We start from the raw sequence: 44,857 nt of genomic DNA on the forward strand, positions 1-44,857 counted from the left end.
AGTTTCTCGATGGCGGCGCAGGCCTGGGCGGCCTCGGCTTCGTCCCAGTCGGCGAGTGCCTCCTGCATGCGCTTGGCCCGGGAGATCCGGATGCGCCGCAGTAGGTCGTGGCCCGCGTCGGTGACCTGCAGCAGCGTCGCGCGACCGTCGTGCGGATCGGCCTGCCTGGTGACATAACCTTCCGCGACCAGGTCGGTGACGTGCCGGCTCAGCGCCGAAGGGCTGATGCACAGGTGCGATGCGAGGTCGACCTGACGAATGAGCCCTGCTCCCTCCAGCACCACCAGGACGCCGATGCCACCAGGGAGGAGCTGACCCTCTTCCGGGTGGGCGATGGCTACGCGGATCGCGCGGCCCATGAGATAGAGCTCCCTGGTCAGATCCTGGGCGGTATCGCGTGACACTGCCATGCCGGTCTCCAAACCGAGAATGATTGCTTGCAGTAAGCAACTATATATTGGTTGCTTTCGCTAATCAACTAGTTTTTCGTTCGGGCTCGGTCGCAGGCGAGGGAAAGCCGCTTGGGTACGAGGCACCCCCGATGGACCCTCTGAGAGGACGATGCGGTGTGCCTGGGGCTTTCGAGCAGCTTCGGAGGCTCAGTCCTCAGTTGGGGCGCAGCACCACATAGAGCACGAGAAGGGCTATGAACAGCAGCGTCAGCGCGATGGTGGACAGGCGAGGCCGGCCCGGATGGCGTGGGGCCGCCCGGCGCCCGCTCAACCAGACAGTCTCGACCACAGGGTCCACTCGGTGCTCGCGCGCCAGGCCCAGGTCGGGCGCCTCGGAGTTCGGCGAGCCGCCCGAGACTTCGCCATTGTCGGAGCCGTCACCGGATGCCATGGCGTGACGGTAACCTGCCCGGTCCCAGCGCGCCGGAATTCGGGCTATCGGCGGCGCGTCTGCGCTGGCGCCGAGTCGCGCGGCCACCGGGAAGGGGCAGACGGAGCGCTGTGCCGACCGAACGTCATCGGACGCGACTCGGCTGTTGACCTATGGCGATCCGGCGGTCTATTAGGCGATTCGGCGACGGAACTCCTCGGTGGACGTACCGGATGCCGGATCGACGGTGTGCACCCGTAGAACGATCGAGCCTCGGGTCAGCTCCATAACCATGAATCCGAGCTGATGGAAGCTCTGGAACTGGGCCGCGTGCGCGGTGTCCGGCAGCACCCGGGGCTGGGCGCCGACGGTCTTCGCGGCCGCACCCGAGACGATCTGACGGGTGCCCTTCATGTCGGCTGTCTGCTCCAGGACCTGCAGCGAATGATCATGGCCGGACAGGATCAGGTGGCAGCGACCGTTCACATGGTTGTCGAAGAACGGCTTCACATGCACGCCATTGATGGGCTCGACGGGCAGACCTTCGTAGTGCCCGGCGTCTCCGTGCGGCCCGTTGTTCAGGTACGGGTGGTGAGTGCAGGCGATCTTCCAGGTGGCCGGCGATTCGGCGATGGCACGATCGAGCCAGGCGCGCTGCTCGTTCATGAACTGGCCGTCGACCGCCCAGTACGGGGCGAACAGTGGGGGCAGGTAGGCCGCGAGCGGGTTGAGGTCGAGCACGAAGAACTCTACCACCGGATTGCGTTCAGGGACTCGCACCGAGTAGTAGCGGCTCGGCATCCACCAGCGCCGCGAATGCGCGTGGTAGCGGACTTCGTGGTCACCGCGCAGCAGCCACCCGCCGTCTCCGGGGAAGACCGAGCTGGTGTCGTGATTGCCGAGCACCATCGCCCACGGAAAGTCCAGGCCGGTGTTCGGATCTTCGAACTTGGCCGCGAACTGGGGATCGTCGTTGCTGTTCGGGCCGCTTTCGTAAATGTTGTCGCCGAGGCCGAGCGCCATGGCGAACGGTTCGCGCCGATGGAACGCGCGGAGGGCGTCGGCGACCGCCCATTGGGATCGGGTGCCGGTGCCCGCATCACCGGTGACCAGCACCCGGATGCTGTCGCCGCCCACGGGGAAGGGGAATTTTCCGACACCCTCGGCCACCGGAACGGCCTGAGCAGGGGTGAGGCCGGCGAGCGTCAGCCCGGCCGCCGCAGCGGCCGCGCCGGTCAGCAGCTCACGGCGGCCGATCCCGGATACGCCATGACCGCGGTCCCCGTGACCACGCCAGCTCCCACCTCCGGGCTCCGACCCGCTCATGCCTGCCTCCGTCCACTCCTCGGGATGCTTCGATGCCGCTTCGCAGTCATCCTGAACTACACGATCCGATCGGTCGATCTGAGGGGTCGAGATTTCACATTCCGTCGGCCTGGTGTTCGGTCTCCGGTCGCGCGATCAGTGCGCGGCCAGAACCTCGAGCACCTGCTCGCCGTACTTGGCCAGCTTGTTCTCACCCACTCCCCCGACCGCACCGAGTCCGCGCAGATCGGCCGGTTTGCGGGCGGCGATATCGCGCAGGGTGGCGTCGTGGAAGACGACGTAGGCCGGAACGCCCTGCTCCTTGGCCGTCGCCGCACGCCATTCACGCAGCTTCTCGAACAGCGCGAGGTCCTCGGGCGCGAGATCCACCGGCGGGGTTTTCGCCGATTTCGCAGCACGGGCGGCGCGAGTGGGTGCGGGCCGTTCGGGTTCACGGCGCAGCATGACCTTCTGGCCGTCGAACAGCACCGCGTTACCGGCTTCGGTGAGAGTGAGCACGCCGTATTCGCCATGCACCGCGAGCAGACCCTGCGCCAGGCATTGCCGCACGACCCCACGCCACTCGGTATCGCGCAGGTCGGTTCCGACGCCGAAGACGGTGAGCTCGTGGTGGTCGTGCTGGAGCACCTTCGGGTTCTTCCTGCCGAGCAGGATGTCGATCAGATGCCCGGCGCCGAAACTCTGACCACGTTCACGTTTCAATCGCAGCACCGCCGACAGCAGCTTCTGCGCCGCGACCGTGCCGTCCCAGGATTCGGGTGGGTTGAGGCAGGTATCGCAGTTGCCGCAGGGTTCGCCGCGCTGACCGAAGTAGGCCAGAAGCTGGCTGCGGCGGCAATTCACCGTCTCGCACAGCGCCAGCATCGCGTCCAGGTGTAGCTGTAGCTGCCTGCGGTGCGCGGCGTCGCCGTCGGAGGCGTCGATGAGTTTGCGCTGCTGCACCACATCGTTGAGCCCGTAGACCATCCAGGCCGTGGAGGCCAACCCGTCACGGCCTGCCCTCCCGGTTTCCTGGTAGTAGCCCTCCACCGATTTGGGCAGGTCGAGATGGGCGACGAACCTGACGTCCGGCTTGTCGATACCCATGCCGAAGGCAATCGTCGCGACCACCACGAGCCCGTCTTCCCGCAGGAACCGCGACTGATTCTCGGCGCGGGTGCGGTTGTCCAAACCCGCGTGGTACGGCACGGCTCTGATGCCGTTCTCGGTGAGAAAGGCAGCCGTCTTCTCCACCGAATTGCGGGACAGGCAGTAGACGATGCCCGCGTCGCCTGCGTGTTCGGCGCGGATGAAATCGATCAGCTGACGCTCCGGGCGATTCTTCGGTTCGATCCGGTACTGGATATTGGGCCGGTCGAAGCTGGCCACGAACCGGCGGGCGCCGCCGAGGTCGAGGCGCTCGATGATCTCGTCGCGGGTCTTCTCGGTGGCCGTCGCGGTGAGTGCGATCCGGGGAACCTCGGGCCAGCGTTCGTGTAGCAGCGAAAGGGCCAGGTAGTCGGGGCGGAAATCATGACCCCACTGCGAGACGCAGTGGGCCTCGTCGATCGCGAACAAGGCGATCTTGCCGCGCTCGAGCAGCCTGGCCGTGGATTCCAGGCGGAGCCGCTCCGGCGCCAGGTACAGCAGGTCGAGCTCACCCGCCACGTACTGCGCCTCGACCATGCGTCGCTCGTCGGGATTCTGCGTCGAGTTGAGAAATCCGGCGCGAACGCCCAATGCGCTGAGCGCGTCGACCTGGTCCTGCATGAGCGCGATGAGCGGCGACACCACCACACCGACTCCGGGCCGCACCAGCGCGGGGACCTGATAGCAGAGGGATTTGCCGCCGCCGGTGGGCATCAGGACCAGCGCATCACCGCCCGCCACCACATGATCGACGATGGCGCCCTGGTCACCGCGGAAGCTGTCGTAACCGAACACCCGACGTAGAACCTGTTGTGCCGCATCGGGTTCGGCACCGGTGACGATGCGGTGTGCGGCGGCGAGGGCGTCGGGGGTTTCCACGCGGCCCATCCTACGAGGACGGCACGACAGCCGAGGGGCGTGCGCGGCCGCCACCTCGGCGGAGTCGGAAGTTGTGCACATGTGGATAACTTGTCGCTCGAGGGGACTCACCCGGGCGGCGCACACTGGGCAGCCGGTGCCGCCGGGTTCGGCACAACCCCAGGTCCGAGCCTGCCCGTCCACCGGATTGCCGTGATCGGCCGACGCCGACCGACGGCACACGAGCCCGGATCACCGACGGGCAACCGCGTATGCGGGCTGTTAGTTTGTGCGGCATGACATTCGGGATGCGGACGGCGCGCACCTGGGCGGCGCTGCTCGCGGCAACGGTCGCGGCCGGCGTGGCCGTGGCGGGGCCTGCCGACGCGCAACCGTTTCCGAAGATGTGCGCCGACGGCTGGGAAGCCGCCACGATCGTCGAGGGCGTCGGGAACCTGGAGAACCTGGACTCGGACGGGGCAGGCGGCTTCTACGTCACCGGGATCGCCGACGGGTTCCTCGCCCACGTCTCGGCGGACGGGCGGTTCGACAAGCTGATCACCGGACTCGTCAAGCCGGCGGGCGTCCGGGTGGCCGGGCGATCGGTGTACTTCCTCACCGGTGACGGCATCGATGCCGCGCCGGGCACTCTCCAGCGCTACGACATCGACACCGGCACGTCGACGGTCCTGCTCACCGGCCTGAACGGGCCGAACGGCCTGCTCCTGCTACCCGATGGTGATCTGCTGTTCAGCACGCTGGGAATGGGCCGCGCGCCCACCGGCATCGCCCGTTATCGGCCGTCGACCGGTGAGTACACCGAAACCTGGTCGAACCTGCCGTGGACCAATGGGCTGGCGCTGGCCGCCGACGGGAAGTCGATCTATACCGACAACCTGACCATGCGGATCTTCCGGATCCCGCTCGATGCCCCCAACTCCCCCACCGTCGTCACCGGCATGCCCGAGCTGGTCTCGATGCCCGACGATATGGAAGCCACCCGCGACGGCGACCTCTATGTCGCCGACCACGGCGTCGGCGCCATCTACCGCGTCGACACCGCCACCGGATCGAGCTGCGCGATCATCTCCGGGCTCATCAAACGTCCCGATCCGATCCGCACCCCACCCGACGGCACCACCTCCGTGCGCATCGCCCGCGACGGGGGCTCCTGGTCCCTGTTCATCACCAGCATGGACGGCACACTCCGTCGCCTGCGCCCACCCGCAGGCATCGACCTCACCCCCGCCGACGCGACCAGGCGGTAGTCGTCCCATGCCTGCGCATACCGACAAACCACCCCGCATGACTCCGGGAACCAGCGCGCACGCCTCGGGTACGACAGCAATGCGGAATCGACGGCGCCTCCAGAACCTGCCGGACCCTGATCGCGTGACAGTTGCACACCGATCGGATCGCTGTTCGGATGTCGTCGGATGAGCAAACCCGCACCGATGATCCCGGCTACGGCTGCGGACGCCCCGGACATTGCCGACCTCCGCGACGAACTCGCGCGCTGGATGCTCGCCAACGACATCCGGCAATGGAGGCCGGGCGAGTACCCGGCCGAGGCGATCGCCGCCGAGATCGCCCGCGGCGAATGGTTCCGCTGGCGCGGCGAGGATGGCGCGCTCATCGCCACCGTGCGCCTGATCCGGCGCGATCCGGAATTCTGGGGCGAGGCCGACGCCGAGGCCGGATATGTGCACGGGCTCATGGTCGCTCCGGCCCACCGCGGCAAGCAGCTGGGCGGCCGGGTGTTGGAGTTCTGCGCCGAACACACCGTGGCCAACGGGTTGTCCGTGCAGCGGCTCGACACCGCCGAGAACAACGCGGTGTTGCGCAAGTTCTATGCCACCCAGGGCTTCTCCGAGGTCGGCACGGCCCCGCTACCCGCGCGTTTCCAGGGCTGCGAACGAATCGTGCTGCTGGAGAAGCGCCTCGACCGGGGGTAGCTCAGGGTGTCAGGCGGTCGAGCACCGCCTGGTGCAAAGGGCCGTTGGTGGCGATCGCGTCGCCGCCGTGCGGGCCGGGGGTGCCGTTGAGGGAGGTGAACGAGCCGCCGGCCTCACGGACGAGGATGTCGAGGGCCGCCAGATCCCACAGGGAGACCTCGGGTTCGGTGGCGATATCCACGGCACCCTCGGCAACCAGGCAATAGCTGAGGAAATCGCCGTAACCGCGCACCCGCCACACCTCGTCGGTGAGGTCGATGAACTTCTCCCGCAGGCCTCGGTCGCGCCACCCGGACAGACTGGAGAAGGCCAGGCTGGCGTTGTCGAGATCGGCGACGGCGGAGACGGTGATCGGTTTCGGCGCGCCCGGATGGAAACTGGACCAGGCCCCCGAACCCGCGGCCGCCCACCAGCGGCGGGCCAGCGCCGGTGCGCTCACCACGCCGACCACCGGCACACCGTCCTCGAGCAGCGCGATGAGCGTGGCCCACACCGGGACGCGACGCACGAAGTTCTTGGTGCCATCGATCGGGTCGATCACCCACTGACGGCCCGTGAACTCGGCGTCGCCGCCGAACTCCTCGCCGAGTACCGAATCCTGCGGCCGCTCCTGCTCGAGCATCGTGCGAATCTGCCGTTCCACCGCCAGATCCGCATCCGAGACCGGTGTCAGATCCGGCTTGGCATCCACCTTCAGGTCGAGCGCGCCGAAACGCTCTTTGGTGATGGCGTCGGCGGCATCGGCGAGCCGAAGGGCGAGTTCGAGATCGGAAGTGTGCGCGGCCACCTCAAAACCTTATCCGCTCACCCGCCGCTGCCCAGCACTGCCGCCGCGGCGGCAGCGCGCAGGCTCGGCCCGCCCGCCCCGCCATCAGGCGACCGGCACCGAGCGGGCCGCGGCCAACGCCGACGCCCACCAGTGCAGCCGATCCAGCATCGTGCGCGCCGCCCCGGCCGGCTCCTCCGGATTACGCAGTGCCCCGTTCTCGTCGAAGAGCAGGTAGTACCGCGGGAACGAAACGTATTCGCGCAACGTGTGGGCGTCCAGCTCGTTGAACACCTGCCGCAGCCCCTCGATGGCCAGCAGTCCACCGCTGGCTCCGCTGTAGCCGACGAACCCGATGGTCTTGCCCTGCCACTGCGTGAAGTGCCAATCGATGGCCGCCTTGAGCGAGGCCGGGAAGCTGCGGTTGTAGTCGGGGGTGACGATGACGTAGGCGTCGGCTGCCGACAGCCGATCGGTCAGGGCCGTCATGCCGGCGGGCCGGTCGGGGTCCGGGTTCATGGCGGGCGGGACGGCGGGCAGTTCGAGCGGGATGTCGTAGTCGGCCAGATCGATGACGTCGACGTCGTATCCGCCGTGGGCGCGGGCCTGGTCGGCGAACCAGCGCGCGACCACCGGCCCGAACCGTCCGTCCCGGACGCTGCCGATGATCACCGCGAGCTTCAGTGGCGTGGTCATGCCGTTCTCCTTCGGATCGAGGTGCGACCGTGGCGGTCGCTCGGTCATCACTCTGGTCGCGTTCGGCAGGCCGATGAAGACCGCGCCGAGGGTGGTAGTGGGAGGGCCACTCTCAGCGCCGGGAAGGTGGTTACGGTGAATGCGTGAGCACCAATGAGATGGGCCTGTTCCTGCGCAGCCGTCGCGAGTCGGTCACCCCCGCGGACGTGGGGCTGCCGAGCGGCCCGCGGCGGCGCACCCCTGGTCTGCGCCGGTCGGAGCTGGCGACGCTGGCGGGAGTGAGCGTCGAATACCTGACCCGTCTCGAGCAGGGACGGGACCGCAACCCGTCGCCTCCGGTGTTGTCGGCGCTGGCCGACGTCTTGAAACTCACCGCGAGCGAACGGGTGCATCTCTACCGGCTGACCAAGGCCGATTCCGGGTTCACCTGCATGGGCAGCGCTCAGCCGAACCGCATGGTGCGACCGACCGTGCGCACCCTCCTCGACCAGCTCGAACCCGCCGCCGCCATCGTGGTCAACCGGCTCACCGAGATCCTGGCCTGCACCGATGGCTATCGCGCGCTGATGGGCGCCTCCGGCCAGCTCGACGAGGAACTACCCGATCTGGCCGGATACGTCTTCACCGATCCACGCGCCAAGGAGTTCTTCTCCGACTGGGATCGTGTCGCCGACCACCTCGTCGCCACCTTGAAGCAGGGCCCATTCCGCGCGGATCCGAATATCGACGCCCTGGCCGACCGCCTCACCATCACCGCGGGCGCCGCCTTCACCGAGCGCGTCGACACCGTGCCGAGCCTGCCTCCGGTCACCGGCATCACCCGCATGCAGCATCCCGACGTGGGCGGGCTGCGGATGGCCTACGAAACCCTCGATCTACCTGCCGACGACGATCAGCAGCTCATCATCTATCTCCCCGCCGACGACGCCACCGCCGCAGCGCTCGACGCCCTCAACGGTCGCCGCCCCGGCGCGTTGCGCGCCGTCTCCGATAGCCTGCCCTGCGGTTTCACCGTCCCGGACCGGCCCGGTAGCCTTGGACATCGTGCATCCCGACGTATCCGCCGATCTAGCCGAACTCGACACCACGCTCAAGACCGTCGAGTCGGTCCTCGACATCGAGGAGCTACGCCGCCGCATCGATGAACTCGAGCACCAGGCGTCCGACCCCGATCTGTGGAACGACCAGGACCACGCCCAGAAGGTCACCAGCGAGCTCTCGCACGCCCAGGGCGAATTGCGCCGAGTCGAGGAGCTGCGGCAGCGGCTGGAAGATCTGCCGATCCTCTACGAGCTGGCCGAAGGCGAAGAGGGCGAGGCAGCCGCCGCCGCACTGGCCGATGCCGACGCCGAACGCGCCGCCCTGCACGCCGACGTGGAGGCGATGGAGGTGCGCACGCTGCTGTCGGGCGAGTACGACAAGCGTGAGGCGCTGGTCAACATCCGTTCCGGCGCCGGCGGCGTGGATGCCGCCGACTGGGCCGAGATGCTGATGCGCATGTACATCCGCTGGGCCGACCGACACAAGTACCCGGTCGAGGTCTACGACACCTCCTACGCCGAAGAGGCGGGCATCAAGAGCGCCACCTTCGCGGTGAAGTCGCCCTATGCCTACGGCACGCTCTCGGTGGAGATGGGCACGCACCGGCTGGTGCGGATCAGCCCGTTCGACAACCAGGGCCGCCGCCAGACCTCCTTCGCCGAGGTCGAGGTGCTGCCGGTGGTGGAGACCACCGACCACATCGAGATTCCCGAGGGCGAGATCCGCGTCGACGTGTACCGCTCCTCCGGGCCGGGTGGTCAGAGCGTCAACACCACCGACTCCGCGGTGCGCCTGACCCATATCCCGACCGGCATCGTCGTCACCTGCCAGAACGAGAAATCGCAGCTGCAGAACAAGATTTCGGCGATGCGCGTGCTGCAGGCCAAACTACTCGAGCGCAAACGGCAGGAAGAGCGCGCCGAGATGGACGCGCTCAAGACCAACGAGGGTGCCTCCTGGGGTAATCAGATGCGCTCGTACGTGCTGCACCCGTACCAGATGGTCAAGGATCTGCGCACCAACTACGAGGTCAACAACCCGTCCGCGGTGCTCGACGGCGATATCGACGGATTCATCGAGAGCGGGATCCGGTGGCGCATGCGGGAGCAGGCCAACTGATGTTCGCCCCGGGGATCCAGAGTTCGGGGATCCACGCGCTGTCGGTCTCCTCCGACGTCACCCCATGGCTGCGGTCCTCCGGTCTGGAGATCGTGCTGCTGATCCTGGGCGCGGTGCTGTTCAGCCGGTTCGCGACGTTCGTGCGCGACCGCGTCACCCGCAAGATCGACGCCGGTTTCCAGAGCAGTGACGCGCTGGTGCGCACCGAGGCGGCCAAGCATCGGCACGCCCTGGCGCAGGTGGTCACCTGGGTCGTGCTGACCATCGTCTATGTGCTGGTCGGCATGGAGGTGTTGCAGCGGCTCGGGTTCGCCGTCACCGGCCTGGTCGCCCCTGCCGCGGTGCTCGGTGCCGCATTGGGTTTCGGCGCCCAGCGCATCGTGCAGGACATTCTGGCCGGATTCTTCCTGATCACCGAGCGCCAGTACGGATTCGGCGACGTGGTGCGGATCAACGTCACCGGCGCTGCCGACTCCGCCGAAGGGACCGTCGAAGACGTCACACTCCGGATCACCACCTTGCGCGACGCCGACGGTCAGGTGATCATCGTGCCCAACGGGCAGATTGTGAAAGTCACGAATCTGTCGAAAGATTGGGCTCGTGCGGCGATCGACGTCCCGGTGGCGGCCAGTGCCGATATCAACCGGGTGAACGAGATCCTGCACAAGGTGGGCGAAGAGGCCTACCGCGACCGCAGGCTCGAGCCGCTGCTGCTGGACGAGCCGACGGTCATGGGTGTGGAAGACCTCACGGTCGATCAGATGAACATCCGGATGGTCGCCCGCACCCTGCCGGGTAAGCAATTCGAAGTAGGACGTGAGCTGCGCGTCCGGGTAGCCGCCGCGCTGCGCAGGGAAGGTATCAGTGAGACCGCGTAAATCCACGGCGATCCTGATGGGGAGCTGGGTCGCCACGTTCGTGCTGTATCTGTTCGTCAAACCCGACACGCCCACACCGCCCGCGCCCTTCGTGAATACCGTTCCGGCAGCGGTGCATACGACGCCACCGGCGAAGTGACCCGCCCGAGGTGACGGCCTCGATATCGCCGCTGGCGCGGCTCTGACCAGGGCCTGACCGCGTTCGTGAGGCAGCTCACGGCGCCCGGTCACGGGGTGGTCCATGGTTACACTGGCTCCCCGTGATCACGATGCGGAACGTCACGAAGTCGTACAAGACCTCGACGCGACCCGCGCTGGACAACATCACGGTGGATGTGGGCAAGGGCGAGTTCGTCTTCATCATCGGACCGTCCGGCTCGGGCAAATCGACCTTCATGCGATTGCTGCTCAAAGAGGAAGTCCCCACCGCCGGCGAGATCCAGGTGGCCGATTTCCGGGTGGACCGGCTGCCCGGCCGCAAGGTGCCCAAACTGCGTCAGCGGATCGGCTGCGTGTTCCAGGATTTCCGGCTGCTGCAGCAGAAGACCGTCGAGCAGAACGTGGCCTTCGCCCTCGAGGTGATCGGTAAGCGCAGGCAGTTCATCGAGCGCACCGTGCCCGAAGTGCTGGACATGGTCGGCCTCGGCGGTAAGGCCGACCGGCTGCCCGGTGAACTGTCCGGCGGCGAGCAGCAGCGGGTGGCGATCGCGCGCGCGTTCGTCAACCGGCCGCTGGTCCTGCTGGCCGACGAGCCGACCGGCAATCTCGATCCGGAGACCAGTGCCGACATCATGGCGCTGCTCGAGCGCATCAACCGCACCGGCACCACGGTGCTGATGGCCACCCACGACAACCACATCGTCGACTCGATGCGCCGACGGGTCATCGAACTCGACCGCGGGCGCATGGTCCGCGACGAGGCCACCGGCGTGTACGGAGTTGATCGATAATGCGGGCGAGTTTCCTGTTCGGCGAGGTCTTCGAAGGCCTGCGCCGCAATGTCACCATGACCATCGCGATGATCCTGACCACCGCGGTCTCGCTCACCATGCTCGGTGGCGGTCTGCTGGCCGTGCGGATCGCGGACAAGACCGAGCAGTACTTCTTGGACCGGCTCGAGGTGCGGTTGTATCTGACCGAGGACGTCTCGGCGACCGACCCGGACTGCTCGCTGGAGCCCTGCAAATCGCTGATGGCGGACCTCAAGGCCACCGAAGGCGTGCAATCGGTGCAGTTCCTCAACCGGGACGACGCGATCCGGGAGGCCAAGGAGAAGACCTTCAAGGACCAGCCGGAGCTGGCCGAATACGTGGCCGATACCCCGCTGCCTGCGTCGCTGCGGGTGAAGATGGTCGACGCCGAGCTGTATCCGACGATCTACGAGTCCTTCTACGACCGCCCCGGTGTCGGCATGGTGCGCAATGACAAGGACATCGTCGACCGGCTGGTCAGCCTGTTCGACGGGTTGCGCAACGCCGCGTTCGGCCTGGCCATCCTGCAAGCCGTCGCGGCGCTGCTGTTGATCGCGAACATGGTGCAGATCGCGGCATTCACCCGGCGCACCGAGGTCGGGATCATGCGCTTGGTCGGCGCCACCCGCTGGTACACCCAGCTACCGTTCCTGCTCGAGGCGGTGGTGGCGGCGCTGGCCGGCTCGCTGCTCGCCGTGGTCGGCCTGTTCGTCGCACGGCCGCTGGTGGTGGACCGGGCGCTCGGCGACTTGTTCGCGAGCAAGGTCTTCCCCCGCATCACCGGTGACGACATCGCGATGACGGCGCTGATCATCGCGCCGGTCGGCGTGGCCTTCGCGGCCGTCACGGCGTACGCCACGCTGCGTTACTACGTACGGGAATAGCCGCCACCTGCGCCGTCGCGCGCGGTAGGAGATCATCTCGCAGGCCGGTCCACCTCAGGGTGGGCCGGCCTGCCGCGTTGCGTGCGGAAGGCCCGGTTTGTGATACCGCACAACGACTCGGCAACAGATTCGCGAACCCTCGACGCTCTTCTTACTCTGGAGTAAGATAGCCTTACTCCAGAGTAAGAAATGGGACCACCACCCACTCACCCACCCATCCGAGAAAACAGGTGATGATGAGCACTCGAGACAGCGCGACGAAGCGACGTCCGGATTCCGGCCGGAGCCAGGATTCCGCGGTCGGCCTGAACCAACCCAAGCGGGATTGGATGGGCGCGGCGATGCGGGTGATGACGACCCTCACCGGGTCCGAGCTCGCCGAGAAGTACAACTTGCGCAAGCCGATCGAGCGGGTCACCTACGAAGGAACCAAGACCGGATTCCGCACTCTCGGTGCGGCCACCCGCGCGTTCAACAAGGTCGCGGGCGGCGGTCAGCCCAAGCGCCTGGCCACCAACGAGGCCAAGAACAAGGACTACTTCGACCTCACCCCCACCGACGAACAGCAGATGATCGTCGAGACGGTGCGCGAGTTCGCGGCCGAGATCCTGCGCCCGGCCGCGCACGACGCCGACGAGGCCGCCGCCGCGCCGAAGGACCTGCTCGGCCGCGCCGCCGAACTCGGCATCACGCTGATCAACGTGCCCGAGGAGCTCGAGGGCGCGGCCAGCGAACGCGGCGCCGTCACCAACTCGATGGTCGCCGAGGCGCTCGCGCACGGCGATATGGGTCTGGCGCTGCCGATCCTGGCGCCCAGCGGCGTCGCGGTGGCACTGTCGCAGTGGGGCACCGACGCCCAGCAGCAGACCTACCTGCCCGCCTTCACCGGCGAGAACGTGCCGCAGGCCTCGGTGGTGATCAGCGAGCCGCGCGCCCTGTTCGACCCGTTCGCGCTGCAGACCAAGGCCGTGCGCTCCCCCAGCGGCTACCGGCTCTCCGGTGTGAAGAGCCTGGTCCCGGCCGCGGCGGACGCCGAGCTGTTCATCGTCGGCGCCGAACTCGACGGACGCCCGGCGCTGTTCATCGTCGAATCCGACGCGCAGGGTCTGGTCGTGGAGGCCGACCCGAGCATGGGTCTGCGGGCCGCGGGCCTTGGCCGGCTCATCCTCGACAACGTCGCCGTCGGCTCCGACGCGCTACTCGGCGACGGTGACGGCAAGCAGCACGCCGAGGACTACGCCGACGCCGTGCGCCTGGCCCGCCTCGGCTGGGCCTCGCTGGCGGTCGGCACCGGCCAGGCCGTGCTCGACTACGTCATCCCCTACGTCAACGAGCGGGAAGCGTTCGGCGAGCCGATCTCGCACCGTCAGGCGGTCGCGTTCATGGTCGCCAATATCGCCATCGAGCTCGACGGCCTGCGTCTGGTGACGCTGCGTGGCGCATCCCGCGCCGAGCAGGGGCTGTCGTTCGCCCGCGAGGCGGCGCTGGCCAAGAAGCTGGCCACCGACAAGGGCATGCAGTTCGGCCTCGACGGCGTGCAGCTGCTCGGCGGCCACGGCTTCACCAAGGAGCACCCGGTCGAGCGCTGGTACCGCGATCTGCGCGGCATCGGCGTCGCCGAAGGTGTCGTGCTCGTCTGACCGGCCCGTTCGTTACTTCAGGAGATTCCAACCATGATCAATCTCGAACTCCCCAAGAAGCTGCGGGCCAGCGCCAACCAGGCGCATCAGGTCGCCGCGCAGATCTTCCGGCCCATCTCGCGTAAATACGACCTCGCCGAACACGAGTACCCGGTCGAGCTCGACACCATGGCCGCCATGGTCGAGGGCCTCGCCGACTCCGGCACCCAGAAGATCGGCGGCGCCGCGGGCGGTCGCGAGGACGACAGCGACGCCCACGCCACCGAGCTGCTCGGAAACACCAACGGCGGCAATATGTCCGCGCTGCTCAACGCCCTCGAGACCTCGTGGGGCGACGTCGGCCTGATGCTGTCGATCCCGTACCAGGGCCTCGGCAACGCCGCCATCGCCGCCGTCGCCACCGACGAGCAGCTCAAGCGGTTCGGCAAGGTGTGGGCCTCGATGGCCATCACCGAGCCGTCCTTCGGTTCCGACTCCGCGGCCGTCACCACCACCGCCGTCCTCGACGGCGACGAGTGGGTGCTCAACGGCGAGAAGATCTTCGTCACCGCCGGTGAGCGCTCCACCCACATCGTGGTGTGGGCCTCGGTCGACCGCAGCCTCGGCCGCGCGGCCATCAAGTCGTTCGTCGTGCCGCGCGACGCTCCGGGCCTGTCGGTGGCGCGGCTCGAACACAAGCTCGGCATCAAGGCCTCCGACACCGCCGTGCTGCTGCTGCAGGACTGCCGCATCCCGAAGGACAACATCCTCGGCAGCCCGGAAGTCAACGTGGAGAAGGGCTTTGCCGGGGTCATGCAGACCTTCGACAACACCCGCCCCCTCGTCGCCGCCATGGCCGTCGGTGTGGCCCGCGCCGCCCTCGAGGAGCTGCGCGCGGTCCTGAAGGACGCGGGCATCGAGCCGTCCTACGACATCCCCGCCAACAACCAGCCCGCCGCGGCCGCCGAATTCCTGCGCATGGAAGCCGATTACGAATCGGCGTACCTGCTGGCCCTGCGCGCGGCCTGGATGGCCGACAACAAGAAGCCGAACTCGCTCGAGGCTTCCATGTCCAAGGCCAAGGCCGGCCGCACCGGCACCGACGTCACCCTCAAGGCCGTCGAACTCGCCGGCCCGCTCGGATACTCGCAGCGGACTCTGCTGGAGAAGTGGGGTCGGGACTCGAAGATCTTGGACATCTTCGAGGGGACCCAGCAGATTCAGCAGCTCATCGTCGCGCGGCGGGTGCTGGGGAAGACCAGTGCTGAGCTGAAGTAGGGCTGTGCACACCAGAACCGGTGCGGGTCGGCACTTTCCGATCCGCACCGGTTCTTTTCGTTTCCGGCGGCGCTTGCCTCGGCAGGACGGAATGGAACCGATCGACGGCCGTGCACGTCCAAGTACGTGAAGTGGACAAATCGTCCACCGTCCACGCACGATGGCAAGGAATATCGCATGCAGATCGATGGGGAGCGTCGGTGACCGAAGACCTACAAGTCCAACCCGAAGACCTGGACCGATTCGCGACCGCCATGAGCAATCTGGCCGCCGATTCCGACAGCGCCAAGCAGTACGTCGCGAAGTGGTTCGACATCTCCGGCGACGACGCTCGGATATTCGCGCACGTGGCAGGCATCGCCGAACAGGTCAGGCAGAATCTGGAAGCCAACTACGACAAGCTGCGCCAGCTCGCCGAGGCCTCCGCCACCGAGCTCACCAAGAGCGCGGAAATGTACCGCACCACCGATCTGGCGACGGCGAAGCGCCTCGACAGCACCTACGGCGAAGGGCAGTGATGGCGCGCCCAGGCGAAGCACTACAGGAACCCGCGGCCGAGGATCCGATGCCCGGGTGGATCCCGTATTTCATCGGCGGCAACTTCGTGTCCCCCGCGTACTACCTCAACGAGGCGTCGAAAACCCTGCTGGGTATCGACGTCTTCGGCTGGGCTTCGCAGCAGGTGGCAGGCGATTGGGCGGCCGTGAAGAAGGCTTCCGGAGCGGCGGGAAACCTGGCCGCGTTCAACACCTCCTTCCACGACACGCTGAAGGCGGACTGGCAGAACACCGTCGAGAGCACCTGGCGAGGCAACGCCGCCGACGACGCGCGCAACTACTTCCACTGGCTGGCCGGATCCGTCGAGTTCCAGGTGCGCCCGCTCGAAGAGATCGAGCGCACGCTCAACAACATCAGCAACGCGATGGTCAATCTCGGCCGAGTGCTCGGCGATCTGCTCCAAGGAATCGCCGATCTGATCATCATGTGGCTGGCCAAGATGGCGGCGGCGGCGATCCAGTCGTCGGCTGTCATCACCGCGCCGACGGCGGCCGCGACCTATGCCGCCGCGGCGGTCGACGCCGTGCGGATCGTCGCGAAGTACCAGCAGATGGTGAACGCGGCGGGCACCACGTTCAAGGTCGTCGTCGGGCTCGGCGCGACAGCGCTTCAGCTGTCCAGCCGCCCACCGGACGAGCTGCCCCCGCTACTGTCGCCGTCCTACGACCACCCCGGAGCCTGACCTGATGCCCCAACAGCCCGACCCCACCTACGATGTCGCCGGGGCAGATCTCGGCGCGTCGTGTCAGCTGCGTAAATCGCTGGAAGCCTTGCGATCCGCGGCGGCCGGTCCCGAGGTCAGCAAACAGCTCGATGACGTCATCGCGGGCCGTACGAGCATGCGGGAGTTCGGCAAGTCCGACGCGTTCGCGGGCATCCTCGACCGAGTGCTGACCCCGCAGGCGATGAACAAGTTGAGCGGCCTGTCGCCGGAGGAGCTGGAGGCCATGGCCGAACAGGGGCGCGCCGAGCAAGCGCGGTTGCGGACCGAGCCCACCGCCGCCGCCGATGCTCTGTCCGCGCAAGACGCTCCGCGGACACCACTGAGACCGGAGACGCCACAGACGGTTCAGCTGCATCCCGGTACCCGCAAGCCCAACCGGGAGCAGGTTGTCACACCGGACGAGCCGGACGAGGACGACCTGTACTTCCAGGAGCGCAGGCAGCGCGGTTGGCTGGTGTGATGGCCACCTACCCGGCCGAGCGCATCGGCGTCGAGGTACCGGTTCAGCCCCGCTACGGGATGGAAACCGTCGCCGACATGTTGCGGATGTCGAACTCCCGCGAATGGCGCGATCTGTTCTCACTGGAGCTCCAGCGGCCGCTGCCGGACGTCTGCAGCGCACACGGAAGACCCGCCGTCGACCGCTGGAAGAATGTCATCACCTTCCGTCGAACGTCGCGCGGGGTGGAGCAGCAGAGTCTCGGCGTCACCCTGCGTGGGATGGGCACCGACTTGTTCAAGCTCGGAATCAACATCCCGCCGGTCGCCGGAGATCTGCACGGCGAGTGGCCGGTATGCCGGGCGTGTGTTCGGCGCGCGACGCTGTTGCGGTGGTTTGCTCGCTTCTTGATCGTCATCGGTCTGCCGCTGCTACCCGCCCTGCTGATCGCGCTCCAGCTCGGCGTCGAGCGTATCCACCCCGCGTGGGTGGTGGCCTTCTTTCCCGGCTGGTTCCCGTTCGGCTTGTTCACCGCCATGCTCGTGTATCAGGCCGCGGCTCAATTCATCCGGATCGACCCGATCAACGGCCCCGACTCGATCACCATCCGCGCCCACCCCGACTTCGCCGCAGCAGTAGCCGAGCGGCGAGATTGACCTCGCCCGACGCGGTAACCGAGCAATACGGCTGAATCAGCAGCTCACGAGACCAAGTCTGCCGTTCGAGATCGGCTGCGGAAAACGAGTCGGCTCGGCCATACCCTCGAGCACTGTTCGCTGCCCAGCGACTGCGCACCTGCCTATGGCGTGAAGATCGCGGGCTCGTAATCGAACCCCGGTGTCACTTCGAGGACGGTGTCGGCGGGGTTGCTCACCTTGAATACAACAGTGAAGGCGACCTCGCGCCCGGGCAGCACCGTTGTCGAGGGCGAACCGACCCCTTGACTCGAATCGAACACCCGCTCGGCCTCGAGGTTGTCGCTCTGACAGGTCGCTTGGAAGAAGTCGGGGTCATAGTTGTCCGACGAACCGTTGACAACGGTGACTGCGAAAGCCACGTAATGGCCAGGATCGTTCGTGGACGCTGATTCACTGGGCGAGTACGGAGTGGGTGGAGCGATAGTTACCGAGAGCCCGTCGTCGTACCGATATGCCTCACCGAACCGGGGGTTCTGCGCGGGTGGGCGGCGGGTGGAAGTCGCAGCTGAGGTCGAGGTGATCTCCGGCGCCGTGGTGGGAGAGGGCGGCTGGGACGGGGCCTGCTGTGGCGGCACGCTCGAAGTTTCCGGAGGGACGGCAGTGGTACTCGCCGTCGGCGAACGTTCGATGGGCGCAGTCGTGACAGCAGGGCGATTGACGCCGGTATCGACGCTGGGCTGTGCTTCTCCGCCCACCTGGTCCGAGCATGCGTTCAGCGGCAGGGCCAGGACGGCCACCGCGACAACAAGCCATGTAGTTCTCGTCATCGGATACTCCAGGCGTCAGCGACCAGAGGCATCGACGTTCCACATTACGCCGCGTCGCACAGCGGTTTCGCTGTCATCCGAGCACGGGAAGCTGCGTGGCCGAATCGTGATCCCCACCCCCGGTGAACCGCAGCCGACACGGCCTCACACACCAGGAGGCGGCGGCGATTCGTCGACCAACGACTCGCCGGGCGGCTGGCGCGAGGACCGCTACAGCTCCGGGCGGCCGGGACGCATACCGTTGGACGCGAGTCCGCGTGTACTGAACTCGCACACCGGCGACGGCACCGGCTCACCCGGGTCCGGCTCGTCCAGCCGCGCGAGAATCCACTTCCGCACCCCCTGCAACTGCCCGATGAGGTCATCGACTTCGGCCAGTTTCCTGCGGTAGACCGCCGCCGAGTCCGGGCACGAATCGCCGGATGGGTTACCCGCTTGCAGGCATTCCACGAACGGCCGGATCTCCTCCAGCTCGAATCCGCACTCCTGCAAGGTGCGGATCTGGCGCACCACGCGGTAGTCGTCCTCGCTGTAGACGCGGTAGCCGCTGGCGTCGCGGCCCGCGCGCAGGAGGCCGCGCGATTCGTAGTAGCGCAGGGCACGCGTGGTGGTCGACGTGCGTTCGGCCAATTCCCCGATCCGCATCCCGGTCCTTTCCGATCCGCGCAGGTGCGCGATTATCGGTAGCAACCGCCTGCGGCCGGATCTTCATCCTGGACCGGTTCAGGTCAGATGCTTGCGCAGCACTTCCTGATGGGTCGGACGGGCCGCCTCGAGCCGTTCGCGACCCGCGGTGGTGAGCCGGAGGAAGTTGGCTCGCCGGTCGAAGTCGCAGGTGGCGCGTTCGACGAGCCCGGCCTTCTCCAGCCTGGTCACGGTGCGTGAGAGCGCGCTCTGGCTCAGGTACATCTCGGTCTCGATGTCTTTCATCTTGACCTTCTCCGCCTGCGCTCCGCCGCAGCGTCCGCCGAGGACCTGGAGCAGCTCGAACTCGCTGAGGCCGAGCTGATGCTGTGCCTGTAGCGCGCTCTCCAGCTCACAGGACGTGCCGTGATACAGGCGGAGCGTTTCGGACCACTTCGCGCAGACATCTTTGTCGGTGTCGTGGTACATGAGCCGAGGTTAGCATGTCAAGGCATTTTATGCACGTGCATTACATGTGTTGACATTCAATGCATGTGCATTTAAGTTACCCTCCGTGACCACGACAACGGCACCCCAGAACCTCACTGCTCCTACTACTTCCGAACCAACCGCGAGTGGTTGGGGGCCCAAGCTGTGGGCCATCCTGTTCGTCGCCGGTCTGGCGATGTTCCTCGACGCGCTCGACGTCTCCATGGTGGGCGTCGCGCTCCCCTCGATCGGCGAAGATCTGGGCCTGGACACCTCCGCGCTGCAGTGGATCGTCAACGGCTACATCCTCGGCTACGGCGGCCTACTGCTGCTCGGCGGACGAGCCGCCGACCTGCTCGGCCGCAGACAGGTCTTCCTGACGGCACTGGTGGTCTTCGGAATCGCCTCGTTGATCGGCGGCCTCGTCGATGACGGCGCGTTGCTGATCGCCACCCGGATCATCAAGGGCGTCGCCGCCGCCTTCACCGCGCCGGCCGCGCTGTCGATCATCACGACCACCTTCAAGGAAGGCCCCGACCGCAACCGGGCCCTGTCGATCTTCACCATCTTCGGCGCCACCGGCTACGCCTCCGGCCTGATCGTGTCGGGCCTGCTCACCGGCATCGACTGGCGACTGACCTTCTACATGCCGGTCGTGGTCGTCGCGATCGTGACGGTCACCGCCTACTTCGTGATCCCGCGCAACATCGAAAAGGAAGAGGGCCGTATCGATTTCACCGGTGCGGTGCTGCTGACCGGCGGCATGCTGGCGGCGGTCTACACGATCGTGACGGCGCCGGAGACCGGCTTCACCCCCACCGTCATCGCGACCACCATCCTCGCCGTCGGCCTGCTGTCCACGTTCTTCGTGGTGGAGAACCGGGTGAGCCACCCGCTGGTGCGGCTGAGCATCTTCAAGGTGAAGTCGATCGTGCGGGCGAACCTGGCCGCACTGGCCATCTTCGGCTCCTACCTGAGCTTCCAGACGATCGTGTCGCTGTACCTGCAGAACACCCTGGAATGGGAGCCGCTGCAGATGGCGCTGGCGATGGCGCCGACCGGCATCATCGTCGCGATCCTTTCGCCGATCGCGGGCAACTTCATCGACCGCTTCGGCACCACCCCGATGATCCTGTCCGCTCTCACCTCGTTCGTGGCCGGCTACGTGTGGTTCCTCACCCGCGGTGGCAGCGCCGACCCGAACTACGTCGTAGACTACCTGCCCGCGTTCCTGCTGCTCGGCCTCGGCTTCGCACTCGGATTCTCCGCGGTGATGGTGCAGGCCACCGAGGGCATCGCCGACCATGAGCAGGGCCTGGCCTCCGGTCTGGTGCAGACCTCGTTCCAAATCGGCGGTGCGGTGGTGCTGGCCATCGCCACCGGCCTGATCAGCGACGCCGCCACCGACGGCATCGCCGGCTACCGGCCGGGGCTGTACCTGGTGACCGCGGTCGCCGTGATCGGCCTGATCGCCTCCGCCTCGGCCGTGCTGGCCCGCAAGCAGGCGGTCGCCGAACTCGCGTAAGCGGATTCGACAACTGGACAGCAGTGGGGTCGCCGGATCGGCGGCCCCACTGCCGTATGTAGCGAACATCTCCGGATCGGCGTGCACGGCCGGGGACGTGACCCTTCCCATACCGGATCCGGCGCGAGCGCCAGGACCTCATGGGTTACCTCGGCGTAAGCAACTCCACCGAAAAGTACGTACTTGCCGGGGTGTTCGGTCGCTTCGAGACTCGGAGACGCCGACGAGGTTTCAGACCCACCGCCGAATGATCGGAGATCGCCATGACCGAACCCACGCCCGTCACCATCCTCGGGCTGGGCTCGATGGGCAGCGCGCTCGCCGGGCTCTGCTCGCGGCAGGGCATCCCACCACGGTGTGGAACCGAAGCCCGCAGCGCGCGGCGGCTCTGGTGGACTCCGGCGCGATCGCACGGCTGCGGATCGCATGCGCGGTAGCCGACAATCGTGTGATCGTCTCGTGCTTCAGCACTTTCGCGGTCACCCGCGAGGCTCTCGCCGAGACAGACCTGCGTGACTGTGACCTGATCACCCTGAACAGCGGAAGCCCGGATGAGGCAAGGAAATTCGCACAGTGGGCGGCAGAACGCGGGGCGCGGTACCTCGGTGGGGCGATCAAGAACGTGCCGTCGGCGGTGGGCAAGCCGGACACCTTGCTGTACTTCGGCGGTGACCGCGCTGTCTTCGACGAGCACGCCGAGCTCTTGCGGGTATTCGGCGGTGAGATCGAATTCCTCGGCACAGAACCGGATCTCGCCGCACTCTACGAGGCGGCTGTGGGCGCGATGCTGCTGCCCGCACTGCTCGGATTCCTCGAGGGCGCGGCGGTGCTGGCCGCGCGCGGCCGTGAGGCGCGGACGATGGTCGGCTATTCCGTGAAGTGGTTGCAGATGATCGAGTCGATTCTTCCGGTCATCGCCGAAGAGATCGACCATCGCGATTACACCCGCCTCGGCGCCTCGGTCGAAGTGTTTCACCATGCGATCGATCAGGATCGGCAGATCGGCGCCGAATCGGGCGTCGATATGTCCTGGCACGAGCCGATGCACGAGCTGCTGCGGCGCGCGGTTGCCGAGGGGCGGGACAAGCAGAGCGTCACCGCGCTCATCGAACTGCTGACCGGCGGCAGGTGACCTGCGCACCGTGGACCGGGCGGTGCGGTAGGCGCTCTGCGCCGCGCGGTCGGCGGGGCCACACCCGCGCGTCGCCGCCTGGTGTCCTCATCCGAGCTGCTTGAGGTTCTTCATCGTGAACCGGGAGTTGACACGTCCGATCTTCGGGATCGTCATCACCTGGGTACGCAGGAACACCTCGTATGCGTCCAGATCCGCGACGGCGACGCGTGCGAAATAGTCGGGGGTGCCGAACAATCGGCGCAGCTCCCTGACCTCGTCGAGGCCGATCATCGTCTCCTCGAAGCGGGCGACGGTGTCCGCGTCCTGGCCTTCGAGGGTGAGATCGAGCAGCACCTCGAAGGCCCGGCCGACCGCACCGGGGTCGATGACGGCCCGGTACCCGCGGATGACGCCCTCGGCTTCGAGCCGCTGCACTCGGCGCAGACAAGGTCCGGGCGTGAGCCCGACCCGGCCGGCGAGTTCGACGTTGGTCAGCCGTCCGTCGGCCTCCAGCTCGGCGATGATTGCGCGATCCAGCGAGTCCATGCATTCATACTGCTCTGGCACCTGGATTCCGCGCAATGTATGCAACCAAAGAGCAAGCGAATTGCGCGACCATTATCGAGTGCAGCAACTCGACCCGGTGCCCGCGCTCGCGGTGCCCTCCAGATCCCGGCAGGAACAGGTCGCCGCGGGTATCGCCGACTCGGTATCGGCGGGCCTCGGCATCTTCCCGCTGGGCATCGCGCTCGGCCTGCTGGTGGTGCAGGCGGGGCTGCCGTGGTGGCTGGCGCCTGCGCTGTCGCTTGCGGCGTTCGCCGGTTCGCTGGAACTGCTGCTGGTCGGCATGGTGGCGGCGACCGCGCCGCTGGTGGCGGTGGCGGTCACGGTGTTCGTGGTGAACTTCCGGCACGTGTTCTATGCGTTCTCCTTCCCGATTCACCTGGTGCGCAACCGGTTCGCGCGGGTGTACAGCGTGTACGCGATGATCGACGAGGCCTATGCGGTGTCCGCGGCGCTGCCGCCGGCGCAGCGTTCGGGGCCGCGACTGCTGACCATGCAGCTCGCCTCGCAGGCGTACTGGGTCGGCGGCGGTCTGGTCGGTGTCGCGATCGGTGCGGTGATCCCTGGACCGATCAAGGGGCTGGAGTTCGCACTGTGCGCCCTGTTCACGGTGCTCGCCCTCGATGCCTGCCGCTCCCGGCGCGACCTGCCGTCGGTGCTGCTGGCGGTGGTCGCCGTCGGCGGCGCGCTGATCCTGACGCCGCAGGTCGCGCTGTTCGTGGCACTGCTGGCGTTCGTGGTGCTGTTGTTGATCCGATATCGGCTCGCCGGCCGGAAGGCGGTGGCTGTCGATGCCTGACACCGGATATCTGCTGGCAGTGCTGGTGATCGTCTTCTCGATCACCTTCGCCCTGCGCGCGGTCCCGTTCGCCGTGCTGAAACCGCTACGCCGCTCGCATCTGGTGCGCACGCTCGCGGTGTGGATGCCGGTCGGCATCCTCGCGATCCTGGCGGCTACCAGCCTGCACACCACCGTCGCCGAGGACGGCGCGGCGCTCTACGCCCTGCTCGCGATGGCCGTGACCGCCGCCGTCCACCTGCTGTGCGGGCGGCGCACCCTGCTCAGCGTCGGGATCGGGACCGGCGTGTATGTCGTGTTGCTCAATCTGCTCTGATCGAGAAGTCCTTCGCCAACCAGTGAGGAGCGTGCCCGCCCATGCCCGACGCGGCTGATCGACCCAGCTATTTCCGCCGAATCGGTGCCGAGCGATACCTGCCCACCGAGTACACCGGCGGCGCGTGGCGGGCCGATGAGCAACATTTCAGCCCGCTGAGCGGTCTGATCGTGCACGCCATCGAAGCCGCCCGCGCCCGCGACGGCAGGCCCGAGCTCGCGATGAGCCGGATCACCTTCGACATTCTCGGCCAGATCGGTCGCGAGGAATTCGACATCGAGGTCCACACCACCCGGCCGGGACGCACCATCGAGCTGACCGAAGCCACCGTCGTCATCGCGGGACGTCCCGTCGTCAGCGCCCGTGCCTGGCTGCTGTCCGCGCAGGACACCAGCGCGGTCACCGGCGGTGAACCCGATCGGCTGCCCGCCCCAGAATCACTCGAGCGCTGGCCGATCGGCGACCTGTGGCCGGGCGGCTACATCGCCTCGCTCGAGGTCCGCACCACCGCCGCGCCACAACCCGGCCGCACGACAGCGTGGATCTCGACTCACGTCGCGCTGCTCGACGGCGAGGTCACCAGTCCGCTCGCCGACTTCGTCGCGCTCATCGACACCGCCAATGGCATCGCGGTCCGCCAGGATCCGAGGAAGTGGATGTTCCCCAACGTCGACCTGTCCATCCATCTCTATCGCCAACCCCAGGGGTCATGGACCGGGCTCGACACCTCCGTCGTCTTCGGCGAGCAGGGGCAGGGCCTCACCACGACCGTCCTGCACGACGTCCGCGGGCCGGTGGGGCGCGCCGAGCAGATCCTGACCGTCCGTCCGCTGGATTGACGGATCCATCGCGGCTTGCCTTGACCTCGACGTCAACCTCTAGCGTCGGCTCCGACCCGACGAGCAACAGGAGACGACGATGACCACCAGCAACGCGGTGACGATGGTGACGGATGCGACGTTCGCGAACGAGGTTCTGCGCTCGGAACTTCCGGTTCTGGTCGACTTCACCTCCGACCACTGCGGCCCCTGCCGGATGATCTCTCCGGTCCTCGCCGAGATCGCCGCGCAGACACCACAGTTGAAGGTGGTGACGCTCGATGTGGACGCCAATCCGGAGATCAGCGCGGCCTACGCGGTGATGGCGATGCCGACGTTGATGGTGTTCCGGTCCGGCGAGCCGTCCAAGCGGCTGGTCGGCGCGCGCTCCAAGCGACGGCTGCTCGATGAGCTCGCCGACGTCCTCTGAGCGTGGCGGCGAGCCCCTCGCGGTGTCAATCGGTGTTGTCGAGCAGCTGGCGCGGTGCGGCCTGACGCCAGGAGTCGGCGACGATCGCCTCCATCTCCTCGCGGTCGTCGAGGGCGGCCAACCGCACCCGCACCCAAGCATTGGCCGCTTCGTGGGAGGCGATCCAGAACTTGGCGGGTTCGGCGGCGACAAGTTCATCGCGTTCGATGATGGGACAGCGGACCGCCATGGAGGTTTCGGCTTCCGGGAGGGTGAGGAAGAGCTTGCCCGCGACCCGGAACGTGGGCATGCCCCAGGTGAACTGCTCCGCGGTCTCCGGTAAGGACAAGGCGAAGGCGCGGACATCATCCCCGGTGGCACTCATGCGCCGGATTCTTCCAAACCCCACCGACACCGCTCGCCGCACGGCCTCGGCGGTAACAGTGTCGCGTCGATGTCGTGTCGCTTCGGACAACGATCGCCGCTGCCGGGGATACTTCCCGGGTTCGACCTGATCGTGGGGCCGGATCCGACCCACTGCGTTCGCGCCCGGCACCGCCGGATGCGGACTGCCTATCGGTGTACGCGGCGCCGCTCGGGCACCGATCCGTGCGCGCGGTGCGCAGACTGTGGTGCGGCCGGTCCCGGCGCCGAGTAGGAGACCCGGATGGATCTGGACGTCGAGGGAATCGAGCAAGCCGTATCGACCGGCGCACTGCCGGGCTGGGACCGGGTGGAGGAACTGGTCCGCGCGGCCCACGAGCGCTATGCGCCGCTGCGGACCGGCGCCGTCGCCGACTACATTCCGATCCTCGCCGAGGCGGACCCCGAGCTCTTCGGCATCGCGGTCGCCGAGGTCAACGGCGATCTGCACACCGCGGGCGCGGGCGACGCCCAGTTCAGCATCCAATCCATCGCGAAGGCGTTCGTATACGCGCTGGTCTGCGACGCGCTCGGCCATGAGGCGGTGCTGGACCGAGTAGGCGTGAACAACACCGGCCTGGCGTTCAACTCGGTGATCGCAATCGAACTCAACGACGGCCACCCGATGAATCCCCTTGGTCAATGCGGGCGCGTTGGCGACAACGGCGATGATTCCCGGCGCCACCGCGGCCGAGCAATGGGAACGGATCCGGTCCGGGCTGTCCCGTTTCGCGGGCCGACCCCTCGATCTGGACGGCACGGTCTATCACTCGGAAATGCAGACCAACCAGCGCAACAAGGCCATCGCCCGGCTGCTGGAAAGCTACGGCCGCATCGACATCGACCCGCTCGAGGTCGTCGATGTCTACACCAGGCAGTGCTCGCTGCTGGTCGATGCCCGCGACCTGGCAATCATGGGCGCGACGCTGGCCGATGGCGGGGTCAACCCGGTGACCCACGAACGAGTCGTCTCCGCCCAGGTCTGCCGCGACACCCTGGCGGTACTGGCCGCCTCCGGCATGTACGAGCGATCCGGCGAATGGCTGTTCGAGATCGGGTTGCCCGCCAAATCCGGTGTCGCGGGCGGGATTGTCGCCATCGCGCCGGGTAAGGGTGCCATCGGTACCTACTCGCCGCGGCTGGATTCCGCGGGCAACAGCGAACGCGGCATCCGCGCGACCGCGTATCTGTCGCGCACGCTCGGTTTGAACATCTTCGCGTCCGAGGTCCACGAGCAGAGGGGTGCCAGAGCATGACCAGCGAATCGGCCGATACCGCAACCACACCCGAGCGCGCGTCCTGGCTACCGATGGTCGGCCTGTTCTTCGCGCAGGTGCTGATGTCGTTCAACGTTGCCGCCCTGCCGATTTCGCTCGGCGGTATGGTCGAGGACTTCGGCGTCGCACCGACGGTGGTGAGTTCGACGATCGTCGTCTACGGGCTGGCGGTGGCCGCCTTGGTCATGGTCGGTGGAAAGCTCGGCCAGCGCATCGGCTGGGTGGCAATCTTCCGCGTGGTCGTCGTGACATTCGGGGTGTCGGCGACCATGATGATCGCCTCGCCGTCGGTCGGCTGGGCGATCGCCGCGCAAGGTGTCGCCGGTGCGTCAGCGGCGATCATCGTGCCCGCCCTGGTGGCGTTGATCGCGGAGAACTATCACGGCGATCAGCAGGCCACGGCCATCGGTTCGCTCGGCTCCGCGCGAGCGATCTCCGGAGTGAGCGCCTTCCTCATCGGTGGCGCGCTCGGCAGCCTCGTCGGCTGGCGGCCCGTGTTCGGCATCGTGCTGGTGCTGGCCGTGGTGGTATTCGCGTTCAGCTTCACCCTGCGATCCGACGAGGGTGACGCGAGCATCGAGATCGATCTGGTCGCGGCGGCACTGATCGGCGCCGGAATCATGCTGCTGACCATCGGTTTCAACAACCTGAACGCGTGGGGTGTGTTCTTCGCCGATCCGAACGCGCCATTCGATCTGCTCGGCGTCTCACCGGCACCGGTGCTGATCGTGCTCGGCATCATGCTCGGACAAGCCTTCCTGGTATGGACTCGTCGGCGGATGCGCGACGGGAAGGCGCCGCTGATCGACCTGACGGTGCTCGGCAGTTCCCGCGAGCGGGCCGCGGTGTACGCCATGTTCATCGTCGTGGCGCTCGAGGCGGCCCTGATCTTCACCGTCCCGCTCTACATCCAGATCGTGCAGGGCCGTTCGCCTTTCGACACCTCGCTGGCGATGATGCCGTTCAACCTCACGGTCTTCATCACCGCGATGCTGGTGGTGCGGTTCTACAAACGGTTCACTCCGCGCGTCATCGGCATGTTCTCCTTCGGCTCACCACGGCTGCACTGATCTGGCTGGCGTATGTGGTGACCAACAATTGGGAGACCGTGCCGACGATCGCCGGGCTCATCGTCTTCGGCATCGGTCAGGGCGCGCTGGTCACGCTGGTGTTCAACGTGCTTGTCACCTCCGCGCCGAAGAAGCTGGCCGGCGACGTGGGCTCGCTGCGCGGCACAACCCAGAACCTGGCCTCGGCGGTCGGCACGGCGGTAGTCGGCGCGATGCTGGTGACCATCCTGAGTTTCGTGGTCGGGCGGGAGATCATCGATAACGTCGACTTGCCGGATTCGCTCATCACGCAGGTCGATCTGGACAACGTCAACTTCGTCAGCAACGACCGGCTGCGAGAAGTCCTCGAACGCACCGACGCCACACCGGAACAGGTCGACGCCGCCGTCGCGGTGAACGAAGACGTCCGGCTGCGGACTCTGAAATTCGGGCTGCTGATCCTCGCCGGGATCAGCGCGACAGCGATCGTGCCCGCGAGCAGGCTGCCGGATTACCGGCCGGGCGAGATCCCGGACCCGTCACCGGAGAAGGACTGAAATCTCGCCGCGGTCCAGCCGGCTTGCCGTTGGCCTGAAGCACTCGGGGCGGTTCGACAGGCGCGCAAGCCGGACCCGGCCCGCCGCGAGTCGATCGGTGTTCCGGCCGAACCATCATGGAAGACTTTCCGACATGACGAATGTCGAGTGGGACGCTGTCGACCGGTACCTGGTGCAGACGATGGTCGGCGATGCCGATACCGACGTACTGGACGCGAACGCGGCCGCCGGATTGCCCGCCATCGACGTCTCACCGGCGCAGGCGAAGTTCCTGCACCTGATCGCGCGGACGATGGGCGCGCGGCGGGTGCTCGAGATCGGGACGCTCGGCGGGTACAGCACCCTCTGGCTGGCCCGGGCGGTCGGCCCGCAGGGCCGGGTGATCACCATGGAATACGAGCCGAAGCATGCCGAAGTCGCGCGGGCGAATCTGAACCGCAAGGGCGTCGGCGAATGGGTCGATATCCGCGTCGGCGCGGCGCTGGACAGCCTCCCCGTGCTCGAGCAGGAAGGCCAGGACCCGTTCGACCTGGTGTTCATCGACGCCGACAAGGTCAACAACGCCAACTACGTGCGCTGGGGGCTTCGGCTGACCCGGCCGGGATCGGTGATCATCGTCGACAATGTGGTGCGCGGCGGCAAGATCACCAACGGGCACTCCCAGGACGCGGCGGTCCGCGCCAGCCGCGAGGTACTGGAACTGATGGACAGCGAACCGCGACTGGACGCCACGGCACTGCAAACCGTCGGCAGCAAAGGGTGGGACGGGTTCGCGTACGCGCTGGTCACCGGCTGAGGATGGCCCTCGCGCCACGCGCTGTGGTTATCGTGGGGATATGGGTGTGATCGGCGAACTGTTCCCCGGCAAGAAGCTGACCGACGAAGGCAGCGCGGACAGCAATGGCGATCCGCATCGACCGCAGTTGGATATCGATCTGGGCGCCGGGGTCATCCGGGTGACGAGCACCGCGAAACCTTCGTCCGAACCAGAGCCGGAAGAGTGATCGACGCCCGACCGCACAGCGTCAGCGCCGGCCGCGAATCCCTATCTCGCTACACCGCCACCTGCGCCGACGACGCAGGCGGATGGATGACACCGGCAAAGCCTCGGTCGAGACTGTAAGTATTGCGTCGCACGGCCTTACCGGAGTTTCCCTCGACGACGGTGACCGTATTGCCGTCGCGTGCGACCACAAGGCCGATATGGTTCTTGTCGCCCCATACAATCATGTCGCCGGGCTGTGCGCCCGAGACGTTATCAGCCCAACCCCACCGCCGGGCATCCGACCAGACCGCACTCACCAGGTTCTTATTGGTCCAGTTCACATCCATGCCGGCTTGCGTCCACGCCCAGTCGGTGAACGAGGCACACCACTCGTCGTTGATGTTGTACGGGCGGTTCACCCGGTTGTCGGCGTACTCGGAAACACCGATCTCGCCCTCTGCGGCGCGGATGGCCGCGTCGATCGAGGCCACCCCGGTCGACGGCGAAAAGCTGGCCGCATTAGCCGACCACGGTGTGGGATTGGGCGATACGGCGGTTGGCCCCCCCGAATAGCTCGCCGGTGCGGGCGCGCTCGACGGGATGCTGATGGGACGCTGTCCGCCCATCGTGCTGGGCGCGTTCGCCAACACCGGCTTCGCACCCTGCGTGGCCGCCCGAATCGCGTCGGCTTTCTCCTGGATCCGCGTCTTCGCATCGTCGACCAGGTCGTGGACGTCATCAGTGGTGTTCAGTACCAGGACGACCAATCGCCGCGCGGCGTGTGCCGGAATGTACTTGTCGTCCTTGCTGGGTCCGGGCTCATTCCTGAGAGCATCGCTCAGGTGGCGAACCTTGCCCATCACCTCACGGTAGGTGCTGTCAGCAGTGCTGAACGTCTCCGACACCGAGCCGTCGACACTCTTCTTCTTGGTCTCGAGTTCGTCCTCGATCGCCTGGAAATCGCTTTTGCGTGAACCGTATTTCTCCAGGATGTCCGTCTTCGCCTCGACACCGTCGATATCGGAGTTGCGTAGTAGTTTCGCTTTTCGCAGCTGTTCCAGCAGATCCGGTTGCGCGCCCGGCTCACCCGAGGCGAACTGCATGACACTCGCCCGCAGAGCGTGCTTGACCATCCTGACCACGGACACCAGCCCCGGCGGAAAGTCGCCGCGGACGGGGATGGCGTCGATTTCCGCGAGATCGGTCTTCAAACTCATAGACGGCACCGCCTTCCGGCCGGCCGGACTGCCATCCCCCGTGGGCCGACATACAGGAGCATCCGGATCCTCACTCGCCCACGACCATCAGGTCACCTGATGAAAGACACCTGCGACGCCTCGAGTATCACCGATTCCCAACCTTGGGAATGAGGCCGGACGATATTTGCCCGACGGCGCGTCTCGGCGGCAACCCTGGACAGTGCGGCATATCGCTGGCAACCTGGCCGCCGGACCGTTTCGCTTTCGAGAAACGGATGCGTTTCGAGCTGTACCCAGGAATGAATCTTCCGAAGGAGACAGGCAATGCCACGCTCGAGCTTGATGTCGCGCTTCACCACCGGCCTGGCGGCGACCGCCGCGGCCGCCATGCTGTTCACCGGGCACGCCGCCGCCGAACCGCAGACCGTCGACTGGACCGCCGCCGCCGAGCAGTTGCGCGAGGTCGCGACCGGCAACCCGGCCGCCGAACAGGCCATCGACCGGATGCTGGCCGACCCGCAGCGCCTCGACGACGCCGCCGAGGAGGTGGCGCTGCCCGCGCAGCCGTTCCAGATCCCGGCCCAGTCCGATATCGGGCGCGGCGGCGGCGCCGGGGTCTACGGTTCCGGCGTCGCGCTGGGCATCGACGGCTTTCGTTTCGGATTCTTCGGCGGCCCCGGCACCATCGCCCCGAACCAGACCGGCGCCAAGCTCGAGGTGATCTGGCTGAACCTGTCCAACGGACGCAGCGGCACCGAGGTGCTCACCGAGCACAACGACATCCCGGTCGACACCACGATCCGTTCGCGCGTGATCGATCCGGGCCCGGGCATGGTCGTGGCCGCGGTCTACGGCACCCTCTGGCACCGCTGGTCGGTTCCGGTCAGCGATGCGCACCCGGACGGCTTCCAGTACCAGAAGGGCACCATCTCGTTCCCATCCATGGGAGCAGTCGTCAATTGACAGCCTCCACCCACTGAGGCCGGGCGCGTTCTGTGAGGTCACAGGCGCGCCCGCGCTCATCTGGGGGTTTGCCCGCAGGGGCGGACACCGAGTCCGATATGTCGCCTTTGGCTGTGACCTGTCACACGTGCGCTGATACGGTAGGCATCCGATATGCCCGTTCGATTCGCTAGGTCGAGTACCGACGCGAGAGTTCTGTGGAGGTGTTCGTGGTGAACCTGGCGCATACGCTGGAAGCCGTCAAAGCGCTGGGGGTGTTGCGCTCGCGTGGGGTCAGCGATCCCAAAGCGCCGCTGGAAACCCTGAAGACCATGAAGGAGACGCGGGTCTACGGCCCGCACGCCGCGCTGGTCCGGCATTCGGCTCGGATCGCTCCCGACCAGGTCGCACTGGCCGACGAGCGTGGTGAACTCACCTACCGCGAACTCGACGAGCAGTCCACCGCCGTCGCACGCGGCCTGAAGGCCGCAGGCCTGACCGAGGGCATGGTCGTCGGCGTCCTGGCCCGCGATCACCGCGGCCTGATCCTGGCCGAGGTGGCCGCCGCCAAGCTCGGCATGCGGATCGCGCTGATGAACACCGGCTTCGCCAAGCCGCAGTTCGCCGAGGTGTGCGCCCGCGAGAAGGTCAAGGCGGTGCTGCACGACAGCGAGTTCCTCGGCCTGCTCGACGCCCTGCCCGCGGATATGCCGCGCTTCCTGACCTGGGTCGATGAGGGTGCCGCAGTGCCCGAGGGCGCCACCACCTTCGATGATCTGATCGCGGCGAACTCCACCGAGCCGCTGCCCGCCCCCAGCAAGCCGGGCGGCTTCATCATCCTGACCAGCGGCACCACCGGCCTGCCCAAGGGCGCCCCGCGCACCAAGGTGACGCCGATGGCCACCGCGCAGTTCGTGGACCGGGTGCCGTTCCCGCGCCGCGGCACCATGGTGATCGTCTCGCCGCTGTTCCACAGCACCGGGCTCAGCACCTGGCTGGTCGGCACCGTGCTCACCAACAAGATCGTGATGCGGCGCCGCTTCGACGCCGAGGCCACGCTGAAGATGATCTCCGATCACAAGGCCGAGATGCTGGTCGCGGTGCCGACCATGCTGCACCGGATGACCGAGCTGCCCGCCGAGGTGCGGGCCAAGTACGACCTGTCCTCGCTGAAGGTGATCCTGCTGGCAGGCTCGGCGCTGGCACCGGAGTTGTGCACCCGGGCCACCGAGGTGTTCGGGCCGGTGCTCTACAACCTCTACGGCTCCACCGAGGTCGCCATCGCCTCCATCGCCACCCCCGAAGAACTGGCGAAGGCGCCCGGAACGGTCGGCCGCCCGCCGATCACCTGCGATGTGCGGCTTTACGACGACAACGATCAGCTGGTGAAGGACAAGAACGTCACCGCCCGCATCTTCGTGCGCAGCGGCGCGCCGTTCGAGGGCTACACCGACGGCAGGCACAAGCAGATCATCGACGGCTACATGTCCAGCGGCGACGTGGGCCACTTCAACGATGACGGCCTGCTGATGGTCGACGGCCGCGATGACGACATGATCGTTTCCGGCGGCGAGAACGTCTTCCCGCAAGAGGTCGAGCAGCTGCTGCTCGAACGCGAAGACGTTTTCGACGCCGCTGTGGTCGGCGTCGACGATGTCGAGTTCGGTAAGCGCCTGCGCGCCTTCGTCGTCCCCGAGCCCGGCCACACCCCCGACGCCGAGCAGATCAAGACCTTCATCAAGGAGAACCTGGCCCGGTACAAGGTGCCGCGCGAGGTGATCTTCCTCGACGATCTGCCGCGTAACCCGACCGGCAAGCTGCTGCGCCGCGTGCTGGTGGATTACCAGGTAGAACTGTAATTCGCGGCTGCCGGTGCCGGGGTCGAGATGGACATCGACCCCGGCATCGGCGTTCGGTGAGACGAGCAACACAACTCGCGAGTAATGCTTGCTATTGTTAGCACCAGCACTGGATCCCGAGGTTGCGATCCACCCCACCCCGGTCACGGTGGCTGGATCGCGGAAGGTTGTTTGCCGCATGTCTCTGTCGACCCCTGCCCCCGTCCGCAAGGCGCGTGACCTCGCCCTGGGCGTGAATGTCATGGTCAAGCGCGGGTTGTTCAACCCGCTGCGCCTCGATCACGGGGCCCGCTCGTTCATCAACATGCGCAGGTTCGGCCCGTTCGCCGGCGTCGTCATGCATGCCGCGCAGACCCGGCCGAATGCCGCGGCGATCGTCGACGAACACGGCGAACTCACCTTCGGCCAGCTCGATGAACTGTCCAACGCCTTCGCTCGCGGGCTCGCGACCAAGGGCATCGGCCAGGGCGACGTGGTCGCGGTACTGGCACGCGACCACCGCGGCATGGTGCTGAGCCTGCTGGCCACCGGCAAGCTCGGTGTGCGCGCGGTCCTGATGAACACCGGATTCGCCAAACCGCAGTTCGCCGACGTCGCCGAGCGCGAAAAGATCAAGGCGGTACTGCACGACAGCGAGTTCTTCGACCTGATGAGCGCCATCCCGGCCGATATCCCCCGCGTGCTCACCTGGGTGGACGAGAAGGACGGCGCCGATCCTTCGATCCCCACCATCGAGTCGCTGTCGGCGGGCCGCTCCACCGAGTCCATGCCGGCCCCGGCCAAGCCCGGCGGGATGGTGATCCTCACCAGCGGCACCACCGGCACGCCGAAGGGCGCGCCGCGCGATCGGGTCAGCCCCTTCATGTCGGCCCAGTTCCTGGACCGGGTTCCGCTGCCCAAGAACGGCACCATGGTGATGGCGGCGCCGATCTTCCACGGCACCGGCCTGTCCCAGTTCACCCTCGGCCTCGCGCTCGGCAACCGGGTGATCTTCCAGCAGTGCCGCTTCGATCCGGAGCTGACGCTGGCCAATATCGTGAAGCATCGCGCGGATTCGCTGGTCGTGGTGCCCACCATGTTGCAGCGCATGCTCGACCTGCCCGCAGACGTGCTCGCCAAATACGACATGACGCCGCTGAAGGTGATCTTCGCGGCCGGCTCGGCGATTCCGCCGGACGTCGTGGTGCGCACCGCCGAATACTTCGGCGACGTGCTCTACAACCTGTACGGCTCCACCGAATGCGCGGTGATCACGGTGGCCACGCCGGAAGATCTGCGCAAGGCGCCGAGCACCGCGGGTCGCCCGCCGGCGGGCATCCGGATCGCGCTCTACGACGAGAACCGCAAGCTCATCACCGAGCCGAACGTCACCGGCACCATCTTCATCGAGAACGCGCACGGATTCCGCGCCTACACCGACGGCCGCACGAAGGAACGGGTGGACGGGATGATGTCCAGCGGCGACGTCGGCCATTTCGATGCCGACGGACTGCTGTACATCGACGGCCGCGATGACGACATGATCGTCTCCGGCGGCGAGAACGTCTTCCCGCAGGAGGTCGAGCACCTGCTGTCGAACCGGCCGGACGTGCTGGAGGCGGCCGTCGTCGGCGTGGACGACCGCGAGTTCGGCAAGCGGTTGCGCGCCTTCGTGGTGCCCGGACCGGACTCCGCCCGCGACGTCCAGGAGATCAAGGACTACGTCAAGCAGAACCTGGCTCGCTACAAGGTGCCGCGCGAGGTGATCTTCCTCGACGAGCTGCCCCGCAATGCCACCGGCAAACTGCTGCGCAAGCCACTGGTCGAGATGGACGTCGACGCCTCGTAGCAGCCCCGGCTACCTCCGATCACCGACGTGGCCATCGGATGAATACCGCTCAGTTATCATCAGCGCGTGATGATCAGGTTCGGCCGACCCCCTGCGGATGACCGCAGCGGCCTCGCGCAGGTGCGCGGTGGGGCGGCCGGATCGTTGTCGGGTGCGGTGTCGGTGGCGGCGCACGGCTGGGCCTCCGGTGGGATGGCGCCGAGCAGCGCCACCCTGGCTCTGCTCGTCGCCGCCGCCGCGGTCGTCGGGGCGCTGATCGCCGGACTCGCACCATTGCGGACCGGGTCGGCCGGACTCGTCACCGTCCTCGCGGCGGGCCAGCTCCTCGGCCACCTCAGCATGGGCTGGGGTTCCGGACATCTGCATCACGGTGATCTGCAGCTGACGCCCGCGATGATCGCCGCGCACCTCGTTGCCGTCGCTGTGGCGGCCGTTCTCATCCAGGGTGCGGAATTCGCCTACCGGATCGGCGGATCGGCGCTGGCCCGAGTACTGCCGCTGCGGTATCACCCGCCAGCCATCGCCGGGCCCGCGCCGCTGCGCACCGGCCATCGCGATCGCGTCATCCTGTGGGTGCTCGCCGCCGAATCCACGCGAACCCGCGCGCCGCCGTCGATTGTTCGTCTCTGAGTTCCCTCCCCGGACACAAGACACTGTGCGTGCGCCGGCGTACGCATTACGCGTGGTCGCGCTGTAGTTCCGCACCGACGCCACAACGGCCCTGCCTGGAGTTGTCGCAGTTCCGTATCGGCTCGCCGCGGTGGCCGTGACCGCGCCGAACGGGCGCTACCCGCGCTCACGTGTGGTCGCCGCGCATGCGGCCGGACGCGTCGCGATTCCGTCGGGTAACCGCGCCTGACGACACGAGTACGTGAGCGGCCGAAGGTGCGCAGCATCGCACCGTGCGCTCAGGCAAGGCGCGCCGGACGATCGGTTACCCGGTCTGATCCGGACAGCGGCCGTCCAGCGATCGACACGATCGGCAAACGCGCGATCCGTCTCGTGTACCCGGGGTCCATCTCGCCCATCCGTATGCGCTGTCGTCGAACGCCCCGAGCTTGTGGCGAAGGTGCACGGCGACAGCCGGGCGTCACCTACCAGGACGTAGTCGAACAACGATGAGTACCACTGATATCGAGGCTCCACAGCAGGAGTCGGCTTCCCCGCCCGGACCACGACGGTCCGGCGCGGGTGCCGCCGCACGTGCGCTGGCGCTGCGGTTGCATTTCTACGCCGGCGTCTTCGTCGGTCCATTCATTCTGATCGCGGCGGTCACCGGTGCGCTGTACGCGATCGCGCCGACGCTGGAGTCGATCGTCAGCCGCGATCTGCTGCACGTCGAAGCTTCCGGACCCGCGCGCCCGGTCTCCCAGCAGGTCGGCGCCGCCGTCGCTACCCGGCCGGATCTCACCCTCGTCGCGGTGGCACCGGCGCCCGAAGCAGGCGACACCACCCGGGTCATCTTCAGCGACCCGACGCTCGGTGAATCCGAACGGCGCGCGGTGTTCGTCGACCCTGCGACCGCGACACCGGTCGGCGACTCGGTGGTCTACGGCAGTTCGGGCGCGCTGCCCATGCGCACCTGGATCGACCGGTTGCACCGCGACCTGCACCTGGGCGAGCCCGGCCGGCTCTACAGCGAGCTGGCCGCGTCCTGGCTGTGGGTGATCGCGCTGGCCGGGCTGCTGCTGTGGGTCCGCCGGGTGCGGGCGCGGCGCAACCGCAATTCCGCCGGATGGCTGATGCTGCCGGACCGTTCCGGCAGCGGCCGCGGGCGCACCCTGAATTGGCATGGCGCCGTCGGGTTCTGGATTCTTCCGGTGCTGTTGCTGCTGGCGGCGACCGGAATGACCTGGTCGACCTACGCCGGTGAGAACATCACGAAGCTGCGGGAGAATCTCAGCTGGACCACGCCTGCTGTCAGCACCGCACTGCCGGGTTCGGAGGCGCCGGCGACCCACGCGGGCGGCGACCACCACCATAGTGGTTCGACCCCGATGCCGACCGGCGATCCGGGTGACCGGGTGGCGCAGCTGGATCGGGTGGTCGAGGCCGGACGTGCCGCGGGCATCGATCAGCCTGCCGAGATCGCGATTCCCGCCGACGATTCCACGGCTTTCGCGATCAAGGAACGGCGCATGCCCGGTACTTACACCGTCGACTCCGTCGCAGTCGACGGCACCACCGGTGCCATCACCGCGCGCCTGCCCTACGCCGATTGGCCGCTGATGGCCAAACTGTCCAATTGGGGCATTCAATTCCACATGGGCTTGATGTTCGGCCTGCTCAACCAGCTACTGCTGCTCGCGGTGATGATCGGGCTGATCACCGTGATCGTGCGTGGCTATCTGCTGTGGTGGAAGCGGCGACCCACCCGCGATGCCGGGCGATTCGCCGTCGGCAAGCCACCGCAGCGCGGCGGATTGCGGCGCAACCCGTTGGTGCTGATCGTGCCGTTGGCCGCGGTGACGGTCCTGATCGGCTGGTTCGCGCCGCTGATCGGCGTCAGCGTGCTCGCATTCCTGGTGGTCGACGTCATCGTCGGTCGGTTCAGGAGCCGAGCCGCCGGATAGCCCCAGATCCGCGAGACGGGCCCGCCGGGCGGCGGGCCTGGTTCTTCGCGCGAAGTACCGCCTCAGCGCTGAGCTGAGGAATGGGTTCCGCCGGACGTTCGAGCGCTGCAACCTGCGCTGACGAGCTGGCCGGTCGAGTGCACATGCTCGGTCGAGTATGTCCGGCGGAGCACACACCGGACCGTCGGCATCCGCACTGCCCGCCGACATCCGGGGCCCGAGGCCACCGGTATCCGCCTGCGACGGCACGTGCCCGCACAGTCGTGCCCATGCCGGCGCACGGGCGAGAACCACGGCCGCACAAGCAATTCGGGTCAGCCCATGTCGGTATCGACTCTACCGACTCGACCCGATGTCATCTCTCCACACATGAGAAGGAAGCAACCATGACGTTCACCAAGCTCGCCCTGATCACCATCGCCGCGACCACCGCGCTCGGACTCACCACCGCCACCGCACAGGCGGCGCCCGAGCCGGAGGCGGTCGGCTTCACCGCGACGGCGACCGAGACGTCGAGCATCATCAGCACCGACGCGGGTTCGCTCGTGGTCGAGGATCGGGCGCTGAAAATCAAGGCGCCCAACGGCAGCGTGCTGGCGGGCATGCCACTGACCTTCCGGGTCGACGAGTTCGAATTCCCGATCGCCGCCGACATCTCCGGCCGCACCGCCACTCTCACCCCGCGGTTCGATCTCGCGCACGCGGTGTACCGCCCGGTCGCCCTGCCCTTCGAGGACAAGGCCGGTTACAAGTCCGAGTACGAGCGGGAGAAGGATGCCTGGAGCCGGATGACCAGCACCATCGGTCTCGGAGCCAGCGTCGCCGCGCTGGTCGGCGGCATCGGCGGGGCCGCGGTGGGTTGCGTTCTCGGCGGCATCGCGGGCGCCACCATCGCCTCGGCCACCATCGTCGGTCTGTTCGGCCCGTTCATTCCCGCAGCCGCCGTCGGCTGCATCGGCGGCGTCCTAGCCGTCGGCAGCCTCGGTGCTGTCGTCGGGCAGATCCTGATCACCGCGCCCGTCGCCATCGGCGCCGCGATCCAGTACTTCACCACGATCAACGCCCCGTTCCCGGCCAAGTGATCCGAAGCCGCCGTGTCCCGGGCTTTCCGTGCCCGGGACACGGCGGCGTTCACATGGTCAGGACCGATGGACCGGGAGTTCAATCATCCAAGCCCCCATGGGGAAACAGCAGTGCGGGCGAGGACTGCGCCAGGCCGACGGGCCGGCCGGCTCGGGGAGCAGCGACCCAGGGTGTGGCCTGCGGCTTGTCCGACCCCGACGGGGCGGGCCGAGGCCGGGGGCGGCGCTCTCGGCGGGTCTGCCGCACGCTATCGGTGCGCGGGAGGCGCTCGCGCTGCACCAGGCGCTGCCTGCCGGCCTCGTCGTCCTCGGCCGCACGCCGCTCCAGCAGTTCGTGGTCGTGCTGCACCATGCGTTCGAACACCTGGTCCACGATGTCGTCGACGTCCTCGGCGTGGGCCGATCGGGAGTCGACCGAGGGCTGGTCGACCTCGTCGTACGCACCGGCGCCGCTATCGGCCGGGTAGACCCGGCGCCGCAGGCAGACGGCGATCACCGCGGTGAGTGCCACGACGACACAGCAGATCAGGGCTTGATCGGTCAGAGTGGCCGTCACGGGCTGCTGCGCCGCGTCGGCGGTCGGCTGCTCGCCGCCGCCGAACAGGGACTTGACGATGGTGCCGAGCGTTTCCTTCAGTTCGTCATGGTCTTCGGTCATCTTCTTCAGATCCGGCGATTTACTGTTGAGGTACAGCAGCGTCACCGGAACGAGGACCACATTGGCCATCGCGGCGACGATCGCCACCGACCGGCCGACGCCGGTCAACCGATGCAGCTGGGCCGCGATCAGGGTGAGGACCGCGACCGCCGCGATCAACGCACCCAACCATCCGCTGATGGATGCCACGGGCTCGTCGAAGATGCGCAGCGCCGGGACGGAGCCGTCGAGCCGGCCGAAAGCGTCGGTATGCACGTCACCGTGGGGACCCGAGGCCGATAGCCATGGTTGGCACAGGAGCACCAGGGTGAGCAAGCTCAGCGCTGTGATCGACCAGCTCTGCCAACCGGATCGAGATTCCGAATCCGGTCGCGTGACGACGTCGGAGTGCCCGTTGGGTGCGTTATCCATGAATTTCGAATTCAACCTTCGGAATTGCTTATTTTCACCCCTGCGCGATATGCGAGGGGCTTGTGTCACATCTTTGATGAACCCTTGTCGCCATCGACGTTCACCAGATTAGAGCATGGGATACGCAGGTCAAATGAGGTTCTGGCAATAAAGAGACCTGTGACACAATACTTTTCGGTAACTTGTAACGGCGGCCCTTTACCCATATGCGGAGCCGTCCCCCGAAAGCCCTGCATCGAGAAGTTTTCCGGCACACCGGTAAGCACCAACCCGGCGTAACGGCCCGCATCGGCTGTGACCAGATCCACGCTCGTCGACGCCACCCGCGCATCGAGCAGCCGCGCCGATAGTCACCACACGCGATGCGCCCCGGCAGCAGGCACCACGGTGAATACCGACGGGGCGGGCAGACCCTTGCCGACCAACCCATCTCGCACCGCCGCGGTCACCGCCCCGACGGCCTGCTGATCCACCAAGGCGATGACGCTGCCGCCGAACCCACCCCCGACCATGCGGGCCCCGTACGCACCGGCCGCCAGGGCAGCGGTCACGGCGGTATCCAAGACCGGCGTCGATACCTCGAAATCCTCGCGCAACGAGCTATGCGAGGCAGTGAGCACAGGACCGATCTGCCGAGGATCGGCACCCGCGCGCAGCAGCGCGACGACCTCGAGGACCCGCGCGTTCTCGCCGACGACATGCCGCGCCCGACGCAGCAGTACCGTATCGCCCAGGCGGGCGAGGGCATCGAACGAGCCGATCTCGCGCAATGACCGCACACCCAGTTCCGCTGCCGCGGCCATACATTGGGTCCGCCGTTCGGAATAGCCGCTCTCGGCCAGCCGATGCGGATGCCCGGTGTCGACGACCAGGAGTTCGAGCCCGGACGCGCGCAGGTCGAACGGAATCTGCGCGTAGGCCTCGGGCCCGCCCTGGCCGAATCGCTGGACGTCGAGGAACAGCGCGTGCCCGGGGGTGCACAGGATCGACGCGGACTGGTCGAGGATCCCGGTCGGCACACCCGCGTACCGGTTCTCCGCGGCACGGGTCAGCTCGATCAGATCACGCTCGGACACGGGGATGCCGAACAGATCTCGCAGTGCGATGGCCACCGAGCAGCACAGCGCCGCCGACGATGACAGGCCCGCTCCGATCGGCACCCGCCCGTCGATGCGCAGCTCGACCCCGTCGACGCGGTGGCCCCGCCGCACGAACTCGGACACCACGCCCAGCGGGTATCTCCCCCACCCGGGCAGCGCGACACGCTCGCGCTCGAGCGCGCCCAGCCCGAGCGCGATCCGCTCCCCCGGCCGTTGCCGCGACCGCAGCAGAACTCGGTCGTCGCCACGGCGGCGGGCCGCGCACTCGACGGTCATCGGCAGCGCGATCGGCAGCACGTATCCGTCGTTGTAGTCGGTGTGCTCGCCGATGATGTTCACCCGGCCGGGCGCCACCCAGGTCGCGAAGCCGTCGTCACAGTCGTCGGGCACCGTTCCACCTTACGAGACACGCCGTGCGAGCAGTGGTTTCACCGCGACACGGTGCCTGGCGGGTGATCCTCGGTCACGCTCGGTCCGAAGGGATGACCCGCCCGCCTGTCCGCGGGCCCGGCCACATGGGGAGCAGTTGTGATCGATTCCGTCCGCCGACGTTTCGGTGCGTCTTGGCCGCCGCGGCATCGTCTGTCCGCTCGTCGCGGCGATCGGCCGGCACCGCAGACCATTCAGATCGCCGCGGCCACCGGCGCCGGGCCGACCGCCCTGGCCGCATTCGATGCCGCCCTGCGCGAACTCGGGGTCGGCGAGGCGAATCTGATCCGGCTGTCCTCGGTGATCCCACCGCACGCCCGACCGAAACCCGTCGAGCGGATCAGCACGCCGTTCGCGTGGGGCGACCGGCTCTACTGCGTCTACGCCGCCGGACACGCCGACCGCACGGGTTCCCGCGCCGCCGCCGGAATCGGCTGGACCACCCGCGAGGACGGTGCGGGCCTGTTCGTCGAACACGAGGCGGAGACCACCGACGAGGTCGAACATCTTGTCCGATCCAGCCTGGCCGATATGGCCGGGCATCGCAGCGGGCGCTTCGGCCCGATTCGATTGCGCATCAGCGAAACTCGTTGCGACGGCCGTCCCACGTGCGCGGTGGTGTTCGCCGCGTTCGGCGCGACCGGATGGGACCGGCTATGAGCCGATTGCACGTCACGATCGAAACGACGATCGGCCGGGAGCCGGCCGAACTCTTCCACGGCCTGTACGAGCAGGCCTTCGGCCCGTTGCGGTCCAAGGCCGCGGCCAGGCAGGTGCTGCATCGCGACGAGTTCCTGGCCGAGATGCGCGATCCACGGGTGCAGAAGCACATCGCGCGCAACGGCACCGGCGAGCCCGTCGGCTTGACCACCTTGACCAGGCATTTGGAGACGGTGCCGTGGATCAGCCCCGAGTATTTCATTGCGAGATATCCTGAACACGCAGCCCGTGATGCGATCTACTACGCGGGTTTCACCCTTGTTGCGCCAAGTGCGCGACAGGGCGCGGCCTTCCATGTCATGATCGAATCAGTTGTCCGGGTTCTGGTGGCTGAACGTGCCGCGGTCGGCTGGGACATCTGTTCGTACAACAACACTCGGTTCTGTTTCGCCGACGGCATCAGAGCGGTGCTCGAGGAGCAGGCAGACGTCGAAGTAGCAGTTGAGGATTCCCAGACCTACTACGCGGCCCGATTCATCGGAACGGGAGCGATGAAGGGGGGCTGATGGAACTCACCGGAGAGCAGTCGGCGGGTGGGCGATCGCACTTCGGACATCGGTGGCTGCGGTTCGTCCCCGGCGTCGCGATCGTTGTGATCGTGCTACAAACTCTGCTCGATTCCCCCGCGCTGTCACTGACCACGATGGCTCTGGTGGTGGCGGGCGCGCTCACCATGATCGGCGCCGGTCTGCGCCGGCATCGGCCGCGGCGGCCGTTGCCGTGGTATCTGCTGTCGGCGTCGGCGGTGTCCTTCGCCGCGGGCATCGCCCTGCGCGATTTCGCTGGCACCGGCACCCGGTCCCTCGACGACGCCTTCACCCTCGCCGGCTATGCCGGCATCGGCGTAGCCGCGGTGTTCTGGTTGCGCCCCCGCCAACTCCATACCGATTACGACCTGTTGCTCGACTCCGCGCTGATCGGTCTCGGCGCGCTGCTGGCGTCGTGGACGTTCCTGATCTCCCCCGCGCTCCGCGCCGACGGCCACCCCGGCCATGCCGTCGTGACGGCGATCTATCCGATCCTCGACGCGCTGTTACTGGCGCTGGTCGCCTACTCGGTGGCGACGACGACACGGTCGGAGACGTCGCTGCGGTGGCTGCACGGCGGGCTGCTGCTGGCCCTGCTCGGCGATCTCGGCTACAACCTCGAGGTCGCGGGCACCCCGGTGGCAGGCCGGGACGTATTGCTCGCACCGCTGCTGCTGGCCTACACCCTCGTCGGCGTCGCCGCCCTGCACCCGACCATGACCTCGCTCGGCGCACCGCATCCGATCCATCCGCATCATTCCCGCCAGCGCGCCAGCTTCCTCGCCGTCGCGCTGATCGTGGCGTCGCTGATCCCGGTGGTCGGCTCGCGCCTGGGCACCGTGGACCGGGTGGTGGTGTCGACGCTGTGCGCGCTGCTGCTGATCGGCGTGCTGGTGCGCAGCGAGCGCGCCATCGTGCGCAGCGCGCGCAGCGAGAAGCGGGCCCAGTACCAGGCCGACCACGACATGCTCACCGGGCTGCTCAACCGGTCGGCGCTGCTGCGGGCGCTGGCGCGCAATCGCGGCCACTGGGCCGAACGACCGCTGTGTTTGCTGTTCATCGACCTGGATGGGTTCAAGATGATCAACGACAGCTACGGCCATGCCGTCGGCGACGAACTCATCGCCAACGCGGCCTCGCGGATCCGCCGGGCGGTGCGCCGCGACGACGTGGTGGCCCGCTACGGCGGCGACGAATTCGTCATCCTCGCTCCACTCGACCGGCAGGAGGCCGAAGGCCTGGCCAAACGACTGCTCGCCACCTTCATGCGCCCGTTCGACCTCAGCGCGGGCGAGGTGCCGATCACCGCGAGCATCGGCCTCGCCTGTAGTGGGCCGCGCGCCGCCGAAGCCGACATCTACGGCCTACTGCGCGAAGCGGATTCGGCGATGTACCACGCCAAGGAGTACTCCCTCGGCTACACCTTCTACGACGCGTTCCGAGACGAGACCCGCGCGGCGCCCGAGACCGTCCGCCGCCCCTGGCAGCGCGAGACGGCGGTCTGAGCGCCGCCCGGCGGGTCAGTCGGGCAACTCGGCGAGCAGCTTCTTGGCCTCCTCCAGCTCGGCCTGCAACTGCTCGACCTTGGCCAGCTGCGCGACACGCACGGCTTCCATGATCCCGCCGACCACCTCGGAGACTTCGGGGTGCAGCAGTTTCGCGGCCTGGGCGACAGCGGCGCTGTTCACCGGAAGCGCTCGCACGGTGCGCTTCTTGCCGTTGACCACGTCGACGCTCCACTCGCCGTCGGCGGTGCCGCTGATGGTGACGGTGACCTCGGCCGCCTTCGACTTGCGCGCGGGAGCCTTGGCGGCCGGCTTCGGCTGCGCCGGTGTCGCCGGCTGTTGCCGCGCGGGTGCGGGCTTGGCGGCACCGTTCGAGGTAGCGGGCTCGGGAGCCGGTTTCGCGGCCGGTGCCTGCGCGGGCGGAGTGGCGGGGGTGCTCGTCGGGGCCGACGGCTTGGTCACAGTGGGTGATTCCTTCCTGGTGGTCGATGCCGGCTGGGCGACGGCCTTGTCCCGCGCGGGCTTGGTCATCGTCACCTCGGCCGGGG

50 protein-coding genes and 1 pseudogene are annotated in these 44,857 nt (G+C 67.4%); 35 read left to right on the plus strand and 16 right to left on the minus strand.

From position 1 onward, the window contains the following. The 4 genes from RJ05_RS18630 to recQ all read right to left on the minus strand — a co-directional run. Nucleotides 1-410: MarR family winged helix-turn-helix transcriptional regulator (locus tag RJ05_RS18630; protein WP_036538987.1), on the minus strand; the 410-nt coding region annotated here is incomplete at its 3' end. Nucleotides 411-606: 196 nt separating this feature from the next. Beyond that, nucleotides 607-843, minus strand: coding sequence for a WLR motif membrane protein (locus tag RJ05_RS18635; RefSeq protein ID WP_036538930.1), 237 nt, complete (start codon nucleotides 841-843; stop codon nucleotides 607-609). 171 nt (nucleotides 844-1,014) lie between these two features. Next, nucleotides 1,015-2,148, minus strand: a complete 1,134-nt coding sequence (locus tag RJ05_RS18640; RefSeq protein ID WP_081597410.1) for a metallophosphoesterase — start codon at nucleotides 2,146-2,148, stop codon at nucleotides 1,015-1,017. 135 nt (nucleotides 2,149-2,283) lie between these two features. Beyond that, a complete protein-coding gene (recQ, locus tag RJ05_RS18645) occupies nucleotides 2,284-4,155 on the minus strand; it encodes a DNA helicase RecQ (RefSeq protein WP_036538991.1) in 1,872 nt (623 codons plus the stop codon). A gap of 275 nt (nucleotides 4,156-4,430) precedes the next feature. Here recQ and RJ05_RS18650 point away from each other — a divergent pair, with 275 nt between their 5' ends. Further along, nucleotides 4,431-5,402 carry an SMP-30/gluconolactonase/LRE family protein gene (locus RJ05_RS18650; RefSeq protein WP_036538993.1) on the plus strand — a complete coding sequence of 324 codons (972 nt, stop codon included), beginning with the start codon at nucleotides 4,431-4,433 and terminating at the stop codon, nucleotides 5,400-5,402. A gap of 168 nt (nucleotides 5,403-5,570) precedes the next feature. Beyond that, nucleotides 5,571-6,089, plus strand: coding sequence for a GNAT family N-acetyltransferase (locus tag RJ05_RS18655; RefSeq protein WP_051016719.1), 519 nt, complete (start codon nucleotides 5,571-5,573; stop codon nucleotides 6,087-6,089). 1 nt (nucleotide 6,090) lies between these two features. Here RJ05_RS18655 and hisN read toward each other — a convergent pair whose 3' ends face one another. Then, nucleotides 6,091-6,876 (minus strand): histidinol-phosphatase, encoded by a 786-nt coding sequence (hisN, locus tag RJ05_RS18660; RefSeq protein WP_036538932.1) that lies wholly within the window; start codon nucleotides 6,874-6,876, stop codon nucleotides 6,091-6,093. Nucleotides 6,877-6,960: 84 nt separating this feature from the next. Then, entirely contained in the window at nucleotides 6,961-7,551 is a 591-nt protein-coding gene (locus RJ05_RS18665) for an NADPH-dependent FMN reductase (protein ID WP_036538997.1), read from the minus strand. Between the two features lie 143 nt (nucleotides 7,552-7,694). On the opposite strand from RJ05_RS18665, the gene RJ05_RS18670 reads away from it, so the two are divergent. The 12 genes from RJ05_RS18670 (at nucleotide 7,695) to RJ05_RS18720 (ending at nucleotide 17,718) form a co-directional block, all read left to right on the plus strand. Continuing rightward, a complete protein-coding gene (locus tag RJ05_RS18670; RefSeq protein ID WP_081597412.1) occupies nucleotides 7,695-8,696 on the plus strand; it encodes a helix-turn-helix domain-containing protein in 1,002 nt (333 codons plus the stop codon). Then, complete coding sequence (gene prfB / locus RJ05_RS18675) at nucleotides 8,596-9,711, plus strand: peptide chain release factor 2 (RefSeq protein ID WP_036538934.1); 1,116 nt, start codon at nucleotides 8,596-8,598, stop codon at nucleotides 9,709-9,711. Before RJ05_RS18670 ends, prfB begins: the two co-directional genes overlap by 101 nt. Next, the gene (locus RJ05_RS18680) at nucleotides 9,711-10,589 is read left to right on the plus strand and encodes a mechanosensitive ion channel family protein (protein ID WP_051016720.1); all 879 of its coding nucleotides are present in this window, start codon (nucleotides 9,711-9,713) and stop codon (nucleotides 10,587-10,589) included. Before prfB ends, RJ05_RS18680 begins: the two co-directional genes overlap by 1 nt. Next, nucleotides 10,576-10,728 carry an Rv3103c transmembrane domain-containing protein gene (locus RJ05_RS30995; protein ID WP_156090834.1) on the plus strand — a complete coding sequence of 51 codons (153 nt, stop codon included), beginning with the start codon at nucleotides 10,576-10,578 and terminating at the stop codon, nucleotides 10,726-10,728. The genes RJ05_RS18680 and RJ05_RS30995 overlap by 14 nt, the downstream gene beginning before the upstream one ends. A gap of 121 nt (nucleotides 10,729-10,849) precedes the next feature. Next, entirely contained in the window at nucleotides 10,850-11,539 is a 690-nt protein-coding gene (ftsE, locus tag RJ05_RS18685) for a cell division ATP-binding protein FtsE (protein ID WP_014352416.1), read from the plus strand. Beyond that, entirely contained in the window at nucleotides 11,539-12,444 is a 906-nt protein-coding gene (ftsX, locus tag RJ05_RS18690; protein WP_036538937.1) for a permease-like cell division protein FtsX, read from the plus strand. The genes ftsE and ftsX overlap by 1 nt, the downstream gene beginning before the upstream one ends. Nucleotides 12,445-12,674: 230 nt before the next feature. Beyond that, nucleotides 12,675-14,084, plus strand: a complete 1,410-nt coding sequence (locus RJ05_RS18695) for an acyl-CoA dehydrogenase family protein (RefSeq protein ID WP_081597413.1) — start codon at nucleotides 12,675-12,677, stop codon at nucleotides 14,082-14,084. A gap of 33 nt (nucleotides 14,085-14,117) precedes the next feature. Next, nucleotides 14,118-15,341, plus strand: a complete 1,224-nt coding sequence (locus RJ05_RS18700; RefSeq protein WP_036538941.1) for an acyl-CoA dehydrogenase family protein — start codon at nucleotides 14,118-14,120, stop codon at nucleotides 15,339-15,341. A 200-nt stretch (nucleotides 15,342-15,541) separates the two neighbouring features. Continuing rightward, the gene (locus RJ05_RS31450; protein WP_036538943.1) at nucleotides 15,542-15,859 is read left to right on the plus strand and encodes a type VII secretion target; all 318 of its coding nucleotides are present in this window, start codon (nucleotides 15,542-15,544) and stop codon (nucleotides 15,857-15,859) included. Nucleotides 15,860-15,906: 47 nt separating this feature from the next. Continuing rightward, entirely contained in the window at nucleotides 15,907-16,581 is a 675-nt protein-coding gene (locus RJ05_RS18710; RefSeq protein WP_138445663.1) for a WXG100 family type VII secretion target, read from the plus strand. A gap of 4 nt (nucleotides 16,582-16,585) precedes the next feature. Next, on the plus strand, nucleotides 16,586-17,083 hold the full coding sequence (locus RJ05_RS18715) for a hypothetical protein (protein WP_036538947.1): 498 nt from the start codon (nucleotides 16,586-16,588) through the stop codon (nucleotides 17,081-17,083). Beyond that, on the plus strand, nucleotides 17,083-17,718 hold the full coding sequence (locus tag RJ05_RS18720; protein WP_036538949.1) for a hypothetical protein: 636 nt from the start codon (nucleotides 17,083-17,085) through the stop codon (nucleotides 17,716-17,718). The genes RJ05_RS18715 and RJ05_RS18720 overlap by 1 nt, the downstream gene beginning before the upstream one ends. Nucleotides 17,719-17,861: 143 nt before the next feature. Here RJ05_RS18720 and RJ05_RS18725 read toward each other — a convergent pair whose 3' ends face one another. The 3 genes from RJ05_RS18725 to RJ05_RS18735 form a co-directional block, all read right to left on the minus strand. Beyond that, nucleotides 17,862-18,119 (minus strand): hypothetical protein, encoded by a 258-nt coding sequence (locus RJ05_RS18725; RefSeq protein WP_036538951.1) that lies wholly within the window; start codon nucleotides 18,117-18,119, stop codon nucleotides 17,862-17,864. Nucleotides 18,120-18,737: 618 nt separating this feature from the next. After that, on the minus strand, nucleotides 18,738-19,172 hold the full coding sequence (locus RJ05_RS18730; RefSeq protein WP_036538953.1) for a MerR family transcriptional regulator: 435 nt from the start codon (nucleotides 19,170-19,172) through the stop codon (nucleotides 18,738-18,740). 78 nt (nucleotides 19,173-19,250) lie between these two features. Then, nucleotides 19,251-19,640, minus strand: coding sequence for a MarR family winged helix-turn-helix transcriptional regulator (locus RJ05_RS18735; RefSeq protein ID WP_036538955.1), 390 nt, complete (start codon nucleotides 19,638-19,640; stop codon nucleotides 19,251-19,253). Nucleotides 19,641-19,836: 196 nt separating this feature from the next. Between RJ05_RS18735 and RJ05_RS18740 the strand changes: the two genes are divergently transcribed. Next, nucleotides 19,837-21,165, plus strand: coding sequence for an MFS transporter (locus RJ05_RS18740; RefSeq protein ID WP_085996237.1), 1,329 nt, complete (start codon nucleotides 19,837-19,839; stop codon nucleotides 21,163-21,165). 355 nt (nucleotides 21,166-21,520) lie between these two features. Further along, nucleotides 21,521-22,297, plus strand: coding sequence for an imine reductase family protein (locus RJ05_RS18745; RefSeq protein WP_234012089.1), 777 nt, complete (start codon nucleotides 21,521-21,523; stop codon nucleotides 22,295-22,297). Between the two features lie 87 nt (nucleotides 22,298-22,384). On the opposite strand, the gene RJ05_RS18750 is transcribed toward RJ05_RS18745, so the two are convergent. Beyond that, entirely contained in the window at nucleotides 22,385-22,825 is a 441-nt protein-coding gene (locus tag RJ05_RS18750) for an Lrp/AsnC family transcriptional regulator (protein WP_036538958.1), read from the minus strand. A gap of 79 nt (nucleotides 22,826-22,904) precedes the next feature. Here RJ05_RS18750 and RJ05_RS18755 point away from each other — a divergent pair, with 79 nt between their 5' ends. The 4 genes from RJ05_RS18755 (at nucleotide 22,905) to RJ05_RS18770 (ending at nucleotide 25,206) form a co-directional block, all read left to right on the plus strand. Beyond that, nucleotides 22,905-23,642 carry an AzlC family ABC transporter permease gene (locus RJ05_RS18755; protein WP_036538960.1) on the plus strand — a complete coding sequence of 246 codons (738 nt, stop codon included), beginning with the start codon at nucleotides 22,905-22,907 and terminating at the stop codon, nucleotides 23,640-23,642. Next, nucleotides 23,635-23,958, plus strand: coding sequence for a branched-chain amino acid transporter permease (locus RJ05_RS18760; RefSeq protein WP_036538962.1), 324 nt, complete (start codon nucleotides 23,635-23,637; stop codon nucleotides 23,956-23,958). The genes RJ05_RS18755 and RJ05_RS18760 overlap by 8 nt, the downstream gene beginning before the upstream one ends. A gap of 41 nt (nucleotides 23,959-23,999) precedes the next feature. Further along, nucleotides 24,000-24,797: a thioesterase family protein gene (locus RJ05_RS18765; protein WP_036538963.1), complete on the plus strand. Its 798-nt coding sequence runs from the start codon at nucleotides 24,000-24,002 to the stop codon at nucleotides 24,795-24,797. A 79-nt stretch (nucleotides 24,798-24,876) separates the two neighbouring features. Beyond that, nucleotides 24,877-25,206 (plus strand): thioredoxin family protein, encoded by a 330-nt coding sequence (locus tag RJ05_RS18770; protein ID WP_036538965.1) that lies wholly within the window; start codon nucleotides 24,877-24,879, stop codon nucleotides 25,204-25,206. Between the two features lie 25 nt (nucleotides 25,207-25,231). On the opposite strand, the gene RJ05_RS18775 is transcribed toward RJ05_RS18770, so the two are convergent. Beyond that, nucleotides 25,232-25,570: an MmcQ/YjbR family DNA-binding protein gene (locus RJ05_RS18775; RefSeq protein WP_036538967.1), complete on the minus strand. Its 339-nt coding sequence runs from the start codon at nucleotides 25,568-25,570 to the stop codon at nucleotides 25,232-25,234. Between the two features lie 282 nt (nucleotides 25,571-25,852). On the opposite strand from RJ05_RS18775, the pseudogene RJ05_RS32395 reads away from it, so the two are divergent. The 6 genes and pseudogenes from RJ05_RS32395 to RJ05_RS31645 form a co-directional block, all read left to right on the plus strand. Continuing rightward, nucleotides 25,853-26,179: pseudogene (locus RJ05_RS32395) on the plus strand (glutaminase); the annotation flags it as partial. Between the two features lie 64 nt (nucleotides 26,180-26,243). Next, nucleotides 26,244-26,864: a glutaminase gene (locus RJ05_RS32400; protein WP_228788614.1), complete on the plus strand. Its 621-nt coding sequence runs from the start codon at nucleotides 26,244-26,246 to the stop codon at nucleotides 26,862-26,864. Continuing rightward, the gene (locus RJ05_RS18785) at nucleotides 26,861-27,955 is read left to right on the plus strand and encodes an MFS transporter (protein WP_228788612.1); all 1,095 of its coding nucleotides are present in this window, start codon (nucleotides 26,861-26,863) and stop codon (nucleotides 27,953-27,955) included. Before RJ05_RS32400 ends, RJ05_RS18785 begins: the two co-directional genes overlap by 4 nt. Nucleotides 27,956-27,972: 17 nt before the next feature. Beyond that, nucleotides 27,973-28,491 (plus strand): MFS transporter, encoded by a 519-nt coding sequence (locus RJ05_RS32405; RefSeq protein WP_228828949.1) that lies wholly within the window; start codon nucleotides 27,973-27,975, stop codon nucleotides 28,489-28,491. Between the two features lie 133 nt (nucleotides 28,492-28,624). Beyond that, nucleotides 28,625-29,287, plus strand: coding sequence for an O-methyltransferase (locus tag RJ05_RS18790; protein WP_036538969.1), 663 nt, complete (start codon nucleotides 28,625-28,627; stop codon nucleotides 29,285-29,287). 40 nt (nucleotides 29,288-29,327) lie between these two features. Continuing rightward, nucleotides 29,328-29,495 (plus strand): hypothetical protein, encoded by a 168-nt coding sequence (locus RJ05_RS31645; protein WP_169332965.1) that lies wholly within the window; start codon nucleotides 29,328-29,330, stop codon nucleotides 29,493-29,495. 49 nt (nucleotides 29,496-29,544) lie between these two features. On the opposite strand, the gene RJ05_RS18795 is transcribed toward RJ05_RS31645, so the two are convergent. After that, complete coding sequence (locus tag RJ05_RS18795) at nucleotides 29,545-30,693, minus strand: CHAP domain-containing protein (protein WP_036538971.1); 1,149 nt, start codon at nucleotides 30,691-30,693, stop codon at nucleotides 29,545-29,547. 306 nt (nucleotides 30,694-30,999) lie between these two features. On the opposite strand from RJ05_RS18795, the gene RJ05_RS18800 reads away from it, so the two are divergent. From RJ05_RS18800 to RJ05_RS18825, 6 genes are all read left to right on the plus strand, one after another. Beyond that, on the plus strand, nucleotides 31,000-31,638 hold the full coding sequence (locus RJ05_RS18800; RefSeq protein WP_051016721.1) for a hypothetical protein: 639 nt from the start codon (nucleotides 31,000-31,002) through the stop codon (nucleotides 31,636-31,638). Nucleotides 31,639-31,850: 212 nt separating this feature from the next. After that, nucleotides 31,851-33,476 carry an acyl-CoA synthetase gene (locus RJ05_RS18805; protein WP_169332966.1) on the plus strand — a complete coding sequence of 542 codons (1,626 nt, stop codon included), beginning with the start codon at nucleotides 31,851-31,853 and terminating at the stop codon, nucleotides 33,474-33,476. A gap of 178 nt (nucleotides 33,477-33,654) precedes the next feature. Continuing rightward, on the plus strand, nucleotides 33,655-35,304 hold the full coding sequence (locus RJ05_RS18810) for an acyl-CoA synthetase (protein WP_036538975.1): 1,650 nt from the start codon (nucleotides 33,655-33,657) through the stop codon (nucleotides 35,302-35,304). A gap of 69 nt (nucleotides 35,305-35,373) precedes the next feature. Then, nucleotides 35,374-35,934 carry a hypothetical protein gene (locus RJ05_RS18815; protein ID WP_051016723.1) on the plus strand — a complete coding sequence of 187 codons (561 nt, stop codon included), beginning with the start codon at nucleotides 35,374-35,376 and terminating at the stop codon, nucleotides 35,932-35,934. A 488-nt stretch (nucleotides 35,935-36,422) separates the two neighbouring features. Continuing rightward, entirely contained in the window at nucleotides 36,423-37,877 is a 1,455-nt protein-coding gene (locus RJ05_RS18820) for a PepSY-associated TM helix domain-containing protein (RefSeq protein WP_036538977.1), read from the plus strand. A 386-nt stretch (nucleotides 37,878-38,263) separates the two neighbouring features. Next, nucleotides 38,264-38,959: a DUF8020 domain-containing protein gene (locus tag RJ05_RS18825; RefSeq protein ID WP_036538979.1), complete on the plus strand. Its 696-nt coding sequence runs from the start codon at nucleotides 38,264-38,266 to the stop codon at nucleotides 38,957-38,959. A 79-nt stretch (nucleotides 38,960-39,038) separates the two neighbouring features. On the opposite strand, the gene RJ05_RS18830 is transcribed toward RJ05_RS18825, so the two are convergent. The 3 genes from RJ05_RS18830 to galK form a co-directional block, all read right to left on the minus strand. Further along, the gene (locus RJ05_RS18830; RefSeq protein WP_036538981.1) at nucleotides 39,039-40,028 is read right to left on the minus strand and encodes a hypothetical protein; all 990 of its coding nucleotides are present in this window, start codon (nucleotides 40,026-40,028) and stop codon (nucleotides 39,039-39,041) included. A gap of 65 nt (nucleotides 40,029-40,093) precedes the next feature. Beyond that, complete coding sequence (locus RJ05_RS31000; protein WP_138445662.1) at nucleotides 40,094-40,336, minus strand: hypothetical protein; 243 nt, start codon at nucleotides 40,334-40,336, stop codon at nucleotides 40,094-40,096. A gap of 42 nt (nucleotides 40,337-40,378) precedes the next feature. Then, entirely contained in the window at nucleotides 40,379-41,518 is a 1,140-nt protein-coding gene (gene galK / locus RJ05_RS18835; protein ID WP_081597416.1) for a galactokinase, read from the minus strand. A gap of 138 nt (nucleotides 41,519-41,656) precedes the next feature. Here galK and RJ05_RS18840 point away from each other — a divergent pair, with 138 nt between their 5' ends. The 3 genes from RJ05_RS18840 to RJ05_RS18850 are packed head-to-tail and all read left to right on the plus strand — an operon-like array spanning nucleotide 41,657 to nucleotide 44,309. Next, nucleotides 41,657-42,217 (plus strand): pyruvoyl-dependent arginine decarboxylase, encoded by a 561-nt coding sequence (locus RJ05_RS18840; RefSeq protein ID WP_234012088.1) that lies wholly within the window; start codon nucleotides 41,657-41,659, stop codon nucleotides 42,215-42,217. Beyond that, a complete protein-coding gene (locus RJ05_RS18845) occupies nucleotides 42,214-42,783 on the plus strand; it encodes a hypothetical protein (protein WP_036538983.1) in 570 nt (189 codons plus the stop codon). Before RJ05_RS18840 ends, RJ05_RS18845 begins: the two co-directional genes overlap by 4 nt. After that, entirely contained in the window at nucleotides 42,783-44,309 is a 1,527-nt protein-coding gene (locus RJ05_RS18850; protein ID WP_036538985.1) for a GGDEF domain-containing protein, read from the plus strand. Before RJ05_RS18845 ends, RJ05_RS18850 begins: the two co-directional genes overlap by 1 nt. A 15-nt stretch (nucleotides 44,310-44,324) precedes the next feature. Here the strand turns inward: RJ05_RS18850 and RJ05_RS32750 are convergent. Beyond that, nucleotides 44,325-44,857: DUF6319 family protein (locus RJ05_RS32750; protein ID WP_036539011.1), on the minus strand; the 533-nt coding region annotated here is incomplete at its 5' end.

It is taken from the genome of Nocardia cyriacigeorgica NBRC 100375 (genome assembly GCF_000308555.1).
Lineage (GTDB): Bacteria > Actinomycetota > Actinomycetes > Mycobacteriales > Mycobacteriaceae > Nocardia > Nocardia cyriacigeorgica.

Excerpts from the sequence above, each read along its gene's own strand:
- RJ05_RS31645 (WP_169332965.1), top strand. The coding sequence starts at position 29,328 with ATGGGTGTGATCGGCGAACTGTTCCCCGGCAAGAAGCTGACCGACGAA.
- RJ05_RS18800 (WP_051016721.1), top strand. The coding sequence starts at position 31,000 with ATGCCACGCTCGAGCTTGATGTCGCGCTTCACCACCGGCCTGGCGGCG.
- RJ05_RS18735 (WP_036538955.1), bottom strand. The coding sequence starts at position 19,640 with ATGTACCACGACACCGACAAAGATGTCTGCGCGAAGTGGTCCGAAACG.
- RJ05_RS18715 (WP_036538947.1), top strand. The coding sequence starts at position 16,586 with ATGCCCCAACAGCCCGACCCCACCTACGATGTCGCCGGGGCAGATCTC.
- RJ05_RS18785 (WP_228788612.1), top strand. The coding sequence starts at position 26,861 with ATGACCAGCGAATCGGCCGATACCGCAACCACACCCGAGCGCGCGTCC.
- RJ05_RS18765 (WP_036538963.1), top strand. The coding sequence starts at position 24,000 with ATGCCCGACGCGGCTGATCGACCCAGCTATTTCCGCCGAATCGGTGCC.
- RJ05_RS18830 (WP_036538981.1), bottom strand. The coding sequence starts at position 40,028 with ATGGATAACGCACCCAACGGGCACTCCGACGTCGTCACGCGACCGGAT.
- RJ05_RS18665 (WP_036538997.1), bottom strand. The coding sequence starts at position 7,551 with ATGACCACGCCACTGAAGCTCGCGGTGATCATCGGCAGCGTCCGGGAC.
- RJ05_RS18760 (WP_036538962.1), top strand. The coding sequence starts at position 23,635 with ATGCCTGACACCGGATATCTGCTGGCAGTGCTGGTGATCGTCTTCTCG.
- RJ05_RS18655 (WP_051016719.1), top strand. The coding sequence starts at position 5,571 with ATGAGCAAACCCGCACCGATGATCCCGGCTACGGCTGCGGACGCCCCG.
- RJ05_RS18790 (WP_036538969.1), top strand. The coding sequence starts at position 28,625 with ATGACGAATGTCGAGTGGGACGCTGTCGACCGGTACCTGGTGCAGACG.
- RJ05_RS18815 (WP_051016723.1), top strand. The coding sequence starts at position 35,374 with ATGATCAGGTTCGGCCGACCCCCTGCGGATGACCGCAGCGGCCTCGCG.
- RJ05_RS18710 (WP_138445663.1), top strand. The coding sequence starts at position 15,907 with ATGCCCGGGTGGATCCCGTATTTCATCGGCGGCAACTTCGTGTCCCCC.
- RJ05_RS18750 (WP_036538958.1), bottom strand. The coding sequence starts at position 22,825 with ATGGACTCGCTGGATCGCGCAATCATCGCCGAGCTGGAGGCCGACGGA.
- RJ05_RS18770 (WP_036538965.1), top strand. The coding sequence starts at position 24,877 with ATGACCACCAGCAACGCGGTGACGATGGTGACGGATGCGACGTTCGCG.
- RJ05_RS18720 (WP_036538949.1), top strand. The coding sequence starts at position 17,083 with ATGGCCACCTACCCGGCCGAGCGCATCGGCGTCGAGGTACCGGTTCAG.
- RJ05_RS18825 (WP_036538979.1), top strand. The coding sequence starts at position 38,264 with ATGACGTTCACCAAGCTCGCCCTGATCACCATCGCCGCGACCACCGCG.
- RJ05_RS18730 (WP_036538953.1), bottom strand. The coding sequence starts at position 19,172 with ATGCGGATCGGGGAATTGGCCGAACGCACGTCGACCACCACGCGTGCC.
- RJ05_RS18700 (WP_036538941.1), top strand. The coding sequence starts at position 14,118 with ATGATCAATCTCGAACTCCCCAAGAAGCTGCGGGCCAGCGCCAACCAG.
- RJ05_RS18810 (WP_036538975.1), top strand. The coding sequence starts at position 33,655 with ATGTCTCTGTCGACCCCTGCCCCCGTCCGCAAGGCGCGTGACCTCGCC.
- RJ05_RS18850 (WP_036538985.1), top strand. The coding sequence starts at position 42,783 with ATGGAACTCACCGGAGAGCAGTCGGCGGGTGGGCGATCGCACTTCGGA.
- RJ05_RS18775 (WP_036538967.1), bottom strand. The coding sequence starts at position 25,570 with ATGAGTGCCACCGGGGATGATGTCCGCGCCTTCGCCTTGTCCTTACCG.
- RJ05_RS18680 (WP_051016720.1), top strand. The coding sequence starts at position 9,711 with ATGTTCGCCCCGGGGATCCAGAGTTCGGGGATCCACGCGCTGTCGGTC.
- RJ05_RS18635 (WP_036538930.1), bottom strand. The coding sequence starts at position 843 with ATGGCATCCGGTGACGGCTCCGACAATGGCGAAGTCTCGGGCGGCTCG.
- RJ05_RS18845 (WP_036538983.1), top strand. The coding sequence starts at position 42,214 with ATGAGCCGATTGCACGTCACGATCGAAACGACGATCGGCCGGGAGCCG.
- ftsX (WP_036538937.1), top strand. The coding sequence starts at position 11,539 with ATGCGGGCGAGTTTCCTGTTCGGCGAGGTCTTCGAAGGCCTGCGCCGC.
- RJ05_RS18795 (WP_036538971.1), bottom strand. The coding sequence starts at position 30,693 with ATGAGTTTGAAGACCGATCTCGCGGAAATCGACGCCATCCCCGTCCGC.
- RJ05_RS18650 (WP_036538993.1), top strand. The coding sequence starts at position 4,431 with ATGACATTCGGGATGCGGACGGCGCGCACCTGGGCGGCGCTGCTCGCG.
- RJ05_RS18820 (WP_036538977.1), top strand. The coding sequence starts at position 36,423 with ATGAGTACCACTGATATCGAGGCTCCACAGCAGGAGTCGGCTTCCCCG.
- RJ05_RS18640 (WP_081597410.1), bottom strand. The coding sequence starts at position 2,148 with ATGAGCGGGTCGGAGCCCGGAGGTGGGAGCTGGCGTGGTCACGGGGAC.
- RJ05_RS18740 (WP_085996237.1), top strand. The coding sequence starts at position 19,837 with ATGTTCCTCGACGCGCTCGACGTCTCCATGGTGGGCGTCGCGCTCCCC.